57 protein-coding genes (2 of these 57 cut by a window edge) are annotated in these 57,494 nt (G+C 55.8%); 21 read left to right on the forward strand and 36 right to left on the reverse strand.

The features are described from left to right. The 3 genes from MW898_RS16280 to MW898_RS16290 form a co-directional block, all read right to left on the reverse strand. Positions 1-672, reverse strand: the beginning of a protein-coding gene (locus tag MW898_RS16280; RefSeq protein ID WP_248908811.1) for an L-aspartate oxidase. 807 nt of this gene lie to the left of the window's left edge; only the first 672 of its 1,479 coding nucleotides appear in the window; the start codon lies at positions 670-672; its stop codon lies beyond the left edge, outside the window. 5 nt (positions 673-677) lie between these two features. Continuing rightward, complete coding sequence (nadA, locus tag MW898_RS16285) at positions 678-1,811, reverse strand: quinolinate synthase NadA (protein WP_368409100.1); 1,134 nt, start codon at positions 1,809-1,811, stop codon at positions 678-680. Between the two features lie 243 nt (positions 1,812-2,054). After that, positions 2,055-3,614 (reverse strand): amidohydrolase, encoded by a 1,560-nt coding sequence (locus MW898_RS16290; protein WP_248908813.1) that lies wholly within the window; start codon positions 3,612-3,614, stop codon positions 2,055-2,057. Between the two features lie 321 nt (positions 3,615-3,935). Here MW898_RS16290 and MW898_RS16295 point away from each other — a divergent pair, with 321 nt between their 5' ends. Beyond that, positions 3,936-4,469, forward strand: coding sequence for a GbsR/MarR family transcriptional regulator (locus MW898_RS16295; RefSeq protein WP_248908814.1), 534 nt, complete (start codon positions 3,936-3,938; stop codon positions 4,467-4,469). 24 nt (positions 4,470-4,493) lie between these two features. After that, entirely contained in the window at positions 4,494-5,735 is a 1,242-nt protein-coding gene (hmgA, locus tag MW898_RS16300; protein WP_248908815.1) for a hydroxymethylglutaryl-CoA reductase (NADPH), read from the forward strand. A 25-nt stretch (positions 5,736-5,760) separates the two neighbouring features. Here the strand turns inward: hmgA and MW898_RS16305 are convergent, their stop codons facing one another. The 6 genes from MW898_RS16305 to MW898_RS16330 form a co-directional block, all read right to left on the reverse strand. Further along, positions 5,761-6,144, reverse strand: a complete 384-nt coding sequence (locus tag MW898_RS16305; RefSeq protein ID WP_248908816.1) for a hypothetical protein — start codon at positions 6,142-6,144, stop codon at positions 5,761-5,763. A gap of 290 nt (positions 6,145-6,434) precedes the next feature. Further along, positions 6,435-7,199, reverse strand: coding sequence for a DUF7001 family protein (locus MW898_RS16310; protein WP_277999793.1), 765 nt, complete (start codon positions 7,197-7,199; stop codon positions 6,435-6,437). Between the two features lie 7 nt (positions 7,200-7,206). Further along, positions 7,207-8,160: a sulfide-dependent adenosine diphosphate thiazole synthase gene (locus MW898_RS16315; protein WP_248908817.1), complete on the reverse strand. Its 954-nt coding sequence runs from the start codon at positions 8,158-8,160 to the stop codon at positions 7,207-7,209. Positions 8,161-8,371: 211 nt separating this feature from the next. Beyond that, the gene (locus MW898_RS16320) at positions 8,372-9,124 is read right to left on the reverse strand and encodes a 4-phosphopantoate--beta-alanine ligase (protein WP_248908818.1); all 753 of its coding nucleotides are present in this window, start codon (positions 9,122-9,124) and stop codon (positions 8,372-8,374) included. 35 nt (positions 9,125-9,159) lie between these two features. Next, positions 9,160-9,978 carry a pantoate kinase gene (locus tag MW898_RS16325; RefSeq protein WP_248908819.1) on the reverse strand — a complete coding sequence of 273 codons (819 nt, stop codon included), beginning with the start codon at positions 9,976-9,978 and terminating at the stop codon, positions 9,160-9,162. Between the two features lie 64 nt (positions 9,979-10,042). Further along, positions 10,043-10,327: a hypothetical protein gene (locus tag MW898_RS16330; RefSeq protein ID WP_248908820.1), complete on the reverse strand. Its 285-nt coding sequence runs from the start codon at positions 10,325-10,327 to the stop codon at positions 10,043-10,045. A gap of 172 nt (positions 10,328-10,499) precedes the next feature. Between MW898_RS16330 and MW898_RS16335 the strand changes: the two genes are divergently transcribed. Next, complete coding sequence (locus tag MW898_RS16335; RefSeq protein WP_248908821.1) at positions 10,500-10,802, forward strand: UPF0175 family protein; 303 nt, start codon at positions 10,500-10,502, stop codon at positions 10,800-10,802. Then, entirely contained in the window at positions 10,799-11,323 is a 525-nt protein-coding gene (locus MW898_RS16340) for a PIN domain-containing protein (protein ID WP_248908822.1), read from the forward strand. Before MW898_RS16335 ends, MW898_RS16340 begins: the two co-directional genes overlap by 4 nt. 34 nt (positions 11,324-11,357) lie before the next feature. On the opposite strand, the gene aspS is transcribed toward MW898_RS16340, so the two are convergent. Continuing rightward, entirely contained in the window at positions 11,358-12,662 is a 1,305-nt protein-coding gene (gene aspS / locus MW898_RS16345; RefSeq protein WP_248908823.1) for an aspartate--tRNA(Asn) ligase, read from the reverse strand. 155 nt (positions 12,663-12,817) lie between these two features. On the opposite strand from aspS, the gene MW898_RS16350 reads away from it, so the two are divergent. Next, positions 12,818-13,408 carry a protoglobin domain-containing protein gene (locus tag MW898_RS16350; protein WP_248908824.1) on the forward strand — a complete coding sequence of 197 codons (591 nt, stop codon included), beginning with the start codon at positions 12,818-12,820 and terminating at the stop codon, positions 13,406-13,408. Positions 13,409-13,457: 49 nt separating this feature from the next. Here MW898_RS16350 and MW898_RS16355 read toward each other — a convergent pair whose 3' ends face one another. From MW898_RS16355 to MW898_RS16365, 3 genes are all read right to left on the reverse strand, one after another. Continuing rightward, positions 13,458-14,177 (reverse strand): phosphoglycerol geranylgeranyltransferase, encoded by a 720-nt coding sequence (locus tag MW898_RS16355; protein ID WP_248908825.1) that lies wholly within the window; start codon positions 14,175-14,177, stop codon positions 13,458-13,460. Between the two features lie 125 nt (positions 14,178-14,302). Next, on the reverse strand, positions 14,303-15,574 hold the full coding sequence (locus MW898_RS16360; protein ID WP_248908826.1) for an amidohydrolase: 1,272 nt from the start codon (positions 15,572-15,574) through the stop codon (positions 14,303-14,305). Between the two features lie 56 nt (positions 15,575-15,630). Beyond that, positions 15,631-15,960: an uS10/mL48 family ribosomal protein gene (locus tag MW898_RS16365; RefSeq protein ID WP_248908827.1), complete on the reverse strand. Its 330-nt coding sequence runs from the start codon at positions 15,958-15,960 to the stop codon at positions 15,631-15,633. Positions 15,961-16,176: 216 nt separating this feature from the next. On the opposite strand from MW898_RS16365, the gene MW898_RS16370 reads away from it, so the two are divergent. After that, positions 16,177-16,605 (forward strand): bis(5'-nucleosyl)-tetraphosphatase, encoded by a 429-nt coding sequence (locus MW898_RS16370; RefSeq protein WP_248908828.1) that lies wholly within the window; start codon positions 16,177-16,179, stop codon positions 16,603-16,605. Between the two features lie 126 nt (positions 16,606-16,731). Continuing rightward, a complete protein-coding gene (locus tag MW898_RS16375; protein WP_248908829.1) occupies positions 16,732-17,823 on the forward strand; it encodes a DUF5787 family protein in 1,092 nt (363 codons plus the stop codon). 26 nt (positions 17,824-17,849) lie between these two features. Here the strand turns inward: MW898_RS16375 and MW898_RS16380 are convergent, their stop codons facing one another. The 7 genes from MW898_RS16380 to MW898_RS16410 form a co-directional block, all read right to left on the reverse strand. Next, the gene (locus tag MW898_RS16380) at positions 17,850-18,320 is read right to left on the reverse strand and encodes a DUF5797 family protein (protein WP_248908830.1); all 471 of its coding nucleotides are present in this window, start codon (positions 18,318-18,320) and stop codon (positions 17,850-17,852) included. A gap of 184 nt (positions 18,321-18,504) precedes the next feature. Continuing rightward, on the reverse strand, positions 18,505-19,536 hold the full coding sequence (locus MW898_RS16385; RefSeq protein WP_248908831.1) for a mechanosensitive ion channel: 1,032 nt from the start codon (positions 19,534-19,536) through the stop codon (positions 18,505-18,507). 528 nt (positions 19,537-20,064) lie between these two features. Further along, positions 20,065-20,922, reverse strand: a complete 858-nt coding sequence (locus MW898_RS16390) for a cytochrome c oxidase subunit 3 (protein WP_277999912.1) — start codon at positions 20,920-20,922, stop codon at positions 20,065-20,067. Between the two features lie 603 nt (positions 20,923-21,525). Further along, positions 21,526-26,109: a glutamate synthase large subunit gene (gene gltB / locus MW898_RS16395; protein ID WP_248908833.1), complete on the reverse strand. Its 4,584-nt coding sequence runs from the start codon at positions 26,107-26,109 to the stop codon at positions 21,526-21,528. 150 nt (positions 26,110-26,259) lie between these two features. Continuing rightward, the gene (gene proS, locus MW898_RS16400; protein WP_248908834.1) at positions 26,260-27,708 is read right to left on the reverse strand and encodes a proline--tRNA ligase; all 1,449 of its coding nucleotides are present in this window, start codon (positions 27,706-27,708) and stop codon (positions 26,260-26,262) included. A 204-nt stretch (positions 27,709-27,912) separates the two neighbouring features. After that, positions 27,913-28,596: a carbonic anhydrase gene (locus tag MW898_RS16405; RefSeq protein WP_248908835.1), complete on the reverse strand. Its 684-nt coding sequence runs from the start codon at positions 28,594-28,596 to the stop codon at positions 27,913-27,915. A gap of 160 nt (positions 28,597-28,756) precedes the next feature. Then, positions 28,757-29,245, reverse strand: a complete 489-nt coding sequence (locus tag MW898_RS16410; protein ID WP_248908836.1) for a DUF7984 family protein — start codon at positions 29,243-29,245, stop codon at positions 28,757-28,759. Positions 29,246-29,520: 275 nt separating this feature from the next. On the opposite strand from MW898_RS16410, the gene MW898_RS16415 reads away from it, so the two are divergent. From MW898_RS16415 to MW898_RS16425, 4 genes are all read left to right on the forward strand, one after another. Beyond that, the gene (locus MW898_RS16415) at positions 29,521-31,434 is read left to right on the forward strand and encodes a beta-CASP ribonuclease aCPSF1 (protein WP_248908837.1); all 1,914 of its coding nucleotides are present in this window, start codon (positions 29,521-29,523) and stop codon (positions 31,432-31,434) included. A 296-nt stretch (positions 31,435-31,730) separates the two neighbouring features. Next, complete coding sequence (locus tag MW898_RS25670; RefSeq protein ID WP_309242235.1) at positions 31,731-31,895, forward strand: DUF6757 family protein; 165 nt, start codon at positions 31,731-31,733, stop codon at positions 31,893-31,895. Between the two features lie 164 nt (positions 31,896-32,059). After that, complete coding sequence (locus MW898_RS16420) at positions 32,060-32,521, forward strand: cupin domain-containing protein (RefSeq protein WP_248908838.1); 462 nt, start codon at positions 32,060-32,062, stop codon at positions 32,519-32,521. A 14-nt stretch (positions 32,522-32,535) separates the two neighbouring features. Then, positions 32,536-32,925 (forward strand): thiol-disulfide oxidoreductase DCC family protein, encoded by a 390-nt coding sequence (locus tag MW898_RS16425; RefSeq protein ID WP_248908839.1) that lies wholly within the window; start codon positions 32,536-32,538, stop codon positions 32,923-32,925. A 2-nt stretch (positions 32,926-32,927) separates the two neighbouring features. Here the strand turns inward: MW898_RS16425 and MW898_RS16430 are convergent, their stop codons facing one another. The 3 genes from MW898_RS16430 to MW898_RS16440 all read right to left on the reverse strand — a co-directional run bounded on the left by MW898_RS16430 (position 32,928) and on the right by MW898_RS16440 (position 34,934). Then, positions 32,928-34,100 (reverse strand): acyl-CoA dehydrogenase family protein, encoded by a 1,173-nt coding sequence (locus tag MW898_RS16430; protein WP_248908840.1) that lies wholly within the window; start codon positions 34,098-34,100, stop codon positions 32,928-32,930. A 112-nt stretch (positions 34,101-34,212) separates the two neighbouring features. Then, positions 34,213-34,584, reverse strand: coding sequence for a type II toxin-antitoxin system PemK/MazF family toxin (locus MW898_RS16435; RefSeq protein WP_248908841.1), 372 nt, complete (start codon positions 34,582-34,584; stop codon positions 34,213-34,215). Beyond that, positions 34,581-34,934: a MarR family transcriptional regulator gene (locus tag MW898_RS16440; RefSeq protein ID WP_248908842.1), complete on the reverse strand. Its 354-nt coding sequence runs from the start codon at positions 34,932-34,934 to the stop codon at positions 34,581-34,583. The genes MW898_RS16435 and MW898_RS16440 overlap by 4 nt, the downstream gene beginning before the upstream one ends. A 534-nt stretch (positions 34,935-35,468) precedes the next feature. Between MW898_RS16440 and MW898_RS16445 the strand changes: the two genes are divergently transcribed. Further along, positions 35,469-35,663, forward strand: a complete 195-nt coding sequence (locus MW898_RS16445) for an ion channel (protein ID WP_264822289.1) — start codon at positions 35,469-35,471, stop codon at positions 35,661-35,663. Between the two features lie 94 nt (positions 35,664-35,757). Here MW898_RS16445 and MW898_RS16450 read toward each other — a convergent pair whose 3' ends face one another. The 4 genes from MW898_RS16450 to MW898_RS16465 form a co-directional block, all read right to left on the reverse strand. Continuing rightward, the gene (locus MW898_RS16450; protein ID WP_248908844.1) at positions 35,758-36,459 is read right to left on the reverse strand and encodes a type 1 glutamine amidotransferase; all 702 of its coding nucleotides are present in this window, start codon (positions 36,457-36,459) and stop codon (positions 35,758-35,760) included. A 140-nt stretch (positions 36,460-36,599) separates the two neighbouring features. Next, on the reverse strand, positions 36,600-37,367 hold the full coding sequence (locus tag MW898_RS16455) for an alpha/beta fold hydrolase (protein ID WP_248908845.1): 768 nt from the start codon (positions 37,365-37,367) through the stop codon (positions 36,600-36,602). Positions 37,368-37,426: 59 nt separating this feature from the next. Further along, positions 37,427-40,267, reverse strand: a complete 2,841-nt coding sequence (gene alaS, locus MW898_RS16460; RefSeq protein ID WP_248909790.1) for an alanine--tRNA ligase — start codon at positions 40,265-40,267, stop codon at positions 37,427-37,429. 282 nt (positions 40,268-40,549) lie between these two features. Then, positions 40,550-41,515 carry a replication factor C small subunit gene (locus MW898_RS16465; protein ID WP_248908846.1) on the reverse strand — a complete coding sequence of 322 codons (966 nt, stop codon included), beginning with the start codon at positions 41,513-41,515 and terminating at the stop codon, positions 40,550-40,552. Between the two features lie 214 nt (positions 41,516-41,729). Here MW898_RS16465 and gatB point away from each other — a divergent pair, with 214 nt between their 5' ends. The 5 genes from gatB to MW898_RS16490 all read left to right on the forward strand — a co-directional run bounded on the left by gatB (position 41,730) and on the right by MW898_RS16490 (position 48,933). Continuing rightward, on the forward strand, positions 41,730-43,211 hold the full coding sequence (gatB, locus tag MW898_RS16470; RefSeq protein WP_248908847.1) for an Asp-tRNA(Asn)/Glu-tRNA(Gln) amidotransferase subunit GatB: 1,482 nt from the start codon (positions 41,730-41,732) through the stop codon (positions 43,209-43,211). Between the two features lie 67 nt (positions 43,212-43,278). Then, positions 43,279-43,887, forward strand: coding sequence for an ArsR/SmtB family transcription factor (locus MW898_RS16475; protein ID WP_248908848.1), 609 nt, complete (start codon positions 43,279-43,281; stop codon positions 43,885-43,887). 89 nt (positions 43,888-43,976) lie between these two features. Further along, positions 43,977-45,632 carry a S8 family serine peptidase gene (locus tag MW898_RS16480; protein WP_248908849.1) on the forward strand — a complete coding sequence of 552 codons (1,656 nt, stop codon included), beginning with the start codon at positions 43,977-43,979 and terminating at the stop codon, positions 45,630-45,632. A gap of 196 nt (positions 45,633-45,828) precedes the next feature. Further along, complete coding sequence (locus tag MW898_RS16485) at positions 45,829-48,306, forward strand: DNA topoisomerase I (RefSeq protein WP_248908850.1); 2,478 nt, start codon at positions 45,829-45,831, stop codon at positions 48,304-48,306. Positions 48,307-48,510: 204 nt separating this feature from the next. Continuing rightward, complete coding sequence (locus MW898_RS16490; protein WP_277999794.1) at positions 48,511-48,933, forward strand: Rieske (2Fe-2S) protein; 423 nt, start codon at positions 48,511-48,513, stop codon at positions 48,931-48,933. Between the two features lie 3 nt (positions 48,934-48,936). Here MW898_RS16490 and MW898_RS16495 read toward each other — a convergent pair whose 3' ends face one another. Beyond that, complete coding sequence (locus tag MW898_RS16495) at positions 48,937-49,233, reverse strand: transcriptional regulator (RefSeq protein WP_248908851.1); 297 nt, start codon at positions 49,231-49,233, stop codon at positions 48,937-48,939. An 86-nt stretch (positions 49,234-49,319) separates the two neighbouring features. On the opposite strand from MW898_RS16495, the gene MW898_RS16500 reads away from it, so the two are divergent. Beyond that, positions 49,320-50,276, forward strand: coding sequence for a nucleotidyltransferase family protein (locus MW898_RS16500; protein ID WP_248908852.1), 957 nt, complete (start codon positions 49,320-49,322; stop codon positions 50,274-50,276). A gap of 24 nt (positions 50,277-50,300) precedes the next feature. Here the strand turns inward: MW898_RS16500 and MW898_RS16505 are convergent, their stop codons facing one another. From MW898_RS16505 to MW898_RS16520, 4 genes are all read right to left on the reverse strand, one after another. Further along, complete coding sequence (locus MW898_RS16505) at positions 50,301-51,053, reverse strand: diphthine--ammonia ligase (protein WP_248908853.1); 753 nt, start codon at positions 51,051-51,053, stop codon at positions 50,301-50,303. A gap of 121 nt (positions 51,054-51,174) precedes the next feature. Then, entirely contained in the window at positions 51,175-52,299 is a 1,125-nt protein-coding gene (locus MW898_RS16510; RefSeq protein ID WP_248908854.1) for a DUF373 family protein, read from the reverse strand. Between the two features lie 32 nt (positions 52,300-52,331). Further along, entirely contained in the window at positions 52,332-53,330 is a 999-nt protein-coding gene (gene sppA, locus MW898_RS16515) for a signal peptide peptidase SppA (RefSeq protein ID WP_248908855.1), read from the reverse strand. A 74-nt stretch (positions 53,331-53,404) separates the two neighbouring features. Beyond that, complete coding sequence (locus MW898_RS16520; RefSeq protein ID WP_248908856.1) at positions 53,405-53,656, reverse strand: amphi-Trp domain-containing protein; 252 nt, start codon at positions 53,654-53,656, stop codon at positions 53,405-53,407. Positions 53,657-53,820: 164 nt separating this feature from the next. On the opposite strand from MW898_RS16520, the gene MW898_RS16525 reads away from it, so the two are divergent. Further along, complete coding sequence (locus tag MW898_RS16525) at positions 53,821-54,078, forward strand: hypothetical protein (protein WP_248908857.1); 258 nt, start codon at positions 53,821-53,823, stop codon at positions 54,076-54,078. Here MW898_RS16525 and MW898_RS16530 read toward each other — a convergent pair. Continuing rightward, positions 54,075-54,584, reverse strand: coding sequence for a TspO/MBR family protein (locus MW898_RS16530; RefSeq protein WP_248908858.1), 510 nt, complete (start codon positions 54,582-54,584; stop codon positions 54,075-54,077). The two genes, MW898_RS16525 and MW898_RS16530, sit on opposite strands and share 4 nt — an antisense overlap. Before the next feature lie 367 nt (positions 54,585-54,951). On the opposite strand from MW898_RS16530, the gene MW898_RS16535 reads away from it, so the two are divergent. Continuing rightward, complete coding sequence (locus tag MW898_RS16535) at positions 54,952-55,272, forward strand: transcription factor S (protein WP_248908859.1); 321 nt, start codon at positions 54,952-54,954, stop codon at positions 55,270-55,272. A 153-nt stretch (positions 55,273-55,425) separates the two neighbouring features. On the opposite strand, the gene MW898_RS16540 is transcribed toward MW898_RS16535, so the two are convergent. The 3 genes from MW898_RS16540 to MW898_RS16550 form a co-directional block, all read right to left on the reverse strand. Next, positions 55,426-56,154 carry a tRNA (adenine-N1)-methyltransferase gene (locus MW898_RS16540; protein ID WP_368409102.1) on the reverse strand — a complete coding sequence of 243 codons (729 nt, stop codon included), beginning with the start codon at positions 56,152-56,154 and terminating at the stop codon, positions 55,426-55,428. Then, positions 56,151-56,516 (reverse strand): nascent polypeptide-associated complex protein, encoded by a 366-nt coding sequence (locus MW898_RS16545; protein WP_248908860.1) that lies wholly within the window; start codon positions 56,514-56,516, stop codon positions 56,151-56,153. The genes MW898_RS16540 and MW898_RS16545 overlap by 4 nt, the downstream gene beginning before the upstream one ends. A gap of 91 nt (positions 56,517-56,607) precedes the next feature. Continuing rightward, positions 56,608-57,084 carry a PUA domain-containing protein gene (locus MW898_RS16550; protein ID WP_248908861.1) on the reverse strand — a complete coding sequence of 159 codons (477 nt, stop codon included), beginning with the start codon at positions 57,082-57,084 and terminating at the stop codon, positions 56,608-56,610. Positions 57,085-57,353: 269 nt separating this feature from the next. On the opposite strand from MW898_RS16550, the gene MW898_RS16555 reads away from it, so the two are divergent. Continuing rightward, on the forward strand, positions 57,354-57,494 hold the 5' portion of the coding sequence (locus tag MW898_RS16555) for a hypothetical protein (protein ID WP_248908863.1). Its footprint extends 39 nt past the window's final position; 141 of the gene's 180 nt are visible here — the first part of the coding sequence; the start codon lies at positions 57,354-57,356; the stop codon falls past the right edge of the window.

Here is a 57,494-nt window from a genome sequence, read left to right on the forward strand (position 1 = left end):
AAACTGTACGTACTCCATATCTTGCAGCTCGGCTCCTGCGAGCGCCGCCATCGCAATGCCGTCGCCGGTCGAGCCGTCTGGATTCGTCGACTGCGGATAGAGCGCACCAACTCCACCCGTCGCAAGAACGGTCGAACCAGCGAATGTTGGTTCGATTTCGCCATCGGATTCGAGGTACGCTCCGTGAACGCGCCCCTCATGCGTAATGAGTTCGAGCGCGGCCGTGTCCTGTCGAATTTCGACCGACGGGAGCTCCGCGAGATGCGAGAGGAACGGGCCGAGAATGTGTCGTCCAGTGCTCGCATCGACGTGGAGGATGCGCCGGGTCGAATGTGCGGCTTCGCGTCCGTAGTCGTATCCGGCATCGTCCGCATCGAACGACACGTCGAGCGTCTCGAACAGTACGCTCTCGACTGCTGTGCGCGCGTTTTCGACGAGTACGTCCACTGCATCGGGATCGGCGGTGTCGTCGCTGGCTGAAAGAATATCCTGCTTGAACGAGTCGGGATCATCGCGAGTGACGGCGATGCCACCCTGTGCCCACCACGAGGATGCGTGTTCTGGCTCGGTGGCCTTCGTTGCAAGTGTGACCCGTGCGCCCTCGCGTGCAGCTGCGAGCGCCGCCGCACAGCCCGCGATCCCACTTCCGACGACGAGCACGTCCGTTTTCATACTGATCACACCTCGAGCATCCGATCAAGTGCGATCTGTGCGAGTTCTTTCTCTTCGGGTGCGACTGAAATGACGTTGCGCTCGCGGCCAGCCGCCAACTCCTCAAACACCCATGTCAGGTAGTTTGGATCGACTTGGCGCATCGCGTTGCAGTCCATGCAAGCATCGCCGCACAACGGCACGACGTTCACGTCCGGGTGCCACCGTTGGAGATGGTTTGTGAGGTGGATCTCGGTGCCGATCGCCCACGTTTCCCCCGGCTCGGCGTTCGCCACGGTGTCACAGATCGTCGATGTACTTCCCGCCACATCAGCCGCCTCGACGACCTCACGTCGACATTCGGGATGAACGATAACGTTCGCGTCTGAATACTCCGCGCGAACCTGTTCGATGTGTTCGACGCGGAACCGTTCGTGAACCTGACAGTAGCCGTCCCAGAGGATGATATCTGATTGTGCGACCTCATCAGTGTCCTTGCCCTCTGGATCCCATGGATCCCACTCGGCGATCGCATCTTCCATCCCGAGTCGGTAGGCGGTGTTCTCTCCGAGATGCTTGTCTGGGAGGAACAGCACCTTATCCCCGCGCTCAAGTGCCCACTCGAACGCGTGGTGAGCGTTCGAGGAGGTGCACACCAACCCGCCCTGCTGCGCGCAGAACGCCTTCAGATCGGCGTAGGAGTTCATGTACGTGATCGGAATAATGTTCGCGTCGGGCGCACTGCTGGTTATCTCGGCCCACGCCGCATCGACTTGTAACGCCTCGGCCATTCCGGCCATCGGACAGGAGGCTTCCATCGATGGCAGAATCACCGTCTGATCGTCATCCGTGATGATATCGGCGCTTTCAGCCATGAACGTCACTCCACAAAACACCACATAGGGTGCGTCGGCCTCCGCAGCGCGCTTGCTCAACTCGTAGGAATCACCGATGAAATCAGCGTGCTCGACGATCTCGCGGCGCTGGTAGTTGTGCCCGAGCACGATGACATCCTCACCCAACTCCTCCCGAGCCGCAGCGATGCGCTCGGTTCGCTCAGTCTCTGACAACCCCCGGTACGTGGGCGGAAGCTGCTCCAGGTTGTCGTATTTGAAGAGACTGAGTTCAGTTTCGAACTCTGTAGTTTCCATTTCAGCCATTGATCGGCACCGAAGTTACTCTATCAAAGAAGGCTACGATTGATAAACTTTTTTCTTCAAAAGCAGCCTTCATTGGCAATATTTTCGACTATCTGTGTAACTGGACAGACGCAAGGACGATACGTACGGATTGTTGAGTCCGTAGTAATAATTTGTGCTTGTATGGGATACTATCTCTGCGGTCTGTCACCGTCGCATGAATTCTTTCTGATATGGTAACATAAGTCCCATGTGATACCGTCCTCAATTGCCTCGATTCCGGTAGACGACCGTTCCGTCGACGATGGTGGTGGTAACGTTGATGTCGGCGATTTGATCGGGATCGATTGCCCATGGAGATTGGTCGAGTGCGACGAAGTCAGCGCGTGCACCGACTTCGATGGTTCCCAATCGGTTCTCGTCGAATCCAGCGTAGGCCGCTCCGTTTGTGTACGCCCGCAGTGCTTCAGTAACGGTGAGTCGCTGTTCTTCTGCGGGGGCAGTGACGGCTTGCTGGATCCCAAACAGCGGGTCCAATGGCATACAGTCACTCCCGAACGCGAGGGGAACGCCCGCATCGAGCAGCGCACGATAGCGATTCGTCTCGTCTGCTCGCTCTCGTCCGAGTCGTTCTTCGTAGAGGCCGCCTTCGCGTGCCCACTTGAGGAAATTCGGTTGAACAGACGCGACAATGTCACTATCGGCGAATCGTTCGATGAGTTCGTCAGTTGAAAGCTCAGCGTGCTCGATACGTGCTCGATGTTCGCGTGTCGCGGCCGCATCGTACGCGTCGAGCACCGCTTCAATCGCTGCATCACCGATAGCGTGAGCGGTGAACTGGAATCCTGCTTCATCCGCCTGCTGAACGAGTTCGTGCAGTTCCTCGGGATCGACGACCCATTGGCCGGTTCCACCATTCTCGTACGGTTCGGATAATTTAGCGGTTCGAGCGCCGATGCTCCCGTCGGTGAAGCTCTTTATTCCACCAACGCGGACGAATTCGCTTCCATGGTTTGTCGTCGATCCGACGTCGCAGAGCGCATTGAGATGATCGCTCCAGTAGTTGATTCGCACCCGGAGATCAAGCTTTCCCTTACTATCGAGTTCGCGGTAGACTCGCGGTGCATTCGACTGTCGCACCATATCGTGGACGCCCGTAATACCGAGTTCGTTGGCGCGGTCGCAGGCTGCCGTGATGAGCGCACGCATTTCGTCGTGATCCGGGTTCGTCTCTTGGTAGATGACCGAAAGCGCATCCTCGCTAACGACGCCCGTCGGTTCGCCCTCTGACGTGCGGACATCGTCCGCAGGCATCTCCGAAGCGTAGCGATCGACTGCAACCGAGTTAAGGCTCGCAGTGTGCATGTCTTCGCGAAAGGCAGCAATCGGACGCGTCTCACTCACCTGATCGAGATCCTCGCGCGTCAAGTATCGCCGCTCGTCCCAATCACTCTCGTCGTAGCGGTAGCCGAGAATCCATTCACTCTCGTTATCATACTTCTGATCGTGGTCGTCGTTGGACTGGTCCTCACGCAGCAGTGAAACGGCTTCTTCGGCGGATGTCGCTCCCGAGAGATCGGTGTAAACGAGATATCGTCCGACCATTTCCATATGGGTGTGCGCGTCGATGAAGCCCGGCAATAGGATGTCACCATCGAGGTCAATGACTGTCGTGTCGACTCCTTCGAGGAATTCGATCTCGTAGTTCCTGTCGATCCGAATGATCTCGCCATCACGGATGGCGAGTGCCTCGTGTGTTTCATCAGGTGTGGTGAGCGTGTGTATCTCCGCGTTGATAATGATGCAGTCTGCGGCGTCGGTCATACCGGGAGAGAGAAGCGAGAGGGCAAAAGACTGCGGTCTGTGTGTGGCGGCAACCGTCTACGATTCCACGTGAGAGATTTTCTATTGACGACACGGTGTGCGCTCTTCGTTCCAGCTATCTCTCGAATCACGCACGTTTCGCCGTTCGACGCTGGCTCCGTCGAAATGTAACTCTGTGGGCTGCTCGCACCAGTAGTGCTACTCGACTGTGTGCGATGTAACAGAACGCCAAAGCACGGGGAGATGATCCCGTACTATATTTAGCATGTAACGGATGTTCCGAACAAAACAACTTATCTTTTTCGTCCGTCAATATCCATCATGGATCAGACAGACGGCGACGCTTCGGATGCACGCGAGACCGTGATCGCGGCGATAGAGCGCTCTGCGGAAGTGTACGGGTTAAAGCGCAGTTACGGCCGTCTCTACGGTATTTTGTTTTTCGAATCGGAGCCGCTGTCACTCGATACGCTCGTCGAACAGAGTGGCTACGCAAAATCGACAGTGAGCAACGCGATGGGTGCGCTCGAACGGTTCCACATCGTTCATCGTCGGAGCATCCCCGGGGAGGGAAAACGCGCGTACTTCGAGGCAGAAACGGATTTCTGGTACGTCTTTCAGCAGTTTCTCCAGCAAGAGATACAACGCGAGATCGACATTATGACACGCGCGCTCGAACAGGCCGAAACGATTCTCGAAGCGAGTGACGAAGATCGTGCCGAGCGCGATCTCGAACGAGTACGGCAACTTCAGCGGCTGTATCGACGATCTGAAACCGTTATCGATCTGGTCACCAGTCTGTCGTTCTCACGAGTCCAATCGTTGCTCCAGCAAGACGACAACGATGCGTCTTAGTCACTCCGGTATCGATCCTACGATATGACTACTGCAGCGGATCTCGCGGATCGAGTTCTGTCTGGTGATCTCGCTTTGCACGAACTCGAAGCACACACAGACGCCGACACCGCCACCAAAGCTCGACGCATCCTACTGGCGCAGAACGCGGATGCAGATGCAGATGCGGATGTCGATGTAGACTTCTCGACGATTGGTGATTTCTCGTTCGATGCAGCAACGGCCGAATCTGCCATCGAGAACATGGTTGGAGCGGTTCAGATCCCAGTCGGTATTGCTGGTCCACTCACCATCGACGGTGGAGCGCTACCGGACGGCAAAACACACTATCTGCCGCTCGCCACCACTGAAGGGGCGCTCGTTGCTTCGGTGAACCGTGGCTGTTCGGCTATTCAAGCCGGTGGTGGTGCAAACGCGCGCGTTCTGCAATCGATGATGACTCGTGCGCCAGTGTTCCGCGTCCGGGACGTCCACGAAGCAAGTGCAGTCGTCTCGTGGGTGCGTGACAATGAAGACAGACTCGCTGCGGCAGCGATGGAGACGACCAACCACGGCGAACTCACTGAGCTGACACCCTACGTCGTTGGTGACTCAGTGTTTCTCCGATTCGGGTACGACACGAAAGATGCGATGGGAATGAACATGGCCACCATCGCCACACAGGCCGCCTGCGAGGTCCTCGAGAGCGAGACCGCCGCTGATCTCATCGCGCTTTCGGGGAATCTCTGTACGGACAAAAAGCCTGCCGCAATCAACGCCATCGAAGGACGCGGCCGCACTGTCGCCAGCGATGTCGTCCTCACACGCGAACAGGTCAAAGATCGACTCAAAACGACGCCCGAGGCGATCGAAGAGGTAAACACACGAAAGAACCTCATCGGGAGCGCAAAAGCAGGCAGTCTCGGCTTCAACGCGCAGGCAGCGAACGTCGTCGCTGCTGCGTTTCTCGCAACCGGGCAGGACGCCGCACAGGTTGTCGAGGGTGCAAATGCCATCACGACCATCGACGTACGCGATGGTGATCTCTACGCGAGCGTGACCATCGCTAGTCTCGATGTCGGTACGGTTGGTGGCGGAACAAAACTCCCGACACAGTCTGAGGCACTCGATATCCTCGGCGTGCGTGGTGGTGGTGACCCTCCCGGAACGAATGCAGACGCGCTCGCAGAACTCATCGCTACTGGCGCGCTCGCGGGTGAACTCTCGCTGCTGGGTGCGCTTGCTTCGAGCAATCTCGCATCCGCACACGAACAACTCGGTCGGTAGCTACCCAAACAAACAGCACAGTCTCTCACCCGAATCGGATGCGTTCTGAAAAGTTCAATGTAATCGAAAGCGTGTAGAACGCCACCAGAACGATCGTTAAAATGCCGGTCAAGATTGCATCATTCGAAGTGAGTACATCGAGTACGGTCCCGGGGCCGACAAGTGTGTTGATCACTGCAACCGCTAACAGCACAATCAACGCCCCATAAAACCCAACAATGGAGTATCCTAGCTCCGGAATTTTGTCCGTGGTATCCGCGTGAAGGACGACGATGAGCGCCCCGACGAACAGCGGAGCGAGATGCCAACCGGTCGGCTCTTTCATCAACAGTATTCCTCCCGTCATTATCGCAAACAGACATCCGGTAACCGTGACCAACTCCATCCCCCAGTCTGGCGTCGATGTCATACGTAATAGCAATAGTATACCTCTATTAATCTTTCTATATATATTACCCTAGATCATGATGTGTAACTCTATTTCTTACTCAAATATGATCTTAGAGTGTCTGTAACGAGTTATACTTCTGTTTCGGAAAATGATCTGTATCTCTCAATTTCGTCGTGTGTTTTTCGTTAAGGTGTCGAAAAGCATCTCTATGAAACCTCCGAACGCGTAGAACATTTCTCGAAGCGATGGACGAGCTAATCGACAACACCGACCGGGTTTGCGAGTCCGTCCAAGCGACCTTATGATGATCACCGACAATTCTGCTGGTACATCGCCGCGTGTTCGGGACAGAACGCCGGTTCGCGGAGCTGTGCGGTAACGACATCTGGCTGTCGGTGCGGATTCGAGAGCCGACAGCGTTCGTTCTCGCAGAATGCTTCTCCGGTGGCGAGATAATGAACTGCGCTCAGCACGTACCCTTTCAGCGCGTCCGTCGTTCGTGGGTCGTCTTCAATGAGGAACTCGCCGTCGACCTCGTTTTCGAGCACCTCTCGGGGCGGTGGATCTCCCGTCACGAGTGCGTGGCGCTGTTGTGCTTCGTAGTAGGCCTTTGGCTTCGCGGGAGCCTCATACAGCCCTGGCACGGACACGAGCGCGGGCTGTCCAAGCACACTCACCCGCTTGTGCCAGCGTCCGTCGTGATCTCCCCATGTGCCGAGTACGCGATCGAGCAGGATGATGTGGGCGTGATCGAGCGAATCTGTCGGAAGTCGCTTCCGGAGTGCATCCTGTACGGCTTGTCCGTCGTAGATCACGCCGCCACCGCGCTCGGGTTCAGAGAGCACACGCTCTTCGTACCGAACGATCCCGAGCAGTTCGCTCCCTGTATCCTTCTCGTACGGGGAGAGCACCCGCGCCCGAGCGAACTCCCGTGGAAGTTCCTCGTCTGCACCGTCGAGTAGCCGATCTTCGAGAGAAACCTCTGCTGCGATGCGTTCGCGGAGCCAGTCCGCGATTGCCCCGCAGTCTGTGATCGTGGTGGGAGCGCGATAGAGCGAGAGTTGCTCGATCATTCGCGTCTTAATCGTCAGCAGGCGCCGCCCGCGTCATCGTTACTGGCTCGGCATCGACGCCGAGTTCGTCGATAGCAACTTGGGCCGCTCGCTTGCCAGAGAGCAACATGGCACCGAACGTCGGTCCCATGCGAGGCAGTCCGTAGGTGGTGGCAACAGCCATCCCGGTAACGATGAGACCGTCGTGAACCAGTCCGGTGTGCTCAACGACTGCGTCTTCGCTTTTTCCAACCCACATCGAGTCGTGACCGGGCGAGTCGTGACCGGGCGCACCGTACTGGCCGTCCCCAGTCTTGTCCATTCCGGCGTTCGTTTTCGCATCCTCGATACCAGGTGCGTTCAGTACACCACGTTGATCGAGTTTCGTGATCGCCATCGCGTCGTGACCCGTCGCATCGATGACTAAGTCTGCCTCGACCGCGATCGGGTCGACGCACGTGAGTTCACGCGGCAGCGCGTGAACTGGCGTCCAGTTCATGACGATCCCACCAATGCGATGATCCTCGCGGATCACGATATCCGTGAATTCAGTCATATTCTGAACTTTCGCACCAGCATCACAGGCCGCTTTAATGAGTGCAGAGCACGCGTGCGGACCGTTTGCGACGTACAGCCCCTCGCTGTCTTTGGCACGCCGATGATCGACATCGAGATCATCGAGCACCGATTCGGCGGGCGATCGGACAGTTACCTTGTTCATCAAAAAGCCACCGAGCCAGAATCCACCGCCGAGATAGTTGTTCTTCTCGACGATCATCGTCTTCACACCCCGTGAAGCAAGCTCTGTCGCAGCCATCAGTCCCGACGGCCCACCGCCGACAATGATGACGTCGCTGTCTGAGAAATCCATGAACTCCTCGGTCCACTCTTGACCGATCGCACGCGTAACGTCAGCCTCGCCAACCTCACTGAATTTCTCGAATTCCGCTTCTGATTCCGATTGTGATTCTGATCCAGACATACAACTCAGTGGTATACCTCGGTGGTGATGGATGTTTCGGTCTTACAGGATTTTAAACTATAACAAAGTAATTGAATTATAATATTTAAAAATTAATAATAAGTTAGTTCACAGACGGAAGCACGATCTACTGGCGATTCCAGTCTCGCTATGCGTGACGGTCAGTATTTCCCGTCTCGTTGGTTAGAAAAACAGTCTCGATACGTCCGTCTCAGTCGCTCCCATTTCGGATCACGCGTTCTGCGTCTGCTAAGATCGCTTCCCGGTCGAACTCATCAATGATAGTTCTCATCTCTTCGAGTGTCGAACTTGCTCTTTGAAGCACGCGCGCGTGAGTGGTGATCGCTGGAATCGCACGGATTGCGTTGTCGATAATGGGGACAGTGGACGCCTGTTGTGAGCGCGAAAGCGGGTTGAGATCGATAACGAGCTCTGTCTTTCCCATCGCAGCAAGTGCTTCGGCACGGTCACCGTCTTCGAGCGGGACGAGAACCACATCGGCAGCGTAGATGCCGTCAGAATCGACTTTTGCGCGCTCGTGGTCCAGTCCAGGAATACGTTCATCAGCAGTTGTTCCCTTAACCTCGCTTGCTCCGTGTTCGTGGAGGTGATCCACGATGGCATGAATGCGCTCCTCGGTGCGGTTAAACAAGTTCACTTCGAGATCGGCGTCGGTCACCTCAGCGAGCTCGACGAGTTCTTCGGGCACGAGTGCAGCGACGTTACCGTTTACCGAGAGGACGGGTTGCTCTGCAAGGAGGAGATGTGCAGCTGCAACGCGCTCTGCCCTGTCGGCGCTCGGAATCGTTCGCTCCCCAAGGAGGTAATCGAAGGCTTCGCCGCGTCCTTGGGCGATAAGGCCCTGTGTACTGGTGATACCCTTCTTCACACCGTCCTCGATTCGGTGTCGGGTGAGAAGTGATTGATAGCGAGGATGACTTTCGGGTACCTCGATCTCGCTCATGAATTTGATTCATCGGGCAGGCCTGAAAAGTAGCGCTATTCGATCCGTGCGCCGTTAGCAATGTGACAGGTTGCGGGGTCGTAGCCCGCCGACGAAAGCCCATCATCGAGTGCGAACACCGTTTCACCGAGCATTGCCATCGACGCTTTGCCACCGTTCTGGTGAACGTCTTCGACAGTTGATCTGACGCGTTCGGTCACGAGTCCGGCTTCGCGGGCGAACGTCCACGACACGGTCATGAATCGATCGAGGGTCGGTCGTTCGAGCAGGGAAGCAAGTGCTTTCTCTCCCGCCCGTGAGAGCTGATCAGTGTCTCCACCAATAATTGCGGCCGTATCCAGTCCACCGAAGGTGACGTATTCGACGCGTGAGCGGGCAGGAAGACCGTCGAACTGTCCACGCGGTGGCGCACCCGGTTCGAGCCGGATTGGGATCCCTCCACGCGCTTGTCCGACCACGTCTCCGAGACCGGTGCCGGCCTTGACTTCGGCCGCGTGAGCGACTGTGACGAGTTCATTTTCAGTGTATCCTCCGTCCATGGCTGCGTTCGTCGCCAGTGCCGTCCCGAGCGCACTCGCTCCTGATACTCCGAATCCTGCGCTCACAGGGAGCGGCGTCTCGGCTTCGACCCGTGCCGTCACGCCGAGACGATCGAGCACTCCCTTGACGGCAGCCATCGACCCCCGTTGGTCGTTCAACAGGATCGTAGTCTCGTCCGCGAGGTCGACGGTGACGCGAACACCATCCGAAAGTGCAAGCCCCGCGCCGCGTGAGCCTGCTATCGTCGGGTCCTCGTGCGGATGCGCACTGAAAAAGCCAGTCACGTGGCCGGGAACAAACGCTCGCAGACTCATCGAACGCGAATGAGGGAGTCGTTCCCTTGAATGTTACAATTCGTGATGATTGGGCTGTCTTCTCTCATTGTTTACTCCTCTCTTTTACTGTTGCTGATGCGCCGCTCAGCCCTTGTGAAACTCCTAGCTCGTTTCGCGTTGAGTGTGTCTGTTCCCCACCGGTCGAGCTGTCTGGTCGACCACTGCGGGAGACGCAGTAGTGTCGGTCGATCTCTTCGTCTCTTCTCGTTTGTTGGTGGGAGGTCGACGACGCCAGACTGAATGATGGGCGCATCGCCGCTGCACGTGCTGTCGTTTCGAGTGGTTCCTGTTCGTGCTTGCCTGCGCTCCCCAGCAGGGCGTCGGTCATGTTCAACCGTCGTGATCCACGGAGATGCTCGTGTCGATTCTCAGTCGATCATAGTCCGTCAGGCGAGAGCTCGTGAACACCCGTTTACTACCTCCAGCTACTCTCCTGTGCAGTAGCGTTCGATGAGTCGTCCACAGATTCAAATACGATTACGTTGTAGTACAATGTATACATGCCATCGATCAGTGCCCGAATCCCCGATCAGGAAGCCGAGACGCTAGATGAGGTTGCTGCGCTGTTAGGAGAAGACCGAAGCACGACGATTCGGCGCGCGCTCGCGGAGGGATTGTCTGACCTGCGGGTACGCGTCGCTGTCGAGCAGTACCAATCTGGTGACGTATCGGTGAATCGAGCGGCTCGCATTGCAGGTGTTAGCCTTGCAGAATGGCTCGAAATTGCCCGAGAGCGGAATTTGACATCACAACTAACGCCGGATGATCTCGAAGCAGATGCTGAGGCCGCCCGCGATCTATGAGGATCTATGTTGATGCAAGCACGTTCATCGCTCTCGGTGCTGTCGGTTCCCTCAATCTTCTTTTCAGTTTCGATGGCGGGATAGTCGCTCTTCCGACCGTCGTTGACGAAGTAACAAGCGAACCCGCCGCGACGAATCTAGAGCGATTTCTTGAAACAGACGACATCTGTAAGCGTTCGCGGACGACTGATGCTAATCTCGAACAGGCACAGTCTGTCTTGGATGCGGCCGAACTGAACGGCAATGTCCATCTCGTTGCGAGTGTTCTCGCCCACACTGACACGAATGAACCGGTCGGTATCGTCTCTGACGAGCGACGCGTCCGCACTGTCGCTCGTGGATTCGGGGCGACAGTGACCGGAACGGTCGGCGTCATCGTTCGTGCCGTTGAGGAGGGATACGCGAGAGATGATGCGAGAGCACTCGTCCGGCGGATCGACAGCAACGGTCTCCACATGACCGGCGAACTCCGCGAGAAAGCAGATACGCTCATCGACGAGGCAGCTAACCGATCGAAATAACGAATAGTGGATCGATTGCCTTTCCGGCCTGTGGTTACGGCGAGAGCCGTTGGCGGTCGCGCGGGAAGAGGACAGCCTCGCGGATGTTGGGAAGGCCGAGCATCGTCGTGACGAGACGCTCGACGCCGTAGGCCCAGCCCGCGTGTGGTGGCATTCCGTATTTGAACATCTTCGTGTAGTACTCGAACGCTTCGGGTTCGAGTCCCTGCTGTTCGAACCCTGCAACTAGCTCGTCGTATCGGTGCTCGCGCTGTCCACCGGAGACGAGTTCCATCCGTGGATGCATGAGATCAAAGCCTTTCGAGAGATCGGGATCGTCGTCGTCGTCCTGAATGTAGAACGGTTTGATCTCGCTCGGCCAGCCGGTGATGAAGTAGTGGCCCCCCACGTCTGCACCCAAGGCCGTTTCCGCTTCGGTCGAGAGATCGTCACCCCAGACCAGTTGTTCATCGAGCTCACCAGTTGCGTTGATGCGTTCGATTGCTTCCTCGTAGGTGAGTCGAGCAAACGGCTCAGTCGGAACGTCGAATTCGTCCGCGAGATCGAGCACTTCGAGCTGTGGCTGGCAGTTGGCCTCGACAGCCTCGTAGGCAGCGCGAAGCGTCCCTTCACAGACATCCATTGCCTCGTGGTGATCGATGAACGCGCTTTCGAAGTCGATCATCGTCGCCTCGTTGAGGTGGCGAGGCGTGTTGTGCTCTTCAGCGCGGAAGATGGGTCCGATTTCGAAGACGCGCTCTAAGCCAGAACCAACCATCAACTGCTTGAACAGCTGTGGGGACTGGTTCATGAACGCTTCCTGACCGAAGTAGGTGATGGGGAACAGCTCCGTTCCACCCTCAGTTCCCGTTGCGACGATTTTCGGCGTGTTGATCTCCGTGGACCCGACCGACCGGAAGTACTCGCGGACAGCTCGGAGCACTTCGGCACGAATCTCGAAGATCGCCTTGCTTTCCTCGCTGCGGAGATCGAGCGTCCGGTTGTCGAGACGCGTTGGTAGTTCGGCGTCAACTTTTCCGGATGGGTCGAGCGGGAGTTCGGGTTCGGCAGGGGCCAGCACCTCGACTGACTCGGGAACGATTTCGACGCCAGTCGGAGCGCGTGGTTCCTCCTCGACTTCACCAGTGACGCTGACGACGCTCTCGCGTGTGACGTTGGTCCCAGTCTCGACGAGTGATTCGTCCATCTCGTCAGTAGCGAACTTGACTTGAATCTTCCCCGTTTGATCCCGAACAATGAGGAAGGCGATTCCTCCGAGATCGCGGATCTCGTGCGCCCATCCGGCGACCGTGACCCGCTCGCCCGGTTCGGCGTCCGCAGTATACGTTCGATCTTCCATATCCTGACCTCACGGTCGGGCGTCTTAAGCCCGGCCAATTCTTTCGCAGTGGACGTGGCGTGTTTTCATCACGTTACTTATCTCGACGGAAGCGCCATGATAGTCGCAACCACACTTACTCCGATCGCCGGCGAACGTCACTAGTGGGATGAACCATGAGCAAACCAGAGATTCCCGGTTACACCTTCGGTGAGCGGTCAGTCCCGGACGCTCCGATCGAGATGGATGAGTTCGAACGCCTGAAACAGTCTGTGATGTTCTCGGACGAAGACGATCGATACCTACGGATGGCCGGCGAGGTACTGGACGGACAGACCGATGAGATCCTCGATCTGTGGTACGGGTTTGTCGCCGACCACGATTTCTTACTATACTACTTCACGGATGGGCACGGAACCCCGAACGAGGAGTATCTCGAACGTGTCAGAGATCGGTTTGGTCAGTGGATTCGCGATACGTGTGATACTCCGTACGGCCGCGACTGGCTCGATTACCAGTTCGAGATCGCTCGTCGTCACCACCGGACCGAAAAAAATCAGACGGACGAGGTCGACGCTGTACCAAATATCGATCTCCGATACGTCATCGGGTTTATTTACCCTATTACGGCGACAATCCGCACGTTCCTCGAAAACAGTGGCTACAGCGATGCGGATGTCGACAAAATGTATCACGCGTGGTTCAAATCTGTGACACTGCAGGTGTCAATATGGAGTTATCCATACACGACGGACGACGACTGGTAAACACGTCTCTCCGTGCGATCGTATCCCGAATAGTCGGGATTGTGCGGCGTTAGGACGGCCGGATTTCCCGTTTCATATCGTTTGCGCCTTTGACGGTTTCACGGACAGCGTCGACACCTTCGTCGTGAACGAGATCGCCAACGATGACAGTGTCTGCGTGCTGGGCCATTTCGTGAGCAGAGTCGTAATCGTGAATGCCGCCACCGTAGAAGAGACTCGCCGTATCGAGTGTCTCGTGGGCTGCCTGAACTATTTCGGGATCGCCCAGCGTGCCGGAGTACTCAATGTAAACGATCTGCTGTCCGAACATTTTCTCGGCAACTTCGGCGTAGGAAGCGACTTCGTCCGCTTCGAGATCACAGTTGGATTCCGTCACTGTGGCGACCGACGAGTCTGGATTGAGGACGATGTAGGCTTCTGTGAACGTCTTTTCCCAATTGATGTCACCATCGAGCCGCACCCACTCCTTGTGAACGCCGGTCGTCCAAGCGACGTCCCCCGCGTTAAAAACGACGGGAATAAGATATCCGTCCAGTGCATCTGAGTGAACGACTGCACCGTCGTGACTCGGTTCGATGTACACCGGGAGCTGGTATTTTCCACACGCCTCGATGACGCGGCTCATTTTCTCTTCGGTCATCCCTGTGGTTCCACCGACAGCAATAGCGTCGGTGCCCGTCGCACACACGTCCTCGAACGTCTCCCCATCGATGAGTGTCTTATCGGGATCGATCTTGACGATGTGATCCCAGTCGTCCCACGGATTCATGTTTCTCTCCACCCGACCCCCAGACAAAACGGCTTCGGAACGACGAGCACGGAGGTATTACGCACTACCCTTCCACGATAGTCATCGTTCACAGTGCCAATCGCGCTTGCTGTCTTAGTATCTGCCTACTCGTTTGCGAGCCGTTGGATCGTTTCGCTCAGCACATCGACGCCGATCGGGAGCGACGTTTCGTCCACGTCGAAGGTCGCGGTGTGATGTCCACCGGGATGGTCAGTTCCAACGCCGATGTAGGCTGCCGTGCCGCCGTTGTCTTGGACGCGTTGCATGAGATAGGTGGCGTCCTCACTTCCACCGAGGCTGTCCCGATCGAGAACAGTTTCTACGCCATCCGTGTCGCTCGCCACATCAGAGACAATCTTGACGATCTCGTCGTCGCTTCTTGCACTCGGAGCGTCTCCTACTGATTCGATATCGACCGTACAACCGTGCATTTCGGCAGCGCTTTCGATAACGCGCATCGCCCGCTCTTGCATGTATGCTTTGAGTTCGGTCGTCTCTCCGCGGACTTCGCCTTCGAGCCGAGCTGTTTCTGGGATGATGTTCGTCGCGCTGCCTCCCTCGATGACGCCCGGGTTGACGCGTGTCGCACCGTCTTCGTGTCGAGGAATGGCATAGAGATTTTGCACTGCAGCAGCGAGCGCCTGCACTGCGTTGTCTCCTTTGCTCGGCTGTGCACCTGCGTGAGCGGGTTCGCCGGTGAACGTCGCCTCGAAGTGATGTACCGCAAGAAAGCCGTCGATTCCGGCGACGATTTCGCCCGTTGGATGATCGAGACCGACGTGGGCAGCGAGCAAATGATCACAGTCGTCCAACTGTCCACTCTCTGCGATCGCCTTCCCGCCGCCAATGACTTCCTCAGCAGGCTGGAAGACGACTTTCAATGTTCCCTCGAAATCGCTCTCGACGATGGATTCGATGACGCCGAGTCCGTAGGTGGTGTGTGCATCGTGACCGCAGGCGTGCATCGCATCCGTTTCGGAGCGAAATCCTTCGGCTACAGGGGTGTGGTTCTCATCAGTGCTCTCAGAACGCGGAAGCCCGTCGATGTCGACCCGGAGACCGATCGTTGGTCCTTCTCCCTGTTGAATGACGGCAAGCACACCGGTGACACCGCCCGCCGTCTGGTCGAGAACGTCTTCGCGCGCACCCGCATCGCGGGCCGCCTCGTACCAGCGGTCGATCTCCTCATCGTCAGGAACTCCCATACGCGAATCGGCATCAATAAGATCGGATCCAACGAGCAATGTGTCGACACCGATTGATTCGAGTTCGTCGACGATACGACTCGTGGTACGGAACTCACGCCACGCTGGCTCTGGATGGCGGTGAAGATCGCGGCGAAGGGAAACGAGTCGATCGTACTGTCCGTGACTCATACTCTCCCGTGGAGGAGCGGGAATATAAAATACGACTCTCTTTGAGTGCCATCGAATTAGGTCCGACCTGCTCCCGTTCTGCGCTCGACATCGACCTCAACGTGGATATCGTCGGGAAAATCACGGCCAGCAGTCGCACGAGCAAATTCGCTATGGCCGATGATGTGTATTGTTCGAGTGTAGATGGTATACCGCCACGAATCGATCAGTCCGCCGTCTCTTCCAGGACAGTTCGAGAGTGGAACACGAACCGCGTTCGGTGATTTCGAGTGTGGGCCTTTCAACTCAGCACCCTTTCGCTTGGCTGTCTGTTTGATGTCGTTGACGACGTCATCGAGAACGCGACGGTCGCCGCTCGTGAACCGGAGTGTCGTAACGAAGGTCATAGCAACTTTCCCACGGCTAACAATAAAAACTCGTTCATCAGTTATGCGTCCCCCATCTCTGTGGTGAATGATTCTACTCCGTGTAACAGACGTCTGAGGCGGAGCTACTGCGATCCTCCGTGCGACTGGTGCGTGTCGATCGAAACTTTCGTAGGTGTTGTGAGAAAAGATGGCCAGGTCGATATTCTCTTAACTGAGGGTAGATTACTGTTATACATGATTGAGGCCACGAGCGCCGGGGCAATCCTGTTCCGTGATACGCGTGGCCGTCGTGAGTACTTGCTCCTCAAAAGCCGAACGGGTGATTGGGAATTCCCGAAAGGCGGCGTTGAGGGGACCGAAGAGCTACAGCAGACGGCCATCCGCGAAGTCGCAGAAGAGGCTGGTATCGACAACATCCGGCTCATCGATGGATTTCGAGAGGATTACGACTACGTCTTCCAGGCTGGTAGCAGCACAATCCACAAAACAGTCCATCTGTTCATTGCGAAATCGTTCGAAGCGAGCGCAGAACTGTCGTCGGAACACAATGATTTGCAGTGGCGCGATTACGAACAAGCGATCAACACACTCACCCAAAACGGACCGCGATCCGTCCTCGAGAACGCGCATGTGTTTCTCGAAAATGGTGGGTTGAACAACTGATACCGCTATCAAACCACCGCTTTGAGACAACGGAAATTGATACAATAACATAGAAACCGTGATCGATGTGTGGTTGATGGGACGCGCTACTGTGATGAATACCTGTAAATCACGAATGAGAGGACCGTGACATCGCCCGAGTTCACGTTCGAACTCCGTGTTTGCCAGTGGGCCGAGCAACACTGGCCACCCAGCCGATCAGCCACTGCCAGCAACGGTGAGAGCGACGGGGCAGCTCCGACCAACACCAATCCTGAACGAGTGCTGATTGCTCGTCAGCTCGGCACGAAACACCGGCGCTGGGACACTATTGTTATCGAAAGCGATCGGCAACGACTCGCTGAACGGGCACGATTTGGTTCCGAACGGCTCAATTCTGATCTCCTGCACGTCGTTCAGAACGCGCCCTCAGAGTGGGTCTACTACCGGGATGTGCTCCCCGATCCTGGCTATCCATGGCGATACGTCCGCGATGCAATTCACGTGGCCGATGATCGAGGAATCATCGAAACTCGCCGGCAGGGAAATCGCATCGAGATCCGTCGCAAGTGGCCGTACCCCGACTGGGTTCGCCGTATCGTAGCGATCGAGAACAAACCCGACCTCGATGCGAGTGCAGCTGATTCTCTCTCGGATCAGCTACAACGTGATGTCGCACTCTCGCTTGCGGATGAGGTCTGGGTAGCAACACGAACGACCGGCGCGACGGTCGAACCAGCGCTTCTCGAACGTCTCCCGATTGACGTCGGTATTCTCACTGTGGATCGCGCGACCGAGCGCAAGTCGCTCGATGTGACGGTAGCGTGGCATCCTCGTTCGCTCGATAGTGGCGGTGTCGGTACGCGTATTCTTGATCGTCCCGACGGTGGCGCGTACGACCACTCTGCAGCCCAATTCGAGTACGCTGACACCGACTGGAAAGCCACAAAACGACTCGAAATAGCCGAACGAGCGTACGAACGAGGCTGGCGTTCGTACGTCGAAACGATGCGCCCGGACTGTCGTCACTTCACCCTCTGCTGTTCTGCTGGTGACTCGCTCCCGTGGTGTCAAGCGAAGAATCGATCGCAAACGTCCAGCGAGTGTTCGGGGTCGTGTCCGTCGTTCGAACCGGAACCTCCCACGTGGCGCACACACGGCTGGCCCATCGAAGGCGGTCCCGGAAACGGCCTCAAGCATCTCCTCGACCGTCAACGGGAGCGCCAACGTCGGTACTGATAACGTACAGATTCAGCTCACACGCGTTATTCGAGTACTTCGACGGTTATCTCGCTTCGCTCGATGGCGAGTCGGAACGTCGGGACTGTCTTTTGAACGACCTCGACGAGTCCCCGGTCTTGGAGCTTCCGGAGCGCAGAGCGCACCTCGTCTGTCGTTGGATCGAGCCCGGTGTCACGTACCCCATGAAGCACCGAGACGACGCTCTCTGGTTCCGCGTCTGGCTCTGCAATCACATCGATAATACACGCCTGCAGTTCGGGAACGCTGAGAACATCCTCGTCTGATTCCATCCCTACTAGTTTGGCGGCTTCCGGCGTTGCGCGGATCAGACTGTTCTCATCGCGGTAGTAATACTCCTTTAGCTCCGACTCGAGGTACTGGTGAATCTCACTTCCACTGTCGATCCCCCACCGATCTTGTAATTCTTTGTTCTTGGTCGGCTGGAGGGCTACTACGTCCGCAAGTCGCTCTTTCGCTTCGTCGGAAAGTGTCACTACCGTCGGTTACGAGCGTGGGATACATCGAAGTTGCGACATCCCACGCTTGTGATCTCCCCAACTGTCACTCCTCTTACGGTCGTTCTGTCATCTTCGATACTACCGGATCGATGGCTGGGTATCGCAGGTCTCCAGCTGCGATAGCACTCAACTATGCTGTAACGAAGGCACGACAGTTCAGTCAGCCTTCGTCTGGTGATTCGAACCCGCCAGTGTCACCAGCACGATCCGACCCACTGTCTTCGAGAGAGACCGATTCCTGTGCGCCTTCGACCCAGTTGGAAATGTTGTCTGCAATATACTCTTTCGAGCCGAGTGCCCCGCCAACACCGACAGCGATAATGAACGCGATAGCAAGCGCGCCAAAGAGTGCGGTCATCACGATCGTAAAGAGCGTGTTGAGAATGGAGGCTTCGAACCCAGCCGTTTGGAGTGCCATCGTAATCGTGAGATAGTAGATGAATATTTTAATGCCGGTTCCGATGAGGTCGGTCAGTCGACGGGTATCCGTATCGGCAATCTGAGTGCCGATCCAATCACCCAGCCAGATTCCGACCAACAGCACGATGAAACCACCGATGAACTGGGGAATGTACGCGGTGATTGTGGTAAGCAGCCCTGAGAGAATCGGAATGTTGAGCGTATCAGCGGCAGCGATGAGTGTAAGGAAGTAGACGTACAGCGCGACGATCTGCCCGATGAGTCCACCGAGTCCACGCCTTGCGGTGAGTCCTTCGAGAGGTGTCCCTTTGAGATGTACGTCGAACCCGAACCCTCCGATGAGGTCAGCGATGATGTCTTCGAGAACACGCCCGATGATGAACCCGATAACGAGAATGATCGCGGCTCCGAGGATGACTGGCAGGTACGCCCCGATATCCGAGAGTAACTGAGTGAGTATCTGAATTCCGAGAATATCGGCAGCAGCCAATACCGCGAGGTAGTAGATGAAGTACTTCAACAGTTTCCCCAGTCCGCGGGAGAGCCCTTCACCGTCGCTGTCTTTGTCTCCTAGCGGTGTCCCCCGGACGAATCGTCCGAAATTAGCCTCCTGAAGGACCGTTGTAACCACCCTTCCCAACAACCGACCGAGAACCCATCCGACGATCAGCACGATGATCGCCGCGACGAGTCGAGGGAGGAATGACGCCACATCCGAGGCAATATCCCCGAGAATTTGCTCTCCTCCCAGTTGAAGTACGATTCGGTTCATGTCTTTTATACTAGATATCATTGTTGATCGTCGGTTGATAGCACATATTTTGTTTGCTAAATTTAATGTGTGCTACCACATTTGTAATTGAGGCTTGGCACTAATTAAATATGGTGATTATTATTGTCTATAGAATATACCTATAGAAATAATTTATTATTACGGGTAGAATTGACTAATTGGTTAGAGCTATGGAAGTATTAGCAATGTATGGCTTGTTGGGCAATCTGACGAATTCTGTTTGTAAGCCAAGTCGATCAGAATAACATACGTTAGGTGACAATTAACTACTGGCCTGATTTGATTGGTTCTTATATTGACATTCAGTAAATTTGGTACAAAATTCAATCGAGCGCCACTAGATGACCGCCGCGAACGTCACGGCGCAACTCTAATCGATATACTGTGACACTGTTGACTCGTGGCTTGAGATAGGTGGCTGATGATAACAGGCTCACTCACCGGTGTCTCATTTGGGTTTTGTACACAACGAGTAGCAGGAGTCGATGAGAACGATCTTCGACTTTTTTAGAGGCTAACGACTGAACCAACGTAGATTACGACGACGAGGAAAATCCAGACAGCATCGACAAAGTGCCAATACATCGAGACAGTACTGACCGAAATGTGGCGTTCAGCGGAGTACTGGCCGTACAACGAGCGGATAAAGACGATGCCGAGAAGGGCCCCACCGAGTGAGACGTGCAGACCGTGGAGTCCCGTTAGACCGAAGAAGGCGCTTGCGAAGATGCCTTCGGTGAGCGTGAATCCTTCGTGGATAATGAACTCGTAGTACTCATACACCTGTCCACCGATGAAGACGATGCCGAGAAAGAGTGTTAGACCGAGCCATCGAACGAATCGTGAATGATTCCCCTTCAGGAGTGCGAGGTGGGCGAGGTGAAGCGTAACACTGCTCACGACCAGAATCAACGTATTGACCAATACGATCGCGCCGAGCAGTCCCTCTGGAATATGGGTACCTGCCCAACTTCCACCGGCACGAATGAAGAAGTAGTAGACGAACCCGGCACCGAACGTTGCGATTTCACTCCCGAGAAAGAGCAACATTCCGAGGCGGAGCCCACGACCACTCGACTCAGACGCTTCACCGCTCCAGAAGTCGACGACGAACGCGTGGTACAGCCAGCCGTAGAGACCAGCGAGGAAGACGAGTGTGCTTGCGATGAATACGATCGGACCGGCGAGTGGATCTACGAGCGGTTCGTCACCGTTACCCAGAATGAACAGTCCGGCACCAATATAGAGGCCGGCCCCTCCGAAAGCTGCGATGAATGGCCACCAACTCGCCTCGCCGAAGCCGCGCGGCCAATCCTCAACGGCTGGCAAGTGGTGGTGTTCATCGTGTTCTTCCGTTGTCTCCATTGCCATATCCACGCTTGCAACCGCGACGGCAAAAAGCCTCCCAAACGACCGTGTCGAAATACTCCTTGGATCCTACATCCGATGTAGTTACTCGGCGCTTAGTCCTGAACACATTCGAACAACCGTCTCTCGGTAGGTTCTGAAGCTCTTATTTTAGAAACATATCTCATACCGACGGAACAACGGTTGGGGAGGGGCACCAACCTCCCCGAACCACTGACCATGAAATCGCATGAATGCACGAAGTGTAGACAACGCGGGGGAAGGCGTCTAAAGAACCCCTTTGCCCACTAGCGTGTGTCGGCGATTATGATCTGGAGTCTCTCCTCCCGGAGCGCGGACACGCCGCATTACTTATTCACTAACTCAAGAAATAAAAACATTACTGTATTCATCAAAGCAAAAATAAATATTTAGCGGGATATATTCAATACGTAATTGGGACAAAATAGTACGTAGACGGTAGGTGTAGTGTGAATATACTCCTATGCGTTCGAGTACTGGGTCAGTTCGATGTCCGACAAGGATGATGTGTTTGTTACAAGAAATTGAGCAGCGTAGGAGACGAAACAGTAGTGGTCGTGTATACGAAAGCGAGGAATTTCAGTCCGCTCCTCCTCGGATAGCAGCAGAGTCTTCGCCGGTTGCCGGAGTTGAGCTTGCAGGAAGGTCTCGTCGGACATCTTCGCTTTCTTTCTCGGCGATGATGTCAGCGTAGGCGTCGGGCATCACTTTAACGAATTTTTCCAGTTCCTCTTCCCAATGTTCGAGAATGTACTCGCCACGGTCACTGCCCGTGTGTGCGACGTGGTTTTCAATCAGACGACGAAGCATCTCTCTGTCTTTCGATTCGAGCTCTCGCGTCGTCGAGATCATGCCGTGGTTAGCGCGCTCTTTGAAATCATTGTCGCGGTCGAGCACGTAGGCGACGCCGCCGGACATGCCAGCAGCGAAGTTCCGTCCTGTTTTTCCGAGTACAGCAACGACACCACCGGTCATATACTCACAGCCGTGATCACCAACGCTTTCTACGACGGCTTTCACGCCGGAGTTGCGGACAGCGAATCGTTCTCCAGCCATGCCGTTGACGTACAGCTCGCCTTGGGTTGCACCATACAGTGCGACGTTGCCGATGAGGGTGTTGTCTTCGGGTTCGTAGGGTGCGTCGGGTGGTGTCGTGACGATGAGCTTTCCACCAGACAGTCCCTTGCCAACGTAGTCGTTTGCAGTGCCTGTCAGAGACATCGTCACGCCGCTTGCGAGAAACGCACCAAAACTTTGCCCGGCGACGCCATCGAAATCGATCGCAATAGTGTCGTCGGGTAGCCCGTCACCGCCGTACTCGTTCGAGATGCGATTCGAGAGCATTGCGCCGACCGCTCGATGGGTGTTGTCGATCGCTGTATCGATGTAGACTGGTTCACCATGGTCGAACGCCGGGGCAGCTTCCTGAATAAGATCGTGATCCAACGCTTCATCGGTCTCGTGTGTTTGCTCAATCGACTTCGTTCGGTCACCAGATGTCTCTGCGAGGATTGCTGATAGATCGAGATGTTTCGCCTTCTCGTGGGTCACGTCCTGCCGTTGTGCGAGCGCTTCGACCCGACCGACCATCTCTTCGATCGTTCGGAAGCCGAGTTCGGCCATGATCTCTCGCAGTTCCTGTGCGATGAACGTCATGTAGTTGATGACGTGCTGTGGTTGGCCCGGGAATCGGTTTCGAAGGTTCTCGTCTTGTGTGGCGACGCCGACCGGACAGGTGTTCTCGTGACATTGACGTGCCATCACGCAGCCAGCGGTAACGAGGCTCGCTGTCCCGAAGACGTACTCCTCGCCACCGAGCAGCGCGGCGATTGCAACGTCGCGGCCGGTCTTCAGTCCGCCGTCGACGGTGACCTTGATGCGAGAGCGGAGACCGGTGTGTCGAAGCATCTGATTCGCCTCTGCCAGTCCGAGTTCCCACGGCAGCCCTGCGTTTTTGATCGAGGTTTTTGGTGATGCGCCGGTCCCACCAGAATGCCCCGAGATGTGGACGACATCGGCATTGGCTTTTGCAACACCGGCTGCGATCGTGCCAATCCCCGCCTCGGAGACGAGCTTGACGTTGATGTCTGCCTCTGGATTGGCCGTTTTGAGGTCGTGGATGAGCTGTTTGAGATCCTCGATCGAGTAAATGTCGTGGAGCGGTGGGGGTGAGATGAGCCCAACACCGGGCGTCGAATAGCGCACGTGCGCAATCATCTCATTCACCTTCTCACCCGGGAGCTGACCACCCTCACCGGGCTTTGACCCCTGCGCCATCTTGATCTGGAGCTCATCTGCCGAAGAGAGATAGTGGCTCGTGACGCCGAATCGTCCGGAGGCAACCTGCTTTACGTTACACTCCTTTTCGGTGCCGAACCGCTCCGGTGGTTCGCCCCCTTCGCCAGTGTTCGACTTCCCGCCGAGACGGTTCATCGCAATAGAGTTGTTTTCGTGAGCCTCCGGTGAGAGCGAACCGAGGCTCATCGCAGCCGTCGAAAACCGCGTTACGATCTCATGGATCGGCTCGACGTCTTCGATCGGTACCGGCTCACGCTCAGGGTCGAACGACAATAGGCCACGGAGTGTCTGGAGCTGCTCGTTCTGATTGTTGATCAGCTGTGCAAATTCCTGATACTGTTCGTAATCACCCTCTCGAACGGCTTTTTGGAGCGTTCCAACCGTTTGCGGATTCCACTGATGGAAAATTCCATTCGACCGGTTTTCGAACTCACCCTGTCGTTCGATGTCCGATTCCTCGCTTGAGAAGGCGCTTTCGTACCGACGTCGAAGATCGTCTTCGAGTTCGGGAAGCGCGATCCCGCCGGTTCTGGCCGTCGTCCCCTCGAAGTACTCCGCGACGAACGTCGAATCGAGACCAATCGCCTCGAAGATTTGCGCACCACGGTAACTCTCGACGGTCGAGATGCCCATCTTTGCCATCGTTTTCAACAGACCATCTTCGAGTGCGTGGAGATACGCATCGACCGCTTCTTCGGCATCAGCACCATCAGGTCCCTTGACGATGTCTTCGATACTTTGGAGAGCGAGATACGGGTTGACTGCACCTGCTCCGTATCCAACCAGCGTCGCCATCTGATGAACCGTTCTTGGATCACCAGATTCGACGACGATACCGACGCGGTTGCGTTGGCCAGTTCGCACGAGATGATGGTGGACAGCCCCCGTCGCTAGCAAACTCGGAATCGGCAGTCGCTCTTCGCTAGCGTTCCGATCGGACAGTACGAGTATGTCGCATTCGTCTGCGAGCTGTCCAGCCATCGTCCGAACGTCCTCGATACCGGCTTCGAGATCATCATCGACAGCGTAGGTGATATCGACGACCGCCGTGGAGAGCGGCCCATCCAGTTCCTTGATCGTCGCTACTTCTCCGTTAGAGAGAAACGGCGAATCGAGCACGAGCTGACGCGCGTGTTCTGGTGATTCGTGGAGCAGATTGCGCTGATTCCCCAGCCGACACTCCATTGATGTCACGAGATCTTCACGAATGTAATCCAGCGGCGGATTCGTGACCTGCGCAAAAAGCTGTTTGAAATACGAAGACAGTGGGCGGTTGAAGTCACTCAGAACCGACAGCGGCGTATCATCACCCATCGAGCCGACGGGATCTTTCCCGTCGCGGGCCATCGGCTCGATGAGATGGTCGAGTTCGTCATGCGTATACCCATAGAGTGCTTGATACGACCGGAGATTGTCGACAGATTCGGAATTAGCGTTGGATTTTTCTTTTTCGTCAACGATGTCCGAGAGTTGAGTCTGTTCTTGTGAGACCCACTCGCCGTATTTCTCGTCGACGAGGTCATCGAATACCTCCTCGTCAGGGACAATTCGACCCTCTTTTGGATCAGCGAGGAACAGCTGTCCCGGTTGGAGTCGCCCCCGCTTTTGGATTCGGCTCGCGTCGTGTTGAACATCGAGTGCACCGACTTCGCTCGCCACGACGAGCGTGTTGTCTTCGAGTACATCGTATCGGCATGGCCGCAACCCGTTGCGGTCGAGCACTGCACCGACTCGATCGCCATCGGTCGCGGCGACGAGTGCCGGACCGTCCCACGGTTCGATGAGCGAGGCGTGAAAATCATACCAATCGCGTCGATCCTCGTCAACACCGGTCGCCTCTCCGCGCCACGCCTCGGGAATGAGCATTCTGAGCGCGTGTGGGAGATCCCGCCCGGTTTTCATGAGAAGCTCGAGCGCGTTATCGACGCTCGCAGTGTCGGACTGTTCGTCGTCGTTGATGATTGGCTTCAGTGTATCAAGATCCGATCCCTCGCTGTCATCATACTCCGTGGAGCTGACACCATCCCCACTGAACGCCTCGTGCGCGAGATCGTTTTCACGCGCACGCATCCAATTAATGTTTCCTTGGATGGTGTTGAACTCACCGTTGTGAATAATCGTCCGGTACGGGTGGGCGAGATGCCACGCTCCGAGTGTATTCGTCGAGAAACGCGCATGAACCATGACGAACGTCGATCGGAATCGTTCGTCTTGGAGATCTGGATAGTACTCAGAAAGCTGTTCGGCAGTGAGCAGACCTTTGTAAACGATCGTCTTACGGTCGAGTGAACAGATATAGAAGCGACCAGTGCCGTCGATTCCTCGTGCGATACTTTCGTTTTCGACAGCACGGCGACCAACGTAGAGCCGTCGATCGAACGCTTTTTCATCACAATCATCCGCCGGTGCAACGACGACTTGCACAACGTCGGGTTCTCCTTCGAGCGCGGTTTTACCGAGGCGAGTGTTGTCCGTGGGAACGTCTCGCCAACCGAGCACTGACACACCGTGGCGAGCAAGCACCTCGGTCAGTAGATCCTTCAACGCGGTCTTTGCGGACTCATCCTGTGGAAAAAAGAGCGAGCCGATAGCGTACAGGTCGGGCAGAGAGAAATCGAACTCCTCAGAGAAGAAATCATCTGGGATCTGCAACATAATGCCCGCTCCGTCACCGGTGTTTTCTTCTGCACCCGTCGTCCCTCGGTGTTCGAGATTTGCGAGCAGATCGATCCCGTCCGATACTGTTTGGTGTGAGGCACCTCCATCGAGGTCCATGACGACGCCTACACCACAGCTGGCACGGGTATCCATGGGGTCCGCGAGTCCGGCACCGCTCGCGAACATTGATGTCTGTCTCCGAGTCATACCGTTATCTGACCGATTCCTTCTTAAGTCGCTTCTCCTCAAGGGGTAAGGGCATGTTGTAGTCAAATAAGGTCATATATACATCTCTCTATGATTAATAGGACGTTATGTTGATGAGTAGCTACAATTGATAACTTCTTTCGTACGAAATCAGTACGATTTCGCGAAGTAGGCGGTCGTCTCTGCGTCCTCACCACAGATACCGCAGGTGTCGTGGATTGGTTCCTCATCCATCGGGACCATCACGATTTTGGCGGCGATTTGGTCTTTGATCTCTGTTTCACAGGCTTGGTCCCCACACCAGCCGGTTGTGACGTATCCGCCGTGTTGGCCGATCGTCCCGAGGATTTCCTCACGGCTCTCAGCCGCACGGACGTTCTCTTCGAGGTGCTGTTCTGCGGTGACGTAGAGTTTTGCGTACACCTCATCGAGGTGCTCGCGTGCTGTCTCGGCGACGTTGTCGAGTGTTTCGACAGTTGTTTCGCCGTCAGGACGGTGGACGACCGTCACTTCCTCGTTTTCGACTTCGTTCGGTCCGATCTCGAATCGGACGGGGACGCCTTTTAGCTCCCATTCGTTGAATTTGAATCCAGGGTTGCGTTCGTCACGGTCGTCGAGGTGGACACGAATTCCCGCTGCTTCGAGCTCTGCCTGAAGCTCCTCGGCGTATCCAAGCACTTCCTGTCTGGTTTCTTCTTGCCAGATGGGGACGATCACGCATTGTTTGGGTGCGATGGTGGGCGGAAGAACGAGTCCTTGATCGTCCGAGTGGGTCATGATTGTCGCTCCTAGAGCGCGCCACGACAGCCCCCACGAAGTGGTGTGTGCGGTCTGTTCGTCCTCGTTTTCGTCGACGTAGGTGATGTCGAACGCTTCTGCGAAACTCGTTCCGAGGTGGTGGCTCGTACAGCCTTGAACGCTTTTTCCGTCGGGCATCAACGCTTCGAGCGTCGTCGTCGTGTCCGCACCAGGGAACTTATCGTGGGCGGGCTTCCGTCCACGAAGCGTGGGTAGTGCGAGCACATCCGTGTAGAGGCGCTCGTACTGATCGAGCCGGAGGATCGTTTCGTCCCACGCGTCCTCGCGGTCGTGATGGGCTGTGTGTCCTTCCTGCCAGAGGAACTCTTTCGTTCGGAAGAACGGTTTCGTCTCGGTTGCCTCCCAGCGCACCACAGAGCACCACTGATTCACTCGGAGAGGGAGATCGCGGTGGCTGCGCACCCACTGGGCAATGTATGGCGTGATGATCGATTCACTCGTTGGTCGAACGGCGAGGCGCTCTTCGAGTTCGTCGTATCCACCGTGTGTGACCCACGCCACCTCGGGATCGAATCCTTCGACGATGTCTTTCTCCTGCTGGAGATACGACTCAGGGATGAACACAGGAAAATAGGCGTTCTTGACACCGGTTTGCTTGAACCAGCCATCGAGGTGGTCCTGAATGCTTTCCCAGAGCGCGTACCCACGGGGGCGCGTGATGATGAATCCACCCATGGGGGCGTAATCTGCGAGACCAGCCTTCTGAACGACCTGTGAATACCATTCGCCAGTCTCATGTTCCTTACTCGCAGTGATACCGAGATCCTGCTCGCTGCTCATGTTGGAACCTAACGGACACTCCTATTAAGTTCGACGTGTCCGGGTCATCTGTTCGATCACGTCACGGTGGTTTCACTGGTCTGATACGGAGTCCGCCACAGTGCCCTCAAAATGAAAGCCACAGTTCGTCGGTCCTGTCGCCATCCGTTCTGTGTGGTCGATGGATCGTCTACCGGAAGATGCCAAGAGCGGGCGTTGAGGTACTCAGTACGTCCAGCGTCGGTTCATTTGCGCGGCCAATTCCGGCCAGTCCTCGGCAATTCGCTCTGGATCTCGCATGCCATTCACGTTGACAACGTGAAGCATTCCCCTCTCGTCTGAGTACACGTCCTGAAAGTCGTAGACGACGCCGAGGACGTTCATCTCGTCCGAGACAATAGCACTGTCGAGGAGGAACTCGATCTGCTTATCGACGTTGTACTCCACTAATCGGTTGATCGCCTCGCTTTCCTCGATGTCATCTGGGAGCGCCTCGACGCCGTCCGTCAGTCGCAGTTTCAAAAGGTCAATACAGTGGCGGATTCCGGCCGGTTCGGCGATTCCATCAACGATATCCTTATAGGTTGCTGTGACGGCTCCACAGCCGGTGTGACCGATCACGACGACATTTTCGGTACCAGTGTGTACCAACGGATACGACACATCACCAGACACAGCCAGTCCGTCGGCAGTCTCCTCAAACACTCTGTTGCCGATATTGCTACACGTAAAAACGTGTCCAGGTGTGCGATTTTCAATCATTTCGTCTTGTAACACACGGGAGTCAGAACAACAGACCGTGACGGACTCGGGTGATTGTCCGTCCTGTACCGATTCAAATTGCTCGTTCTCGAACGACTGAGCGTGGCTCTTGTTTTGTTTTAACAGTTCGATGAGGGTTTTCGTCATTGTGAACACGGCAAACCACACGGGGGACTGATAAACGAGTTATGACTGGTCGCTGGGCCATTCGCCGCATGTATCCACGAGGAGGAGCGCCATCCGAACGTTCTTTTGTGTGGTCCTTCGATCGAAACCGACTATCCGTGTCGTGCTGCGGTGGCTGTGATTAATCCTGTGTCTCACTGCGATCGACTGCGAACGGGGAGTCTGACTCCGTCCACTTCCAGCCAGGGAGTCGCGTCTGAAATCCAGCGGCGAGTGCCGCATCGAGGTCGTCTTCGCCGGCCGGACCCTCTGGATGGTGATGGATGTCGGCGTAGTGGAACGTCGCCTCAGCAAGCAGCGATCGTGGCTGTTCACCAGCAATCGTGGCTGCGAGTTCACGGCCGAGTAGTTCGTCAACGACAAAGCCCGGATAATCACCCGCTACATCAAGTTCACGGAGGATAGCGACGAGAGCAGCAATGTTCACAGCGCGGTCACCATCCGCGAACACGATATCCACTTCTTCACGGTACTGCTCGTCACTGACGGGAGAAACGTCGGTATCGAACTCCTTACCGAGCGCGTCTCGGACGGTCGTAATGAGCGAAGCGATCGGACGCTCACGGACATAGACGTATTCTTCACGAACGCGCGTGGCTGTAAGATGCATAGTACGATCGAAACTGATTACCCAGCATTTGCCCACTGACTGGGCGAATCCGTGAAACGATTTACAACGGGCGATATATATCCTGTGTGGTTGCGAAGGGTTTTATAATGACCATGCTTTAGAAAGGACTAACGCGGGTTTTCCGGGCCGTCTTGACGGTCATGATTTCACAGTATGACCTGTTGTTTGATCCCAGTGTTGGTTCCAGGTCGCCGATACGATCGGCGTGCCCACGAGTTGTGTGCTTCGGAACCCCGCCTATATCTACGTGACCTATGAGCACGGTAGAGAAGCAACTTGACGATTTAAAAGCAGAGATCGCAGCCGAGATACCGAACGACATCTCCGTCTCCGACGTGACCTACGAGGGCCCCGAACTTGTCATCTATACACGGGACCCAAAGAAGTTCGCCCAGAACGGCGATCTGATTCGGACGCTGGCTGGAAAGCTCCGGAAACGAATTACCGTCCGCCCCGATCCCGACGTACTCGCGCGACCCCAGGACGCTGAAGCGCAAATTCGAGCCATCATACCCGAAGAAGCGGGTGTGACCGACCTCGATTTCCACGCCGATACTGGCGAGGTCGTCATCGAGGCCCAAAAGCCGGGAATGGTTATCGGCCGCCACGGATCGACGTTGCGTGAGATCACTCAGAAGATCGGCTGGACGCCCGAAGTCGTTCGGACTCCACCGATTGAGTCCGCAACGGTCTCGAACGTCCGGAATTTCCTGAAACAAGAGCGTGAGGATCGCCGTGATATCTTAGAGCGCGTTGGACGACAGATTCACCGCGAGGAACTCTCGAAAGAGCAGTGGGTTCGGATTAGCACGCTTGGATGCTGCCGTGAAGTCGGCCGTGCAAGCTTCATTCTTTCGACGGCTGAGACGCGGATCCTCATCGATTGTGGTGACAAGCCAGGGGCTGAGGACGAAGTTCCCTATCTACAAGCCCCCGAGGCGAATCCACTCAACTCCATCGACGCCGTCGTGCTTACCCACGCACACCTCGATCACTCCGCGCTTATTCCATTACTCTTCAAATACGGCTACGACGGGCCGATTTACTGCACGGAACCGACCCGAGACTTGATGGGGCTGTTGACGCTCGATTATCTGGACGTCGCAGGAAAAGAGGGTCGGACGCCGCCCTACGAGAGCGAAATGGTCCGTGAAGCGTTGAAACACACGATTCCGATCGAATACGGCGATGTAACCGATATTGCACCGGATGTAAAACTCACGCTGCACAACGCGGGACACATCCTCGGCAGCGCAGTATCGCACTTTCACATTGGCGATGGACTCTACAATGTGGCGTTCTCGGGAGATATTCACTACGAGGACACCAGACTGTTCAACGGTGCGACCAACGAGTTCCCACGCGTCGAAACGCTCGTCATGGAATCGACCTACGGCGGCCGCAACGACTACCAGACCGATCAAGCAGACTCCGAAGCGAAGTTGATGGAAGTCATTCAGGAGACGCACGATCAGGGTGGAAAAGTCGTTATCCCTGCCTTCGCAGTCGGTCGGTCACAAGAGATCATGCTCGTTCTCGAAGAGGCGATGCGCGAGGGGCGTCTCCCAGAGATGCCAGTTCATCTCGACGGAATGATCTGGGAAGCAACAGCGATTCACACCACCTATCCCGAGTATCTGCGCGATGAACTGCGCGATCGCATCTTCCACGATGATGAGAATCCCTTCCTCTCTTCTCAGTTCAACCACATCGACGGCGGTGAGGACGAACGCAGAGAAGTGACCGACGGTGGTCCCTGCATCATTCTTTCGACATCAGGAATGGTTACTGGTGGACCGATCATGTCGTGGCTCGAACACCTCGGCCCGGATCCAGATTCGACAATGGTATTTGTCGGATACCAGGCCCAAGGCACGCTCGGTCGACGCATCCAGAGTGGATGGGACGAGATCCCGATGAACGGTCGCGGTGGACGCTCTGATACACTCTCGCTCGAATTCGGTGTCGAAACCGTAGACGGATTCTCCGGTCACTCTGGCAGACAAGGTCTCATGAACTTCGTCCGAACGATGAATCCGCGACCCGAAAAAGTCCTTTGTGTTCATGGAGACGAGTCCTCCGTTCAAGATCTCTCTTCTGCAATATATCATAAATTCGATATAAGAACATTCGCTCCGAAAAACCTCGAAACGTTCCGGTTTAGATAAGCGTCGTCCCCGATCACGACCGCTGTAATTTTTATCAATACGGTCAGATGCACGCTCCAGACTTGTATTTTGATTGAAAGAAAACGCCCGAAGGAGCCAAACGGACGTTGAATTGCGAGAGGAATGGCATCCCATACCGATCGGCGGATTTGTATGGTTGGCCCCTTCACTCAACCATTCTCATCGGTAACTATAACCATGCTGGTTAATGTCATATTTGCCATTCGGCTTCGTTACATAGGTTTCGGTTGCGGATGAGCCGTAGCGTTCAGTACCCTCGGTACCAAAGGGATTGTATGTGGTGCCATTACTGCGAGGAGGAGGCGACCATGGCCGTCGAGAAGGGTGGTGTCAAGGTTGGGCTTTGCAAGCAGCACTTCCGTGAACGTCTCGAGGAGTTGAAGTCGGAAGGATGGCTCGACGATCTTCGAGACGAGCTAAACACGGATCGGATCGAGTAGTCGGAGATTCTTACATGGTTTGATTGCGTTGGGTATCCGGGATGGGGTATCCGCTGTCTGAGGTGCGAGATGAGTATAACGAGCACAATTTGGTAGGGATGAGACGCAGATTAACCCATGAATCAAACACGGGTTTTATCGCTTTGCTCACTGAGTAAAATGACATGGAGCATGTTCAAATTGACAATATTGGCGACTTGATGAGTCCTGCGGACGTGAGACGGCCAGTCGGGAAGAAACTCGGAACGACCGACATGGCGATCAATTACTTCGAACTCGCACCAGATGAGAGCTTTGCGTTCGGCTACCACCGCCATGCTGACCAAGAAGAGGTATTTTACATTCAGTCGGGATCGGTCACGTTCGAGACGGAAAACGGTGACGTGGTTGTTGGAACCAACGAAACGATCCGCTTTGAGGCCGGTGAATGGCAGCAAGGGTTCAATCGAGGCGACGAACGAGTTGTTGCTTTGGCGATCGGTGCCCCCTTTGATGCAGGCGAAACAGAGGTCCAGCGCGAGTGTTCTGCGTGTGGAAAGCAGACGCCACAACGCATCGAATCCGCGGACGATGTCCTCGTAACGATCTGTGAATCGTGCGAAACCGAAACTGGTCGATTCACCTGATAGGCGATGAACTGATGAACCACAAGCACGCTCTCCCCGTACTCGTCTACGACGATGATTGTGGGTTTTGCACGTGGTGTGCGGCGTGGGTCGTCCGCCACGGATCACTTGATGCCGTTGGATTCGCTAATCTGACAGCCGACGATCGTTCCCGTCTTCCAGACGATTACGAAGCGTGTGCGCATCTGATCACCACCGATAGCGTCTATTCTTGTGGTGCAGCCGCTGAATGGGCTATTGCTCGAACGTATCCGGAGCTACAACCGCTCTTTTGTGCGTTCCGGCTTCTTCCAGGCTATTCGAGTGTTCGGGAGCGACTGTACAGATTTCTCGCAAACCGTCGCTCGTGGCTCGGAAAGATCCTCAGCGCGGAGTCGCCGGTCGGTGAGCGCGACCAGTTGTAGTATTAATCGAACGCTGCGATTCCCGTCAGATCCTGTCCGAGAATGAGCGAATGGATGTCGTGCGTTCCTTCGTAAGTGTAGACCGTCTCCATGTTTGCGAGATGACGCATCGGTGAATAATCGGCAGTAATCCCGTTGCCGCCGAGGATTTCACGAGCAATGCGCGATTGCTCGCGGGCCATCCGGACGTTGTTCCGCTTTGCCATTGAGACGTGTTGTGGGCGGAGGTCACCGCGTTCTTTGAGGCTGGCAAGCCGATGGGCGAGTAGTTGCGCCAGCGTGATCTGGGTCGCCATTTCAGCGAGCTTCTCTTGTTGGAGTTGGAACCGTGCGATCGGGCCACCGAACTGCTCTCGGTCGCGTGCGTACTGGCAGGCCGTTTCGAAGCAGTTCCGAGCGGCTCCCACGGCTCCCCACGCGATCCCGTAGCGCGCCTGTGTGAGACACGACAGGGGGCCTTTCATCCCTTCGACGTCCGGCAGCACGTTCTCTGCGGGAACGTGGACGTCATTCAATCCGATTTCGCCGGTGATCGACGCCCGAAGTGAGAGCTTTTCTCCGATCTTGTTGGTCGAGACGCCATCGCGGTTGGTCTCGACGAGAAATCCACGCACCGACTGTTCTGCGGTCGATCGATCTCGTGCCCAGACGACAGCCACGTCAGCGATCGGTGAATTGGTAATCCACGTCTTCGAGCCGTTGAGAACATAATCATCACTTGCGTGCCCTGCACGCTCGGCGTAGGTTTCCATCCCTGTTGGATTCGATCCATGTTGGGGTTCGGTCAGTCCGAAACAGCCGACCGCTTCGCCGGTTCCCAGTTTCGGCAGCCACTCGTCTTTCTGTGCCTCTGACCCGTAGGCGAAGATCGGGTACATCACGAGTGCGCCCTGAACGCTCGCCATCGACCGAAGCCCCGAGTCACAAGCCTCTAACTCCTGCATCAGAACCCCATACGCCGTCTCGCTCACGCCCGGAAGTCCGTAGCCATCTAGATTGGGCGCGTAAAATCCGATCTCCCCCATCTCTGGAATGAGATCCGTCGGAAATGTCCCCTCGAGCCAGTGTTCCGCGATATCCGGCGCAACGCGGTCCTCGACGAACTCACGAGCTGTCTCACGAATCATTCGCTCTTCTGCAGAGAGGTCAGCCTCCAAATCCACGTAATCGAGCATGATATACCTCGGTGGCGGCTCAGTAAAAACGCTCGGCAATTCGACCCAGTCCCTAGTATCTCACTCAGTCAGCGATTGTGACAGACGAGCCCCCGATTGATTTTGGCGTCTATCACTCTGTCGTTGATGGGACGAGATAGGTTGAAAGCATCTCTACGGCACGGTCGATGGGACCATCGTGAATCCGGCAAACGTAGTCGGTCAAGAACGCGGGTTGGAGTGAAGCAACCGCATGGGGAACGATCGAACTATCCCGTGGAGCTTGTCGATGTCGGTAATCGTCAGTATCGAGAGAAACACGCTCTGTGTACCATGTTTTCGTTGTGAGACCCATTACGACGTACTGGTCCGTATCGAATGGATGATGCTGGTTATTCACGATAACCCATGGGCGGGTTGCGTCGATGCGGTCTTTGAATGGATCGGGCGCGAGCACGACGTGACCGCGCTCAAGCGCGTCAAAAGCGGGGATCGATTCGCTCACGCATCATCCTCGTCTGCATTATCCACTGCCGAAAGCCACTCTTCACGACTTTCCGGCCCGAGTTCATCATCGAGGAACTGCGCTGTCGAGTGAAAGACGAATGCATCTTTAACTGCAGAATAATCACCGATCGTCCAGTACGGTTCCTTGTGTCGCACGAGACTTCGATCTTCTAACCGAGTGAGGACAGGATGAATCGAGTTAGGGTTTATATCCGTCTCCGCAACGATTTCGGACGCCTTGTACGCCTGATCCCGATTCTGAACGAGAAATCGAATAACTCGCTCGGCATTCGTTTCGGGATGCGTTGGTGGTTCGTACTGGTCGAATTCCGCACTACTAATCGGCATTGTTACACTCGTGTATATCTTTAACACACCATCGTTTATAAACGTATCTTCGTATGCTGTATTATTGTATGCTCTCTGAGCTCAGAGCTACTGCTTGTGAAATCTCGGATGCAGAATGGGTTGTACGCTCAACACCACGCCATTCACAGAGAATATCATAAAAGGTTGCTGTGGCCGTCGATTCCTCTGAAACAGGGTGAATCGGTCGTTCGGCAGGTCCGTGTCTTTATCACTCCTGTATACTTTTCAGAACTGAGACCCTTGGCAGCTTTGTGACTGAAGGAGATGCAGACATTCCCGAGAATCGCTGTGGATTGAACTGCGTCCAGAGGATATCGTCTACTGGGAGGACGGAAAATACGGCCCATGGGGCGTTAGAACCCTCATGTGATATCTCACGAAGCACGGCGAAAGCGTCAGACGCGTACTCACGTGGTGGGGTGTCGTCATCCTCACGGCGGGCGCGCTCTTCCTCTTTGTTGGCGGGGTTCGTGATCCACCGGAACCATACACGCACTCGCGTCATTCGCTGACTTGGCTACGATAGAAGGGTGGCAGAAAATGCTACTGAATGTGTATTTCAGCGTCACCACGTTTTCGACGATTATGGATGTCGACCTCGCACCCGCCGGACCGGGGGCACGGGTGCTCGTCGCGGGCGAATCGATTGCCGGCGCACTGCTTGTCGCCCTTCTCGTCTTCGTCCTTGGGTGGCAGATCGCACGATAATCACCGTCACCAGACCGAACAGCAACACACTCACACCCGAACAGCTCGTCCTCGAATCCTCCCTCTGCACACAGAACGAGCCGTCTACCTTTTTTCACGCGGTGGCGTCAGCGCGAACAGCGCGCGTGTAGTCGGTGAAGTTCTGGAACAACTGCTTCGATTTACAGGCGGCGGCATAATTTTCGTCGGTGATTCCCTCCAGAACGCTCTCGATGCGCTCGTCCTCAAGGAAATCCTTGCGTTGGGTGACCGCCGTGGCGGTTGCCATGTCGTACTCCGGATGGAACTGGACCCCGAAGGCATGTCCAGCGCGAAAGCCGTGGATGCCGTAGTCGTTCTCTGCAATGATGGTTGCGTCCTCTGGCAGTTCAGTGACGGCATCGCCGTGTGTCGTAAACGCCGTGAATCGGTCGTCAATTCCCTCGAACAGCGGCGAGTCGCTTCGTTCGATCTCGCGATAACCGATCTCGTATCCGTCCATCGCTTCGACGCTCCCACCGAGCGCCGCTGCGAGCAACTGATGACCGAAACAGACGCCGAGGATCGGAAGCCCACGATCGTCGGCCTCTCGCACCCACTCGGTCGCCGCTCTGATCCACGGTTCGTCCCAGTACGCAGACGCCGCAGAGCCCGTGACAACCACGCCATCGAAATCGAAATCGGGTGGGAGTTGGTCCCGACTCAGGACGAACTCGGCAAGATCGGCGTCGAGTTCGCGCCGGAAGTTCCGGTTGGTGGTATGGATCCCCTCCTCACTCTGTGAGGCGTTCAGCAGAGCGAGTCGCAATCGTGTCATTACTCATACGAACGTTTCGAAGCGTTTGGAATTTTCGTTCGAGGAAAGATGGAGCTGTTTACTGTCGCATAATTGTGTGTAATCTACCCGATCCAGATCGAGTCAGTAGAGCGGCCGAGCGACACAGTTGAATCGTGTCGTCACTCGTTCGTACTCTCGATCGATTCGAGAAATCCCAAAATCATGTCGTTCGCGTGTTTTGAGGCTTCGATGAACGCGAGATGTCGTCCGGTGAGCGTTTCGAACCGTCCGCTCGGGAGTGAATCCGCCAGCTCGTTGCCCGCTTGCATCGGTATCAGCGGATCGTCGCTCCCGTGGAGGACCAGTGCTGGAATCGTGATCTCGTACGGTTTCTCGCATTCGAACGCACGCATCGCGCTGGCCTGTGCCTCTCGTGCGTTCGCGCTGGCGTCTTCATCCCGTCGCCAGTCGAGTATTCCCTCGATAATCTCTCGCTCTTCGAGGAACGCATCGCTGAAACAGGGTTCGAGTGACTCCGGTCTCATCTCCCCCATCTGTTCGAGAATACTGCCAGCAACCCGATCGCCGTTCAACGCTGTCCCCATGAGCGTCAGACTCCGGGCGCGGTTGTACTCACTGGCGTACGCGAGCGCGACCATTCCGCCGAACCCTGCACCGACGAGATGCACGCGCCGTGCGCCGTGATCGGAGAGGACAGCTTCGACAGCCGCTGCACATGTCTCGACGCTGTCCGACGCCGACTGCGTATCCGAGCGCCCCGTTCCGCGTGGATCGAACACCACCGTTTCGAATGGACCACAGAGGGATGCATACTGCCACCCCCACAGCCACGCACCGTACCCTATATCGTTCACAAACGCCACTGTCGGGCCAGTGCCGTCGGTTTCGTAGTAAATCGAATCGTCTTCGACAGAAGTGAATGGCATGAGTAACACGTACAGATACCGATTGACAACGGTTTCGACGCGTACTGGGACGCGTCAGCTTAGTCGTTTAGTTTCTCTTTGAGAATCTCGGGAGCCGCTGCCAGCGCATCATCGAGCGCCGACACGTCGGGACCACCCCCCTGAGCGAAGTCCGGTGGTCCGCCCCCACCGCCACCGACGCGGGACGCGAGTTCACTCACCACTTCGCCAGCGTTGATAGCGACGCTCTCGGGAACTGCGACGACGAACTGAGCACTTTCTTGACCACTCGCAAGCACCGCGAGCGTGTCGTCTTCGACGATTGCGGTCGCCGTTGCCCGGAGCTCTTCCTCATCGCCATCGAGACGTTGCACCACCGCAGTTGTCCCATCGCTGTCGACGTCGATCGTCTCATCCGAACCAGCTTGTGCGCGAATCTCGGCGAGTTGCTCTTTCAATGAATCGATCTGTTTTCCCCGCTCTTTCCACTCCTCGAAAAACCGCTCTGCGGTCTCGGGGACATCACGCGGCGATACGTCGAGCACCTCCGCGGTGGAAAACAGCGCGCTTTCCGTGCGTTGTGTCGTTTCGACAGCCGCATCGCCTGCAGCGAAAACGATTCGTTCGACACCGTCTTGGACGCGCTCGGTCGAGATGATCTTGATACAGCCGATATCACCAGTCCGTCCGACGTGCGTCCCTGCACAGGCTTGCACGTCGTCAGCGACGTGAATCAAGCGAATGTCGGTGCCGGGTGGGATACCGCCTTGATAGATGTCGAAGCCGTACTGCTCTTCGGCCACGTGACGGTCGGGCCACTCCTGAACGACGGGTGTGTTGTCTCGAACGATTTGGTTCGCGATGCGCTCGATGCGGTGTCTCTCGTCCCGAGAGATCCGTTCGTAGTGCGTCACATCGAGCCGAGAGCTGTCAGTGCCTTTCTGTGCACCGGCTTGCCGGATGTGATCGCCGAGTGCTTTTCGCGTGGCGTGACCGATGATGTGCGTTGCCGTGTGGTGGGCCATCAGCCGTTGTCGGCGTATCGTGTCGATCTGTCCTCGGATGAACTCGCCTTTCCCTGGGTCTTCGGTGGTATGATGGAGAATGACGCCGTCCTGTCGTTGCACGTCCTGAACGTCGACGGTTACGTCATCTGTGCTGAGGGTGCCTCTGTCGGCAGGTTGTCCACCCCCTTCGGGATAGAACATCGTCTGATCGAGCACCACGTCGTACCCATCGTCCCCTTCGCGCTCTATGACATCGAGAACGATCGCTTCGAACTCCATCCGATCCTGATCATCGTAGTACAGCTGATCGGTCGCGGGGAGTTCAGCGATGTGGCCGTCATCGCTTTGTTTTTCGACCTGCCCATCTTCTGCGTCTCCCGTTTCTGCTGTGCTCTCGTCGCTTTCAGCGGTCGGTTCTGTGGCGCTGTCTTCGCTGTGGCGTGCAGCAACGAGCGAGAAGAAGTCATCTGGAATCTCGACCGTTGCACCGTGTTCTTCTGCAATCTCAGCGACCATATCCGGCTGGATTCCGTGCGAATCGTACAACTCGATCAGTTCCTCGGTTGAGAGTGGTTCGTCCCGTTCTGCGTACTCATCAGCGAGTTGTCTCACTCGCCGCCCACCTCGATCGAGAGTGTCGCGGTATTTTTCGAGTTCCGTTTGGATGATATCCCGGATCGTGTCGCGGTTCGTGTATCCGAGCCGCTTTGCTTGCATATCGACGAGTTCAGCGAGCGGCGCGTCGACACCGACGGTGTCAGCGAGTCGCTTCGTCCGCCGGAGGACCATGCGAACGAGATAGCCCGAATCGACGTTGCTCGGAACAATGCCGTCACCAAGCATGTACGCCAGCGTCCGCGAGTGATCCGCGATAGCGTACATCTCTTCGAGTGGCTCCATCAGCGAACGGAGCCGTTCGACGTCGACACCGAGTTCATCAGCAATGTTTGCGCGGGCGCTTTCCATATCCTCTGCCTCGTCGATATCGAGGTTCCCAGCGAGCGTCGCCGCGCGGTGGACGAGGGCTTCTTCTTCGTCAGTCAGCTCGATCGCAGCGTTCTCCTTCAAGAACGCTATCATCTCGGGGTAGACGGCCTCGTAGACAGTGGGTGTCCCTTGGCTGACCCATACCCAGCGCTCCAGTCCGTATCCGGTATCGACGATGTAGGTGTCCATCTTCGAGTACCGGTTTCCGTCTTTCATCTCGTACTCGCCGTCCGGGTCCTGTTCCATCGACATGAAGACGAGCGTCGCAAGCTCGACGCCACGATAGACGACTTCGATAGCCGGACCGGCGTTGCCGCCGCCGACCCACGGATCTTCGATGTAGGTGATCTCCTCCAGATTGGCACCCATCGATTCGAAGAACTCATCGCAGTACTGGACGGTCTGGTCTTTCCAGTAGACTTCGCCGTGGTAGGCATAGCCTTCGGCGTCTTCCCGGGTGTTGAACGCGTGATGGGCCATCATCTCGAACGCCATCGTGTGGCGGCCCGTTTTACCGACGTTCTGGATGTCGTTCATCCGGATGGATGGTTGGCTAATACACAACGGATTCGCGGGTGGGGGAGCCTGCCCGCTCGTCACGAGCGGCTGAAAATCGTAGATAGACGCTTGCGTGAGTAGTACATCGTCCCGCCAGCGGCTGGCTGCGACAGGGTACGGATCGATTCGATCGTGGCCGTGCTCTTCGAAGAACGAAAGAAATGCCTCGCGCATCGATTTGAGCGTGTAGGACTCATCGAATCCGGGGTTGCCGATGAAATCGTACTGCCCGCACGGCGGTTCGCCACAGGTTTCGCGTGTCTCGTCGCGGGTCCAGAAGTGTGTGCCACAAGAGTCACACTCCTTTCGGGTGAACCCCTCCTGCTCGAAATAATCGAGCCGATATTCCTCCTCGTCGAGTTCACTCATCGCGTACCACTTGGCTGACCGCCGGGTAAAACCCTTCCGAACACCGGTATCTGACGGGTGTTCACCACTCATTGGCCGTTTTCACTACAGAGCAATCCCGACTACCGGACTTAGTGACTATCATCAATCCTGATATCGATCTTGTGGGCGGAAAAGAACCATATTATTAGTTACTATTGGTGATAGTCTTTCCAGAGATAGGTCTCATGTTTTGAAAATTTTCAACCACTGCCTTTCACACTCCCATGCAGAGTCTTCGGTCGCTCATCCGCGGTGTGCTGATCACTCTTCGAGTGCAAGCCCTGCGAGGAGCGCCTCCAACTGTACTTGTTCGTTTGCACCCACCGTGAGGCGGTAGTCTGTCTCTCCGATACGGTCCATCACGTACACAGCTTCGCGGTCCGAAAGATCGTACTCCCACACCGATCGGTGGAGCTGATCGATGATGTCTCCGCCCGCGATACCTTCTTCGGTGAGCAGCGTATCGAGTATCGAGCGCGCGGCCGTGAAGTCGCCGTCGAGCGCGAGCTGCACCATCTTCTTGATCTCCTCGGGGCGAGCGGTGCTCGTAACTGCGTAGACGGTCTCTTCGTCAACGGTTCCATCAAGTGTGCCTGCTGCTTGGAGATCGTTGATGGCTTTTCGCATGTCTCCTGCTGCAGAGTAGACGAGGGCGTCCATTCCATCCTCGACGATGTCGATTCCCTCATTCGTGGCGATTCGATCGATCTGTTCGGCAACGGCCTCGTCGGACAGTGGTGAAAAGCGAAACACGGTACACCGGGACTGAATCGGGTCGATGATTTTACTCGAGTAGTTGCACGAAAGGATGAAGCGAGTGTTGTGCGAAAACTGCTCCATCGTCCGGCGGAGCGCACTTTGTGCATCAGACGTCAACGCGTCTGCTTCGTCGAGAAAGATGATTCGATAGTTGTAGCCTCCAAAACTCGATCGGGCAAAGCTCTTGATGCGATCGCGCACTACGTCGATTCCCCGCTCGTCGGACGCGTTCAGTTCGAGGAAGTTCTCACGCCATTCCTCACCGTAGATCTCTTTGGCGATACTGACGCTCGTGGCCGTCTTTCCAACCCCGGGTGGACCAGCAAACAGCAGGTGTGGGAGGTCGTTTTTCTCGATGTAGCTTTCGATCCGGCTGGTGATCTGCTCGTGGCCGAGGACTTCATCGAGCGACTGTGGGCGATATTTTTCGATCCAGACCTCTCGCCCCGGCGCTTGTGATTCGCTCATACTCGAATCCAGACAGCGTCGTTACTTAACTGGATTGCAGTGCGCTACGTTCTGTCTGCTGAGCTGACAACGGACGACTGTCGGACTGTGCGAGGTCGGACCGTGAGTTCTTGCGTGTGCGTTTGACATCGGTTCAATACGAATGCGATTGCGCTCGGTAGCTCCGAACAGCCTCCCGATAGTCTTTAGCGCACGCGGCCGGTTGCACCAGTTAATGACTGCACAGGCGACTCGGACGCACGACCTCGCGGCTGTCATCGGGCTCGAGGTGCACGTGCAGCTAGAAACCGAGACGAAGATTTTCTGTGGCTGTTCGACCGACGTCGCTGACGACGAGCCGAATACACACACCTGTCCCGTCTGTCTTGGACTTCCCGGCGCGTTGCCGGTTGTGAACGAGCAGGCGGTCGAGACCGCCGTCAAGGTCGGTAAAGCCATCGATGCCACTATTCCCGAAGAAACGCGCTTTCACCGGAAGAACTACTACTATCCGGATCTCCCGAAGAACTTCCAGATCACTCAGTACGATGAACCCATCTGTCAGGAGGGAAGCCTCGAGCTCTCTGTCGAGGGAAACCGCCGAGTAATTGGAATCGAGCGCGCTCACCTCGAAGAAGATCCCGGCAGTCTGAAACACGAAGGAGGAAGCATCGACCGCGCGGAGTATACGATGATCGATTACAACCGTGCCGGGATGCCGCTGATGGAGATCGTCACCCGACCGGACTTCCGCGGGCCAAAGGAAGCCAGAGCGTTCCTCGCAAAGCTGGAAGAAGTTCTTGAATATCTCGACGTGTTCGATGCAGAACGCGATGGCTCGCTGCGCGTCGATGCCAATATCTCGATGGTTTCTGCGAACGAGGTCGACGACGACGGCACGATCGACGAGGAAACCCTGCAAGCTGCCAACCGGACTGAGGTGAAAAACATTTCTAGTCACAAGGGCGCACAGAAGGCGCTTGCCTACGAGATCACTCGCCAACGAAACGCGATTCAGCGCGGACGAGCGATCGAACAAGAGACTCGCCACTGGGACGAGAGCCGTGGCGTAACGGTCTCGATGCGCTCGAAGGAGGCCGAGAAGGACTACCGGTATTTCCGAGAGGCCGATCTCCCGCCGCTTCGCGTTTCGTCGTGGAAAGAGAACATCGAGATCCCCGAACTTCCCGATGCTCGTCGTGAGCGCTTCCGGAACGAGTACAATCTGGGCAGTGAGGCCGCATCGAAACTGACCTCCACAAAACAGATCGCGGACTTCTACGAATCACTCACCGACGAGTTCGATCCTAACACCGCCGCAACGTGGGTCGCAGACATCCTCCTTGGAGAGCTGAACTACCGCGACATGCGCCTCGATGCGATCGACCGTGATGAGTTTTCTCGCCTTATTACGCTCGTCGAGAACGACGAAATCACCATGAAAAACGCGACGGAAGTCGTTCTACGGACGATGCTCGATGACGGACGACCGCCGGATGCAGTCGTCGAAAGCGAAGGGCTCGGAAAAACCGCTGGGGATGAAGTGGCAAGTGCTGTTCGAGACGCAATCGAAGATAATCCAGAGGCAGTCGATGACTATTACAATGGTGAAGACGGAGCACTCAACTATCTCGTTGGACAGGTAATGGCCGGAACAGGCGGGAGCGCAGACCCACAGACGGTGAACGAACTGCTCAGAACCGAATTAAACGACTGAGTTTGATGTGTAATGAGCGGAAATACTTACCGCAAGTATTTGTATTTGCAGATATTATCGGACGATAATGTCTGGGCTGTTGCCGACTGGCACCAGAGCTAGTTCGGAGCAGGACGGTGAACCTAAAGCATTGTGGCTAGACAGTGATGATACCGGTGAACTGCTGTCGTCGCTCTCGTCCGAGACCGCCCGTGCCGTTCTTACGGAACTTCATGACGAACCCGGAACCGCCTCTGAGATCGCTTCTCGCGTCGATACGTCGCTGCAAAACGCCCGTCATCATCTCTCGAATCTCGAACAGGCGGGAGTCATCCGTATCGCCGATACGCGGTACTCGGAGAAAGGTCGTGAGATGAGTGTCTACGCACCGAGTGAAGAGCCGCTCGTGGTGTTCGTTGGCCGTAAAGAGCGAAAGCACACCTTTCTCGATTCGCTCCGTGGACTGGTGTCCGTCATCGGTGCTCTCGGTCTCGTGAGTCTGCTTGTCCAGTGGCTCGTCACGCCGACTGTCAACCAAAACGTGTCAGGACAGCTGCCACGTGTTGGCGACGCGTTGGGGAATAGTGGTGCCACACCGCTTGGAGCTCCCCCCGGAATGATTTTCTTCGCTGGAGGACTCCTTGTACTCCTCTTCATACTAGTATTGCAACATCAACATCTACTAGATATCGAGTGAGTGACAAACAAGCAACGGACGGTGGACGGTGAGCGAGCGATTGAGATTGAGATTGAGTCTGAGGTTAAAATGAGTAATTTCCGGAACTGATGAACAGAAACGGTGCAATCACTGTATGTTTGGTCGCGGTACTCATCTTCTCCTCACTCTCGCTCTCTTTCTCTTCGGATTCGTTCATGAACGCCGACGACAGCACCAATGACGATTCGTCAGCTGAGGCGATTGAGGCTTTGAAACGCCACATCGATCGTCAGCCGTACGAACCTCCACCGTCAGTAAACCGGGAGGTCGAGATCGTCGTCCCGGTTCAGAACGACACAGATATTCCCAGAGATTCGAACGGGTTCAACGTCGAACGCATCTACACCGACGAAGGCCAACGGTTCGTGCGTGGGTCGATCCAGATGTCGGATGTTCGTTCTCTCCTCCAAGATCAACGCATGAAACGGGTTCGTATCACGAGTAATTATTCGGTGTCTGACGATCGCGTTGCAAGCGGCGTCAACCAGATCAACGCAGATACTCTTCAGAAGAGAGGTATTACCGGCGAGAACGTCACTGTTGGAATTATCGACAGCGATTTCTGGATCAGTCACCCGTCTATCGCCCGACAAGTCAGTGCGTATTATTCGTTCGGCCCTGCTAGTGATTGGCAGCACGGTACGGCGGTGGCAAGTGGTGTAACTGACACCGCTCCAGACGCAAACCTGCATCTCGCTTCTGTTGGGCCAACGACGACGCCAGAGGAGTACGCGTCCGCCGTCGAGTGGCTCGAACAGTCTGGTGCTGATGTCATCGTCGACGCAGGGAGCTACTACACACAGCCCGGCGACGGAACCGGGGAAATCGCTCACGTTGCGACAAACGTCTCTTCTGAGACCGTGTTTGTCACCTCTGTTGGAAACCACGCTCAGCGCTACTGGGCAGGGAATCACTCCTCAGACGAATGGATCGCCTTTCACAACGGATCACAGGCCAATCCACTGAACAACGGTGATCCGTTGAGCGGCAAGGTGCAGTTGACGCTCCGATGGGGGAGCTGGTCGAACGCATCGGCCGAGTACGACCTCTATCTCTTCCGAGTGCAACCGGGCGAGGATGCCGTTGTGGCACGGACCACTGGTAATGAGGAAGAACCAATCGAACACCTCACGACGACTGTTCAACGGGGCCAATACTACGTCTCGATTCGGAGTGAAACCGATCCGAATGAGATAAACACGAATACAAACGCAACTGCAACTTCCGATCATCCGACTATCGAACTGTTTTCCAACCACGATCTGCGGTATCAATCCATCGGCGGGAAGGCCCCGCCGGCGAATGCCCCGAACGTGCTCGCTGTTGGAGCGAGTGACGACGGCGCTGTCGAATCCTTCAGCGCACGTGGTCCCGATATCGTTGCTCCTGATTCGGTACTCGTTGAAGGCGCTACGGTAGAGGGTGGGACCTCCTTTTCGACGCCGTATGTCGCCGGTACTGCAGCCCTACTTCTCTCTGAGAATCCTGACATGACTGCCGAAAAGGTTCGAATGTTGCTCTTGTTGAGCGCCGACGATATTGGAGTGAAGGGAACCGATTCCCGTTCCGGATTTGGACGAGTGAACGCCAGCAGAGCCGCCGAACTGATGAACAAAACGAGTGGCGGGCAGTTTACGTCTCCGTCGCTCGATGAACTGCACGGCCCACAAGTGGGACGTTCTCCTGTTGTCGCTAGCAGACGAGCTCTTCCCGGCGATTTGTAACAGCAACGGTCCTGAATCCGCCAATCGACTAGATCTGCTCAGCTCCCGAGATGGAGCTGTGGCACTTCACATTCTCTAAATGAAAGACATTCTCATGCACAATCCGGCTTCCGTCCTGCATTCTCCTGTATATCTGTTGCCGAAAGCGTTAGGTTGAGAGTCGGCCTAGCTTGAACACAACGAGGGAACTACTGTAGTGGAGCTGATTATCACCGAGAAGGATAACGCTGCTCGACGTATTGCAGACATACTGAGCGACGGCAGCGCGACAGCTGACCGCCGCAACGGTGTGAACGTCTATTCGTGGGGCGGTCGCCGCTGTATCGGTCTTTCTGGACACGTCGTAGGCATCGACTTTCCATCTGAATATTCTGACTGGCGAGATGTTCGGCCGGCCGAACTCGTCGGTGCGGAGGTCGTAAAGACCGAGACACGAGAGAATATCGTTGCGGCGCTTCGTTCGCTTGCACGGAAAGCAGAGCGTGCGATTATCGCCACTGATTACGACCGAGAGGGTGAGCTCATCGGGAAGGAAGCGTACGAACTCATTAATGAGGAAATCGACGGCCCAATCCGTCGGGTTCGATTCTCCTCGATTACCGACCGCGAGGTCAACACGGCGTTTTCGACCCCCGAAGAGATCGATTTCGATCTTGCAGCCGCGGGCGAAGCCCGGCAAATCATCGATCTGCTGTGGGGTGCATCGCTCACCCGATTCCTTTCGCTGTCTGCGAAGCAGCTCGGCAATGACTTCATCAGTGTCGGGCGAGTGCAGTCCCCGACGCTCAAACTCATCGTTGACCGCGAGCGAGAGATCGAAGCATTTGACCCCGAAGATTACTGGGAGCTGTTCGCCGTTCTCGCACAGGAAGACGAGCGCTTCGAAGCGCAGTATTTCTACCACGAAGACAACAACGAACAAGAGCGTGTTTGGGACGAAGACACCGCAGCGCAGGTGTACGAGCGACTGTCGGATGCTGGACGGGCGCGTGTCGAATCCGTTCAGCGACGCACCCGTACCGACGACCCACCGACACCGTTCAACACCACACAGTACATTCGCGCGGCCGGTTCGATCGGATTCTCTGCTCAACGGGCGATGAGCATCGCTGAAGATCTCTATACAGCTGGCTACATCACCTATCCGAGGACTGACAACACCGTCTATCCCGACGATCTCGACCAACGGGCGTTACTCGAAACGTTCGCCGAGCATCCGAGTTACGGCGATGACGCACAGTCACTGCTCGAACTGGACGATCTCGAACCCACCGCGGGCGAGAATGAGACAACCGACCACCCACCGATTCATCCAACAGGCGAGTTCCCGTCTGAACTGGACGACGACGAATGGAAGGTGTACGAACTCGTCGTCCGGCGCTTTTTCGCAACGGTGGCCGAACCGGCAACGTGGGCACATCTCAAGGTCGTGGCCGAAGCGAATGAGTCTCTCCTGAAAGCGAACGGAAAACGGCTTGTCGAGCCAGGGTATCACGATGTTTATCCCTACGTTTCGACCAGTGAAAACTACGTTCCCGAAGTAGCGAAAGGAGACGACCTCGATTTAAGCGATGCTCAACTGGAAGCAAAACAGACCCAACCCCCCCGCAGACGCGGGCAGTCGAGGCTCATCGAAGAGATGGAAAAGCGAGGTCTCGGAACAAAAAGCACCAGACACAATACACTTCAAAAACTGTACAATAGAGGGTACATCGAGGGTGATCCGCCGCGGCCAACGACGCTTGCCAAGGGTGTCGTGAAGGCTGGCGAGGAGTTTGCAGATCTCATCGTGAGTGAGGAGATGACCGCAGCGCTAGAGCGGGACATGACTGCCATTGCAAATGGTGATGCAACGCTCAATGAGGTGACTGACGAATCTCGTGACGTGTTACAGCGTGTGTTCGAGGAATTACACGGCTCGCACGAGGCGATTGGTCGGCACCTTCGAGCAGCACTGAAAGCAGACAAGGCGCTGGGTCCGTGTCCAATCTGTGGTGAGACGCTTCTCGTTCGTCGGTCTCGTCACGGATCGTACTTCGTCGGCTGTGATGGCTATCCCGACTGTACGTACACGCTTCCGCTGCCGAGTAAGGGTGAGCCCCTCGTCCTCGATGACGCGTGTGAGGAACACGATCTTCATCACGTAAAGATGCTCGCAGGTCGGGATACGTTCGTTCACGGATGCCCCCAATGTTCGGCTGATGAGGCCGATGCAACCGAAGATCGGAGTATCGGTGTCTGCCCCGACTGTGGTGCAGACCACGGTGGTGAACTCGCTATCAAGCAACTCCGTTCCGGTTCGCGTCTCGTTGGCTGCACGCGCTATCCGGAATGTACGTACTCGCTTCCGCTCCCTCGCCGTGGTGACATCGTGATCACTGATTCGGTGTGTGATGAACACGACCTTCCGTATCTCGAAGTCCACGACGGAGACAGTGAACCGTGGGAGCTTGGCTGCCCGATCTGTAACTACGAGGAGTACCAGGAGAAACACGCTGTCTCTGCTATCGAAGACATCGATGGGATCGGACAGAAAACTGCAGAGAAACTCGAATCAGCAGGCATCGATTCACTCACAGATCTTCGTGATGCCGATGCCGACGATGTGGCGAGCGAAGTGACGGGTGTGAGCGCCGATCGGATCCGTGAGTGGCAGGCACAAGTGACGGTGTGAGCGGCCGCGCCGTGACTCACCGGTGACGTAGCGTGAGGAAGCCAGCTCGCTTTTATCGCGTCTGATTCATCGTTTCGTCGGTACAGAACACGGCTTCAAACACCGAGCGTTCGTACGTGTTCTCACGACATTCTCGTGGGACGGCTGCTCGTCGCGCTTTGTGTTACCGATTGATTAAAATCGATCGAGTGTATTCGTCGGATAATGGACGTGGACACGGATGATCGAATTGTGTCGGTCGATGAGGTTCCTCGTGAGACGACGTTTCTGTTTACTGTCCGTGAGATATCGACCGACGAAGAGCGAGAGAGCATTCTCGTCCGGTCGAACGGTGAAATCACCGGCTGGTTGAACTACTGCCAACACTTCACGCATATCCGACTTGATAAAGGATCGGGTGCAGAGATGCGCGACGACGAGATCGTCTGCACCAACCACGGCGCGATGTTCGAAGCTGACACTGGACGATGTACGTTCGGTCCCTGTGACGGTGCGTACCTCGAAGATATCGAGATTACGATCGACGATGGGAGCGTCTATCTCACTGACTCCGACTACGAATTCGTTTCCGTCGGACCGAACGAAACCAGCACCGATCTTACTTCAACCTCGAATATCGAGTTTTAATTGTCACTCCGTTTCGATCGTGAACACCGGTTCGTCGATGCTTTCGTTTTTACACTCTGGACAGCGCGACGGTCGATTGATGAGGTCATCGAAGTTTGAGAAGCCACATTTTTGACATGTGGGCGGAGCGACGAGCAGGGTCTCGTCAGTCGGATCGAGTGATTTCGAGAGGTGTTCGACGTGCGAGAGCACTTCGCCGCTCCGGATACCGAATTCGTTCGCGAGCACTCCGGGGCGTGTTGGGCTGCTCCGAAGATGCGTAGCAATCTGTTGGCGCGTCGTTTCGCGCTCGCCCTGCATACTCAGTGGTTGGTACTCATCCCCCAAACTGTTATCGGAAAACGGAAGTCGCAATTGCTATACTTACGCGCTGAGTGACGCCGACTATGCACGCAGTCGTCCTGGCTGGTGGCTACGCCACACGATTGTGGCCGATCACCCGTCACCGTCCCAAGATGCTTCTTCCGATCGGTGAGACGACCGTTATTGACCGAATTCTCAAGGAGCTTGAGGGGGATGACCGCATCGAACACGTCTATCTGAGCACGAATGAGAGCTTCGCTGACGATTTCGAAGCACACATCGATGACCGAGGCTACGAGAAGGCTTCGCTCTCGGTCGAGGATACGACCGCAGAAAGCGAGAAATTCGGTGTTATCGGAGCACTTTCACAGCTGGTAGAACGCGAAGATGTCGACGATGATCTCCTCGTAATCGCTGGTGACAACCTCATGGGCTTCGATATCGCCGATTTCATCGATTATTTCGAAGCGCGCGAGAAACCGACGCTTGCAGCGTACGATGTTGGCTCTCGTGAGAAAGCGACCTCCTATGGGCTGCTCGCGCTCGAAGACGAGCAGGTGGTCGACTTCCAAGAGAAACCAGATGACCCAAAGAGTACGCTTGTCTCCATCGCGTGTTATGCGTTCACCGCTGACTCGCTGCGGTTCCGTGAGTATCTCGATGGCGACAACAATCCCGACGAACCAGGGTGGTTTGTCGAATGGCTTCAGACGCGCGAGAGCGTGTACGCGTACTGTTTCGACGAGCCATGGTTCGACATCGGTACGCCGGAAAGCTACCTCGAAGCTGTCGCCTGGGCGCTCGACGGCGATTCTATCGTCCACGAAGACGCGACCGTCATCAACAGCGACATTGGAGAGAACGTTCAGATAATGGCCGAAGCGGAACTCTCAGATGTCACCCTCTCGGACACCGTCGTCTTCTCCGAGACGAAACTTTCAGACGCGACCATCACAGATTCCGTCATCGACGAATGCGTCGATATCGACGGCGTCTCCCTCGACGAATCGCTCGTTGGGCCGTACTCGCGGCTGTCGTAAGAACGACCGACCGTCGGGCGTTTTTTACTGTGAGTCACTCGCAGCTGCGCTATCGCAGCCGAGCCACGCGTCCGTGATGGAGAGTCGTCCGCGCATCCCACCCTCGTCCCATTCGGTCTCGTACGCAAGTTTGATCGGCGCGCGCATGTGCGGTCCATCGGTCACGATCGTTTCGAACTCGCCGCCTTCGCCGAGAATGTGGACGCCGTATCGTTCGTTGAGGTCCTGTAGTTCACTCAGCGTGTCTCTGTCGAGCGTCCGTCCGAGCCACGATTCGTCGAATCCAGCCGCCGCGACCTGTACGATCCGGATCTCAAAGCCAGCGTCGAGCATTGCGTGGGCGAGAGCTGTCGGTGATTGCTGCCACAGTGGCGCAAACAGTGTCGCACCGAGGCGGTCGCACATCGACTGGACACGCGAATTCTGATAGTCGCTTTCGACCGCGCCGACCGTGATTCCCCCAATTCCACCGAGATCTTCGCAGAGCGCTTCCAGCGTTTGTTCGAGCGGTTCGAGTTCGGCGTCTCCCTGCGCACCCGCGTCGGTCACCGAATCGGTTTCGAACCGCTCTGGATACACATCCACAAGGGGAATACCGATGCTTTCGGCGGCGAGTGTTGCGAGATCTGTCGCCGGAACGTGGTACATGTACGAATCACCATCCGGGTGAACCGTCACGAGTCGCTCGATCGGATGCCCTGCCTCAAGCGCCCGATAGAGCGCCCACGAAGAGTCCTTGCCTCCCGAAAAGAGACTCACCCACGGCGTCTCTGTCATTGTACGAGATAGCCGACGAGACAATAAACGGACTACGATCCCAGCTGGATCTGCACAACTGTTCGTCACCGCAAACAAAAACGTGGGTCTGTTGTGATCTTCGAGGAAAATGTGATCAGACTCACTGCCGTTCGGGAAGTTCCTCATCGACAGTCACTCTGTTGACGTGCGATGCAAACATGACGCCAAGAAGACTGACGAGGATCCCTGCGATGACGAAGATGAGGAGTCGCGTGCTATCGAGGAATGTGAATCCCTGAACGGAGATCGGCCCGACCGTGGTTGATGAAATTCTGAGTGGTTCGATTTGGCCTGCATTTTCGAGAAAGAACGCGGAGAAACCACGGATGACGAGCCCGACTGCGACGATACCGAAGGGGGCATTGAGGAATGTGCTTCGAATGGTATTGTTGTTGAGGAGTTTATCGAACAGTTGCCCAGTACTGGCGGCGAGTGCCGCGAGCGCGAGCCATGGAACGCTGGCGAAAATGAATTTGACCGCCATGAGTGGCCCTGGCTTCATTGCTGATGCGGTAATACCCCCCGCGAACAGTCCGATGAGCGCGAGTCCGGTTCCAACAGCGTACGTGACGAACGACACCTGTCCGGAGTAGAACGCCTCACGAACAATACCCGGAACGCGAGCGAGAAGATCGTCGATTCCCAACCCCTTGTACAAGAAAAATGCGCCGATAACAGCTGTAACCACCGCTACCACGGCAGTAACACTGTTGGTGAGTGTCACGATCACCGGGACTGTAAGCAAAGCGGCTCCAAGCGGGATGAGAACGGTGCTACGGAGCTCTTCGTCGGAAAGCAGCTGTTTCAGGAGATAATACGTCGACTCGATGTCGCGGGCTTGCCGGACGATGACGCGGTCGACCGCGTCAACGCGGAGACGACTCTCGATGATCGGCACGGCAAGTTCGTCTTCGGCACTGTCAACGACAACGATCGCCGACTGTGGTTCGTACTCGTCCACGAGATCATCGACTTGATGGGCAATTGAACGGTCGATATCGACGGAGTCACCCGTCCCCGAGACGACTGCTGTAACCGCATTGTCACAGTCTGCTCGAAGCTCTCGCGCGACACGAAGCATCTCAAGAAGACAGTTGACACGACTGTCCTCTGGTTCGTCAATTCCCGCCGTTGTGACGAGGTCCACGACGGCTTTTTCGCCGACGACGGGCGTCTCGCAGTCAAAGCTTCCTCCGCGGTCGACGCACAGCACCAGCGTGGTCACAGTATTCCGGATGACCTAACGGAATAAAAATCCTATAGGCGGAATTCAAATGTGTCGTCAAACTGACTTGATATTCCGGCACCGAACGCGAACGCAAGCGACTGTGTTCCACCTTTAATTCGTTGTGCCATCCCCCGTTTCGGTTCGAACTCCGTCTGGGATGCTTCAGTTCCGATCAGATTACTAACATGATCGAGCACATCCTCGTGCGTTCCGAGCTTATCAACGAGACCGAGGTCGTGGGCGTTCTCACCGACGTAGATACGAGCTTCCGTGTCGCGGATGTCATCTGGGTCGAGATCTCGCCCTTCGGCAACGCGCTCGACGAAGTGATCGTAAAAGTTGTCGATGAGACCTTGGAGATACGCCCGTTCGTCGTCATCGATATCTTTCAGCGCCATTCCCGCGTCTTTGTACCGGCCAGCGGCGAATCGTTCGTAGGAGAGTCCGAGCTCTTCGGCCAATTCACTAGCATTGAGGCGGGAACCAATCACACCGATGCTCCCGACAATACTCGTATCACGCGCCCATAGCTCGTCGCATCCGCTTGCGATCCAGTAGCCTCCGCTGGCGCACGTGTCCGTCGCGTAGGCGATGGTTGGTCCGTCGAACGCCATTACCGCGTTCCGAATGTCGTCGCTCGGAACGATCTGTCCGCCGGGTGTATTGAGTTTCACAACGAGCGCTTCCACATTCGTATCCGCGTCTGCTTGTTCTATCTGTTCGACCGTGTCGTCAGCGGGAATCGCGTTGCCTCGCCCTGGTACGGGACCAAGGTCTCCATCGCGGGTTATCGGCCCCTCGACGGCTACCTCTGCGACGTTGTAAGGTGGGACGACTTTCATGGCGAGACGGCTGGCGATGCGGGCACCGATCACGACGGTCACAACGGTGAGCAACACGCCGAAAACCTCGATTTCTCCGGGGAGCCAGAGAAACAGAAACGCACCAACGAGGGTTGCAATAACGACTCCAACGAAACCGACAACGAACCGACTGGCGCTCGCTCTCGTACTGTCTGGGTGTGCCATACGTCACCATTAGGGAGAGAACAATAAAATGGGATGCGATATGAGCACGAAACCGTATGGCCACGTTGCCTTCGTCATTCACTCTGTGGTGACCACGTGAGTGTAACCGACACCTCTTCTTTGCTGCTTCCGAGCATGCTCGAACGCTCGTTTACCTCTGTCGAGCACGAGACCGTCTGCGTGGGGTGGAGAACGACCTCCTTGTTGCCTACCGGTACCGCCATTTTTGAATCCTCATCGTCGGCAACCTCCACTGCAAGTTTCCGGAGGTACTCGGCGACCTCCGTGCGACTCATCTCTGATTGAAAGCTGGTCGTGTCGGTCATTGGTACCACCACACTACCTACGGCTTCTATTGATAAATATTCGCTCGTCTGAATCTGTCGAAATCATCAATCAGTGTCAAATACCAGCAGTCGCGTTGCAGACGGAGTCCCCGTCATTCAGTCAACACAGTTATGTTCACATTTAATCTGTAATAGATTGAACGATGGATTTACCCGAGTACCAGTGGGATCGGATCACTGCATTCTTTGTTGGTGTCGGTCTCGCTGTCTGTTTGGTTGTCTTCGGTCCGCAATTCCCCGAGAATCTTACCGTCCCTCTTTCTTTACTGCCTGTCGGGTTTCTCCTCTATGGTGTCACTGAGCAGACTTGGCAGACCACTGTGAAAACAGTTCTTGGAGTCGGATTTGGGATTTGGGTCGGAAAGTATGCTGAGAGTATTGGCCTCCTTCACCTAATTTAATTCAGTACCCAGAACTGGTAATTGAGGTAGGCAGCGAACGAGACCCACAGGAGATATGGCACGAGTAAGAGCGCTGCTCGTCGATCAACGCGGTTGAAGACCCACATCGTTGCAACGATAAGCAGCCAGAGGAGTCCAATCACGACCAGCGCCCAGCCGATTTCTCGCATTCCGAAGAAGACCGCTGACCAGCCCACATTGAAGACGAAATGAACCACAAATACGGCGATACCAGTCCGAACCTCTCGGGGTGACGACGTGGCTTGTCGCCAGACGAGCCACAGCGCGACTCCGATGAGTGCGAACAAGATGGTCCAGATGGGGCCGAATACCCAGTCCGGTGGCGCAAGCGCCGGCCGTTGGAGCGTGCCGTACCACCTATCGAGACCTTGGGCAGTGAAGATGCTCCCGGAAGCGCCGATGATCTCAACAGTCAGGATTGCAATTGCGAGCGCAAGGAGTGGACGAGCGCGAGGTAACTGGCGGAGCTTAGAGAGTGAGAACACAGCATCTGATTCGTCTCACTGGCGCAAATATGTGTGCTGATATTGGGCTCTGATTGACTGTTCCGTTGAAAACTATCTACAAACCCTCTAGAGCCGATATTTCAGGATAGATCGCCTATATATTCTTTACAATCTGCAGACTGCTACGAGAGATGCCTGCTCAGAGACGATGATGGTAAAGGCGAAGGTGAAGACGAAGGCGAAGGTGAAGACGAAGGCGAAGGTGAAGACGAAGGCGAAGGCGAAGGTGAAGGCGAAGGGAAAGTGAAGGCGATTGTGATGGTGATATCCTCCGCTGATACCGGTTGTTGCTTTCGTTCTGCGATCAATCCTCGTCCTTATACATCCTGACCTGTTTCAAGCGGTCATGAAGTTCTGCGACGAGTGCGGCTCGATCATGCACAAGGAGGATAACACGTGGGTGTGTCGCTCTTGTGGTTATGAAGCATCACGTGATACTGCCGCCGAGCAGAAAATGGTCACCACACAGGCACAAGAAGACGGCGGAATCGTCGATATAAGTGAGGCTGAAGACAGGGGACTCCCCTCCACGTCTGTTGTCTGCCCGAACTGTGATAACGATCGAGCGTACTGGTACATGCAGCAGATCCGATCGGCTGATGAGTCCGAGACACGATTTTTCATCTGCACTGAGTGCGAACATCGGTGGCGAGAAGACGACCACTGAGGCGCTTCCGAACATCTCCTGTCTTTCACCTGAGTTGGTTAGTCGAGTCTATTGATGTACCGAGACGGTCCACAACACGACTGATGAACTCAGCAAACTGATCGTCATTTTCGCTAAAAACTGAAAGCGGTTTATCTTGGGCTTGGAGTGAGTTTACGCCCGCGCGAAAATGAGATATCCAGTGTGTCCGACCCCGGCCGTCGAGGGGCGTGTTCCGCGCTCGTCGATATCCATCCCTCGTTGAATCGTTTCGTAGGTTTTGATATCCTGTAGATCGGTCGATCGGGCAGTTTCGACGACAGCGCGTGTTCCTTCGACGAAAGGAACGTACGCCGAGAGGAATCCACCGGGGACGAGCAACTCTGATGCGCGTTCGACGACGCGTGGGGCGTCTTTGGTGTCGAGCGTTATGAGATCGAATCTGGATTCCTGCTCGGACAGTTCGTCCAGGTCGTCGGTTACATCGCCTGTTCGAACGGTGACGGCATCGTCTACTCCCGCAAGCTCCATGTTCTTTCGCGCTACGTCGGCGAACTCCGGGTCGTGCTCGTAGGTGGTAACCGTCGCTCCGGCGCGCGCGAGGTACGCACTCAACACTCCCGTTCCAGTTCCGGCGTCGAGTACCTGATCACCCCCACTACAGCCGGTGTGGCCCATCACGAGTCCGATATCTCTGGGCATCATCGGTGCGCCGGTTCGCTCGAAGTGAGCAAAGAGGTCGGGACCGCGAAGCGCTCGTGCGGTGAATTCTTCACCGAGATGCGTCTCGACGATGTCGCCGGGCGCAACAGTCTCGGGAACTTCAATGACACCGAGATCGGTTTCGAGCGTTTCACCCGGTGCGAGGAGATACTCCCGATTCTCGCGAACGAGGAGAATCACTCGAGGCGGGATATGGCAGCCGCGAGGTCGCCGTCCTCGGCTTCGAGGGCTTCGCGTGCCTCCTCTGTGTTCACACCTGCCCGCTGTGCGACGATTTCTACGTCTTCGTCGGGAATCGCCTGCTCGTCAGCACTGTCGTCTGTGCTGGAATCGCTTGTGGCCTGTGTATCCGGCTCGCCAACGATCTGGTAGGTCTCCTGGCCCTGTGCGGAGATCCGCTGTACCTCTGGGGACGTGAATACCAGCTCCTCGTCTGCTGTCCGGATAATAACTTCCTCGGCATCGATATCGTCGGTTTCGATGCCCATCTGCTCCATCATCTGCTGCATCTTACGTGGGTCAAGACCGCCTCCACCAAACATACCTACTTAGAAACGCGGCGTCGGCAAAAACATACTGTTCCATGATGACGCTAAGCGAACTCCCTCATTGTTCGAGCCAACAGCGATTGGCTCAGTCGGCCTCGGCTCCTTCGCGGACTGTCACCGCTACCCCGGTTTCGAAATCGTCCATTGCGTGAGACGGTAGTTCGGCCCGTCCGACAGCAAGCACTGTTCCGTCGTGTGTCACGAGAACCTCATCCCCTGGTCTGACTTCCGCGTCTACGGCGTGTACGAATTTCGCAAAGGCGTTTTTCTCATCTCTGACGAACGGAACACTCTCACTGCCGACCTCGACAGCCGGTCCACCGATGGCGTCGTAGAGGCGCTTTCCTCCTTCGACGCCTAGTGTGAATCGTCCATCGATCCCGTAGGAGACGATCCGTTGACCCTCGTGTGGCCCACCCCCACACGTCACCTGCTGGGGCCGTCCTGATGAGGTGTGCATCACCGTCTGTACCTCCTCAGCTGGGAACAGCGCCCGACCAGCACCGTTTCCGAACTGGTAGTCCGCGATCGTACACAGCGTCTCCCGCTCGGCCGGATCCATACACTCCGCTGCGAGTCGGCAAAGAAAAGTCCCTCGATACGATCTGTGAGCTGCTCAATTTTCCTTTTTTCTCGATTCCACATCAGAAGCGAGCCGCGAGACTATAACTTCAAATACTATCCAATATTAATATGAATTAACTTTGATGTATATTTCGCTCCAACAATACCTCGCACATGTTGCCCCCGTGCAACTATTCATAACGAACGATACTGTAGTTTAGATCGATTTGGTGACATTTATACGGCTGTGTAACCACTATTTATACAATGGCAACAGAGAAACAAAACCTCGGAATCGGCGTTTTCCTTTTGGCCGTTAGCACCGTCGTTATCATCGCTATCGCCGACACCGGAAGCGCTGTTCCTGCCGCTCTGGGCGGGGCTGCCACGCTCACAATGGCTGCTGGT

The organism is Halocatena marina, from assembly GCF_023276375.1.
GTDB lineage: Archaea > Halobacteriota > Halobacteria > Halobacteriales > Haloarculaceae > Halocatena > Halocatena marina.

Bases quoted from the DNA above. Each gene is read 5' to 3' on its own strand.
- MW898_RS16500 (WP_248908852.1), top strand. From the start codon at position 49,320: ATGCACGCAGTCGTCCTGGCTGGTGGCTACGCCACACGATTGTGGCCG.
- MW898_RS16450 (WP_248908844.1), bottom strand. From the start codon at position 36,459: ATGACACGATTGCGACTCGCTCTGCTGAACGCCTCACAGAGTGAGGAG.
- MW898_RS16295 (WP_248908814.1), top strand. From the start codon at position 3,936: ATGGATCAGACAGACGGCGACGCTTCGGATGCACGCGAGACCGTGATC.
- MW898_RS16455 (WP_248908845.1), bottom strand. From the start codon at position 37,367: ATGCCATTCACTTCTGTCGAAGACGATTCGATTTACTACGAAACCGAC.
- proS (WP_248908834.1), bottom strand. From the start codon at position 27,708: ATGAGCAGCGAGCAGGATCTCGGTATCACTGCGAGTAAGGAACATGAG.
- MW898_RS16310 (WP_277999793.1), bottom strand. From the start codon at position 7,199: ATGATCGAGCAACTCTCGCTCTATCGCGCTCCCACCACGATCACAGAC.
- MW898_RS16550 (WP_248908861.1), bottom strand. From the start codon at position 57,084: ATGGATCCGGCCGAGCGGGAGACGCTGTGTACGATCGCGGACTACCAG.
- MW898_RS16520 (WP_248908856.1), bottom strand. From the start codon at position 53,656: ATGACCGACACGACCAGCTTTCAATCAGAGATGAGTCGCACGGAGGTC.
- MW898_RS16365 (WP_248908827.1), bottom strand. From the start codon at position 15,960: ATGACCTTCGTTACGACACTCCGGTTCACGAGCGGCGACCGTCGCGTT.
- MW898_RS16355 (WP_248908825.1), bottom strand. From the start codon at position 14,177: ATGAATCCGTGGGACGACTGGGATCACATCGTCAAGATCGATCCCGAT.
- MW898_RS16545 (WP_248908860.1), bottom strand. From the start codon at position 56,516: ATGTTTGGTGGAGGCGGTCTTGACCCACGTAAGATGCAGCAGATGATG.
- MW898_RS16430 (WP_248908840.1), bottom strand. From the start codon at position 34,100: ATGCTCGATTACGTGGATTTGGAGGCTGACCTCTCTGCAGAAGAGCGA.
- MW898_RS16330 (WP_248908820.1), bottom strand. From the start codon at position 10,327: ATGACCGACGCCCTGCTGGGGAGCGCAGGCAAGCACGAACAGGAACCA.
- MW898_RS16350 (WP_248908824.1), top strand. From the start codon at position 12,818: ATGAGCAAACCAGAGATTCCCGGTTACACCTTCGGTGAGCGGTCAGTC.
- MW898_RS16410 (WP_248908836.1), bottom strand. From the start codon at position 29,245: ATGCATCTTACAGCCACGCGCGTTCGTGAAGAATACGTCTATGTCCGT.
- MW898_RS16475 (WP_248908848.1), top strand. From the start codon at position 43,279: ATGTCTGGGCTGTTGCCGACTGGCACCAGAGCTAGTTCGGAGCAGGAC.
- gltB (WP_248908833.1), bottom strand. From the start codon at position 26,109: ATGACTCGGAGACAGACATCAATGTTCGCGAGCGGTGCCGGACTCGCG.
- hmgA (WP_248908815.1), top strand. From the start codon at position 4,494: ATGACTACTGCAGCGGATCTCGCGGATCGAGTTCTGTCTGGTGATCTC.
- MW898_RS16420 (WP_248908838.1), top strand. From the start codon at position 32,060: ATGGAGCATGTTCAAATTGACAATATTGGCGACTTGATGAGTCCTGCG.
- MW898_RS25670 (WP_309242235.1), top strand. From the start codon at position 31,731: ATGTGGTGCCATTACTGCGAGGAGGAGGCGACCATGGCCGTCGAGAAG.
- MW898_RS16340 (WP_248908822.1), top strand. From the start codon at position 10,799: ATGAGGATCTATGTTGATGCAAGCACGTTCATCGCTCTCGGTGCTGTC.
- alaS (WP_248909790.1), bottom strand. From the start codon at position 40,267: ATGAGTGAACTCGACGAGGAGGAATATCGGCTCGATTATTTCGAGCAG.
- MW898_RS16360 (WP_248908826.1), bottom strand. From the start codon at position 15,574: ATGAGTCACGGACAGTACGATCGACTCGTTTCCCTTCGCCGCGATCTT.
- gatB (WP_248908847.1), top strand. From the start codon at position 41,730: ATGACTGCACAGGCGACTCGGACGCACGACCTCGCGGCTGTCATCGGG.
- MW898_RS16505 (WP_248908853.1), bottom strand. From the start codon at position 51,053: ATGACAGAGACGCCGTGGGTGAGTCTCTTTTCGGGAGGCAAGGACTCT.
- MW898_RS16305 (WP_248908816.1), bottom strand. From the start codon at position 6,144: ATGACATCGACGCCAGACTGGGGGATGGAGTTGGTCACGGTTACCGGA.
- MW898_RS16440 (WP_248908842.1), bottom strand. From the start codon at position 34,934: ATGCCGATTAGTAGTGCGGAATTCGACCAGTACGAACCACCAACGCAT.
- MW898_RS16425 (WP_248908839.1), top strand. From the start codon at position 32,536: ATGAACCACAAGCACGCTCTCCCCGTACTCGTCTACGACGATGATTGT.
- nadA (WP_368409100.1), bottom strand. From the start codon at position 1,811: ATGGCTGAAATGGAAACTACAGAGTTCGAAACTGAACTCAGTCTCTTC.
- MW898_RS16320 (WP_248908818.1), bottom strand. From the start codon at position 9,124: ATGAGCGAGATCGAGGTACCCGAAAGTCATCCTCGCTATCAATCACTT.
- MW898_RS16335 (WP_248908821.1), top strand. From the start codon at position 10,500: ATGCCATCGATCAGTGCCCGAATCCCCGATCAGGAAGCCGAGACGCTA.
- sppA (WP_248908855.1), bottom strand. From the start codon at position 53,330: ATGGCACACCCAGACAGTACGAGAGCGAGCGCCAGTCGGTTCGTTGTC.
- MW898_RS16290 (WP_248908813.1), bottom strand. From the start codon at position 3,614: ATGACCGACGCCGCAGACTGCATCATTATCAACGCGGAGATACACACG.
- MW898_RS16495 (WP_248908851.1), bottom strand. From the start codon at position 49,233: ATGCAGGGCGAGCGCGAAACGACGCGCCAACAGATTGCTACGCATCTT.
- MW898_RS16370 (WP_248908828.1), top strand. From the start codon at position 16,177: ATGATTGAGGCCACGAGCGCCGGGGCAATCCTGTTCCGTGATACGCGT.
- MW898_RS16325 (WP_248908819.1), bottom strand. From the start codon at position 9,978: ATGAGTCTGCGAGCGTTTGTTCCCGGCCACGTGACTGGCTTTTTCAGT.
- MW898_RS16415 (WP_248908837.1), top strand. From the start codon at position 29,521: ATGAGCACGGTAGAGAAGCAACTTGACGATTTAAAAGCAGAGATCGCA.
- MW898_RS16480 (WP_248908849.1), top strand. From the start codon at position 43,977: ATGAACAGAAACGGTGCAATCACTGTATGTTTGGTCGCGGTACTCATC.
- MW898_RS16465 (WP_248908846.1), bottom strand. From the start codon at position 41,515: ATGAGCGAATCACAAGCGCCGGGGCGAGAGGTCTGGATCGAAAAATAT.
- MW898_RS16315 (WP_248908817.1), bottom strand. From the start codon at position 8,160: ATGTCTGGATCAGAATCACAATCGGAATCAGAAGCGGAATTCGAGAAA.
- MW898_RS16385 (WP_248908831.1), bottom strand. From the start codon at position 19,536: ATGAACCGAATCGTACTTCAACTGGGAGGAGAGCAAATTCTCGGGGAT.
- MW898_RS16525 (WP_248908857.1), top strand. From the start codon at position 53,821: ATGGATTTACCCGAGTACCAGTGGGATCGGATCACTGCATTCTTTGTT.
- MW898_RS16490 (WP_277999794.1), top strand. From the start codon at position 48,511: ATGGACGTGGACACGGATGATCGAATTGTGTCGGTCGATGAGGTTCCT.
- MW898_RS16390 (WP_277999912.1), bottom strand. From the start codon at position 20,922: ATGGAGACAACGGAAGAACACGATGAACACCACCACTTGCCAGCCGTT.
- MW898_RS16405 (WP_248908835.1), bottom strand. From the start codon at position 28,596: ATGACGAAAACCCTCATCGAACTGTTAAAACAAAACAAGAGCCACGCT.
- MW898_RS16535 (WP_248908859.1), top strand. From the start codon at position 54,952: ATGAAGTTCTGCGACGAGTGCGGCTCGATCATGCACAAGGAGGATAAC.
- aspS (WP_248908823.1), bottom strand. From the start codon at position 12,662: ATGGAAGATCGAACGTATACTGCGGACGCCGAACCGGGCGAGCGGGTC.